Raw genomic sequence first — 57,671 nt, 5'->3', positions numbered from 1 at the left:
GCCTAACTTTTCTTTTAAGTATTTTTTGGCAATCGCACCTGCTGCAACACGCATTGCGGTTTCACGCGCTGATGAACGTCCACCACCACGATAATCACGCTGACCATATTTTTGCTCATAGGTATAGTCTGCATGACCAGGTCGGAAAACATCTTTGATAGCACCATAATCTTGAGAGCGCTGATCAGTGTTTTCAATCAATAAACCAATACTGGTTCCTGTTGTCACGCCATTAAACACACCCGATAAGATTTTCACTTGGTCTGGCTCACGACGAGCTGTGGTATAACGAGAAGTTCCCGGACGACGACGGTCGAGATCTCCTTGTAAATCCGCTTCGGTCAGCGGTATTCCCGGTGGAACACCATCGACGATACAGCCTAAAGCTATGCCGTGAGATTCCCCAAATGTAGTCACGCGAAACAGTTGCCCTATTGAATTTCCCGCCATGGCGAATTCCTATTTAATCGTTGTTATTGAGGTATCGTTATTTGATTACAATATTATTAAACGCTATGCAACTATTGATTAATCAATATAGAGTTGAAAATGTGCCTGATGCTCAACCAATTGCTCACGAGTTAACATAAATACACCATCACCACCGTATTCAAAGTCTAACCAAATAAAGGGAACTTCTGGATACTGCTCGATAAGGTGAACCATGCTGTTACCGACTTCACAAACCAACACACCTTCTTCGCTCAGAAAACGAGGTGCATTCGCTAAAATACGGCGTGCAAGTTTCAGTCCATCACTGCCAGCTGCCAGTGCTAATTCAGGCTCAACACGGAATTCTTCCGGTAAATCATCCATATCCTCCGCATCAACATAAGGAGGATTGGTAACGATCAAATCGTATTTAACGTCTGGCATGTCTCTGAATAAATCAGAACGAATTGGAATTACACGATGGTCTAAACCATGATTAGCAATATTTTGCTCAGTGACCGTCAGAACATCGGTTGAGATATCAACGGCATCAACTTCAGCTTCAGGGAATTCATACGCACACGCAATCGCAATACAGCCACTGCCGGTACACATATCCAAAATAGTGCGAGGCTCATCTGACAGCAAACCCACAAAGTGGTTGTTGATCAGCTCACCGATTGGCGAACGAGGAATTAAAACGCGCTCATCCACATAAAATTCATGACCACAGAACCAAGAACGGTTCGTTAGGTAAGCAACTGGAATACGATCATTGATGCGGCGTAATACACGCTCAATAATACGATGACGCTCCGTTGGAGTCAGGCGCGATGTCAATAGTTCATCAGGGATATCGAGTGGTAAATAAAGTGTTGGCAGTACTAGTTGTAGCGCCTCATCCCATGCATTATCGGTACCGTGACCATAATAAACATTGGCTGCATTAAAGCGGCTCATTGTCCAACGCAAAATATCCTGAATGGTATGAAGCTCAGCAACTGCTTCATCAACGAAGATCTTTTCCAAGAAGGGTTTCTCCAGACTGTATAACGAAAGGCTTCAAGTTTGCCACGAAGTGCGACACAAATCAGCAGTTAATGTTAGAAATCCACTCTGTGAAGAGAAGTTAAAGGCGGGTTTTTATTGCTGATGTGACTTTTTGAGGGAAAGAGACGTTATCAAAGGCGGTATACATCAGAGATCATCTTAGTATGATTTTTCAATTACAACCTCAAAAATAGTAAACAGCAGTTATGACAATGCTATGCGAACTGTTATGGGTAAAAAACTCTAACGTTAAAACATTCTGTGTTATCGAAGTTCTGCCAGATAAATATTGAACTTAATGAAACTAAGTTACATAATGCATTAATAATACCAATATAATAAACAGAATGTTTATGACTGAATGTGATTTTCATAGTTATGTCGCGTGGTGGTATTGCTCCAAAGATGGAATAGCTTTAAAAGAAGAAGAGCGACCTTTTCAATTAGAGATAAATGCAATTTCTCGCTCGCTCCGTAAAGGATACGAGCAGTTAAAAAAACAAATCAGTAGGTGAAATGACGTTAGCAGTAAAAGATCAGGCTATTAATGAAGCAAATGACTTAATTGAAAATACTGGTTTAGGCTTGAATAGGCTATCTGATGCGTGGATATATAGTAAGCTAGCCCCGACAACGGGACGTAATCCTATCTTTGACAGAGATGCGGAGGCAATACATATCCTTTATTGTGCCAAAAACCCATCTGAGTTAATTGAAATCACTGCAAGTATAGTTTTTAATTATATTTATCTAGTAGGACGACGTACTTTTTTCAGATTAAATATTTTTAAGAGAAAATGGAATGCTAAAATAAAGCCCAAACTTTCAAAAGGGATAATTGGACATGGTATTAATGGCGATAAGTACTTATTGAATAATAGAAAAATTAGATAAAGCATCTAAAAGACTAAGAGTTATTAGCCCAATGCAATACAATAAAACACATAATAAGTCCATAAATAAAATTTAAGGTGGCTTGGAATGTCTTTAATTAAATTACCACTCCCTGTAATATTTGCTATTTTTGTTAGTTATAACATTTACGCAACAAGTAATGATAATGTTATTCCAACGTTAAAAAAAAGTATTTCTGAGTTTCAACTAAGTATGGGGAATTCATTTTATAACCATCATGAATTGCACAAAGCAAAGCAAAACTATCTATTGTCCGCTGAAAATGGAAATTCAGAAGCTCAAGCTATTGTTGGTAATTTTTATATAAATGGTGAGTTATTTGAAATTGATTATAACAAAGCAATGGAATGGTTATTAAAATCTGCTAAAGATAATAACCCTAGAGCTCAAGCTTATATTGGGTATATATATAGTAGAGGGCTTGGCGTTACGTTGGATTATAATAAATCACTAGAATGGTATTTAAAATCCGCAAGTCAAAACTTTGGATTAGCTCAAAATAATATAGCGACTTTATATTACGAAGGCCATGGTGTAAAACAAAACTACCAAAAAGCAATGGAATGGTTTTCAAAATCTGCAAATAGTGGTTATATACAAGCAAATAACAATATGGCTTACTTGTATCAGAATGGATTAGGTGTTGAAATTAATTATAAAGAAACAATGAACTTATATATGAAGTCAGCTTTAACTAATGATGGTTATGCAATGTATAATATTGGCTATTTATATGAAAAAGGACTCGGTGTTCCGATTGATATAAAAAAAGCAAAAGAGTGGTATGAGAAAGCCAATGAACTAGGCTTAGATATAGCAAAATTTAGATTAAAATTAATAAATGAAAAATTAAAATAATATTTAATACATGATAATTTCTTATTTTTTAATTAGATCTGCAAGATATTTTTTAAATAATAAATAAATTATTCCATTCAGAATCACAATTTTATAAAAAAGAATGAAAAAATAACTACTAGTGTTAGTTAAACTAACCATTAAGGATATATATACATGAATATTTTCATTATAAAAAACAATAGAATAGCATTTATCTCGTTATTCTTATTTCTATTTCAACCTATTCCTTCCTATTCTGAATCACCTAATAAGTGCTTCGCTGGCACGAAAAGCTTTACCGTTTGTGAATCTTTAGCAAAGCAAGGCGATGATGAAGCATTACTGACACTTGGATACCTTTATGAGGCTGGATTAGGTGTTGAGAAAAACACAGTAGCAGCAGAAAAAATATATCAAAATTTGGCAGATAAAAATAATAAAGAAGGTTTTAACCTTTTAGCCCGACTAAAAGCAACTCAAGGAAAAAAAGAAGAGGCGATACGTCTTTATCAGAAAGCCATCGATCTTGGTTCATCTGCGGCTCTCTATAATCTAGGCATACTATAAAAATATAATCATGATTATAGTAAAGCTAAAGATGCATTTGAACTCGCTATTAAAAAATATAATTCAACTAACGCCATGATGAGCCTTGGTGATTTATATTTAGATGGCCTCGGTGTTAATAAAAATATCACGTTAGCTGAAGGATTGTATAAAAACGCAATGCAGGAAGGTAATGATATCGCTATTACCCGATTAGCAATGTTATATGCTGAAATTGATAATTATGACGATGCCATAAGACTATATAATATAGCCATAGAAAAAGGTGATCCTGTCGCTATGAATTCAATGGGATTATTATATCAACACGGATTGGGTGTTGAACCTGATGTAAAAAAATCCATTGAACTATATCAACAAGCAGCAAATCATAATAGTATCGGTGGCTTAATAAATCTTGGCCTTATGTATGAAGAAGGTTTAGGTGTTCCTCAGAGCTATGAAAAAGCCATCGAATTATATGAAAAATCCTATCAGCTCGGCTATACCGACGCTAAACTTAGGATTGATTTTTTAAAAAATAATATTCTAAAAAAGAGTAATAATTAGTGATTTATTTAAAATATAGATTAATTTGGTTATTATCGATCTTATATGGAAAAGGAACTTATCTATGGCAAACAATAGAATAGCATTTATCTCGTTATTCTTATTTCTGTTTCAACCTATCCCTTCCTATTCTGAATCATCTAATAAATGCTTAGCTGACACGAAAAGTTTTACTGTTTGTGAATTTTTAGCAAAGCAAGGCGATGATGAAGCATTATTGACACTTGGATACCTTTATGAGGCTGGATTAGGTGTTGAGAAAAACACAGTAGCAGCAGAAAAAATATATCAAAATCTGGCAGATAAAAATAATAAAGAAGGTTTTAACCTTCTAGCCAGACTAAAAGCAACTCAAGGAAAAAAAGAAGAGGCGATACGTCTTTATCAGAAAGCTATCGATCTTGGTTCATCTGCGGCTCCCTATAATCTAGGCATACTATACAAATATAATCATGATTATCTGAAAGCTAAAGATGCATTTGAACTCGCTATTAAAAAATATAATTCAACTAACGCCATGATGAGCCTTGGTGATTTATATTTAGATGGCCTCGGTGTTAATAAAAATATCACGTTAGCTGAAGGATTGTATAAAAACGCAATGCAGGAAGGTAATGATATCGCTATTACGCGATTAGCAATGTTATATGCTGAAATTGATAATTATGACGATGCCATAAGGCTATATAATATAGCAATATCTAAAAACGATCCCGAAGCAATGAATTCCATGGGATTATTATATAAATATGGTATAGGTGTTAATCTTAATATTAAAAAATCCGTCATGTTATTTGAACAAGCATCTAATAATAATAGTGCAACGGGTTCTATTAATCTTGGCCTTATGTATGAAGAAGGTTTAGGTGTCCCTCAGAGCTATGAAAAAGCCATCGAATTATATGAAAAATCCTATCAGCTCGGCTATACCGACGCTAAACTTAGGATTGATTTTTTAAAAAATAACATTCTAAAAAAAAGTAATAATTAGTGATTTATTTAAAATATAGATTAATTTGGTTATTATCGATCTTATATGGAAAAGGAACTTATCTATGGCAAACAATAGAATAGCATTTATCTCGTTATTCTTATTTCTGTTTCAACTCATTCCTTCCTATTCTGAATCATCTAATAAATGCTTAGCTGACACGAAAAGTTTTACTGTTTGTGAATCTTTAGCAAAGCAAGGCGATGATGAAGCATTACTGACACTTGGATACCTTTATGAGGCTGAATTAGGTGTTGAGAAAAACACAGTGGCAGCAGAAAAAACATATCAAAATCTGGCAGATAAAAATAATCAACAAGAGGCTTACTACTCAAATAAACTAAGCAACAAACCTCTCATCTTCATTACATTAGGTTTAACTCGAATCAAATGTAGCCCTAACAGCTTAATTAATTCGAGTTAATTTACTTTTTATTCGGCTGGCTCAATATCGTAACGCTGTTGGGTAGTTGCTTCTGGTTTTTTCACCCATAGAGCATAAGCTCCAGTTAGTAACACCAACCAACCAATGCCAACATACAGAGCAATTCGCGTATCTTCGAAGTAACCCAATACACCAAAGATAAACAGCATAAAAATAATGGCGATCACTGGACCCACAGGCCACAGAGGTACTGGGAATTTAAGTTGACTGACTTCCTCAGCCGTCATTTTTCTGCGCATCGCAAATTGTGCCAGTAAGATCATCAACCAAACCCAGATGGTGGCAAACGTCGCGATGGATGCAATGATTAAGAACACTTTTTCTGGGATCAGGTAATTCAATACCACACCGACAAGCAGCACAATTGACATCACCAAAACAGTCATCCATGGCACGCCATTTTTAGTTAACTTAGTGAATACTTTCGGTGCTTGCCCTTCATTTGCCATACCGTACATCATGCGGCCAGCACCAAAAATATCACTGTTGATAGCTGAAATGGCCGCAGTGATCACCACCACGTTCAAGATATTAGCAGCGGATGAAATACCTAAGCTATCGAAAATCTGTACAAATGGACTACCTTCCTGACCGATTTGGTTCCATGGATAGATACACATCAGCACAAATAAGGTTAAAACATAGAATAATAGAATGCGGATTGGTACAGCGTTAATTGCACGAGGAATGGTAACATCTGGATTTTTTGCTTCACTTGCTGTGATACCGATGACTTCAATCCCACCAAAGGCAAACATCACCACCGCAAATGACGCGATAACCCCTCCTACCCCATTCGGCATAAAGCCGTCATATGCAAATAAGTTGGAGATCCCTACTGGGTGATCAGATGCTTGCCCAAAACCAAACATCATAATAGCGCCACCACCAACAATCATCGCGATAATAGCAACAATTTTGATGATAGAGAGCCAGAATTCCATTTCACCGAATACTTTTACATGGCAAAGGTTAATCGCACCAATGAAACAGATAATACTCAGTACCCAGATCCACTGTTCGACATCAGGGAACCAGAGCTTCATGTAAAACCCAAATGCAGTTACGTCAGCTAAACAAACAATTAGCATTTCAAAGACGTAAGTCCAGCCTGCAAAAAAACCCGCTCGAGGCCCTAGATACTGACTTGCATACTTAGCGAAAGATCCCGCAATTGGATTATGTACCGCCATTTCACCCAAGGCGCGCATCACCATAAAGACTGCTGCACCGCCAATAATATATGCAATCAATACTGCGGGACCCGCAGTTTGAATCGCTTTCGCCGAACCGTAAAATAGACCTGTACCAATCGCAGCCCCAAGGGCCATAAATCGAATGTGTCGCGCAGAAAGTCCGCGCTCAAGTTTTGATGTGCTTTGCATGATTTATCCTTCGTATTTTTGTAATAATTTTTTTAATCGTCGTGCAGATAAATACTACAGACAGCCGATACGTTGCCGGCTGCCTATTATTTGCGTGATGTTTTATTTAGAGAAGACAACTCCTGAGGTAAATAACGTTGAAAGTTTGTGTTGATTAATCAGATTAATTGCCGCTTCGATATCAGGTGCAAAATAACGATCTTTGTCATAGTAAGAAACTTGATCGCGCAGTGTTTTGCGTGCTTTTTCTAATACTTCGCTCGACTTAAGCCCATCACGGAAATCCATTCCCTGACATGCAGACAACCACTCAATTGCTAAAATACCTGTGACATTTTTTGCCATTTCCCATAAGCGCCTACCCGCAGCAGGTGCCATCGAAACGTGATCTTCTTGGTTTGCTGACGTTGGTAAGCTATCAACGCTTGAAGGATGAGCTAAGGCTTTATTTTCACTCGCCAGTGCCGCTGCGGTAACCTGAGCAATCATAAAACCAGAGTTTACGCCACCATTGTTAACCAAGAATGGTGGCAATTGAGACATATGAGTATCCATTAATAAAGCAATGCGTCGTTCAGATAATGCACCTATTTCTGCCAGTGCCAATGCCAAATTATCAGCAGCCATCGCGACAGGTTCAGCATGGAAGTTACCGCCAGAAATAATGTCACCATTATCGGTAAACACTAATGGGTTGTCGGAGACCGCATTTGACTCAATTAAAATCACTTCAGCGGCCTGACGCATTTGTGTCAAACATGCCCCCATCACTTGTGGTTGGCAACGTAACGAGTATGGATCCTGTACCTTTACACAATTTTCATGTGATTGTGCTAGCTCACTGGTTGGAGTCAAAATTGTGCGGAACAATTCTGCGACATCGATTTGCCCTTTCTGACCGCGGACTTCTTGAACTCGAGCATCGAACGGTTTACGTGAGCCCAAAGTCGCTTCCACACTGAGCGAACCGCAAACAATTCCGCTCAGTAGTAAATTTTCTGCCTCAAATAACCCTTTTAATGCAAATGCTGTCGAAACTTGCGTACCATTTAACAGTGCTAAACCTTCTTTAGCTTCTAGTGTTAATGGTTTAAGCCCTGCTTTTTCAAGTGCTAATTCTGCATTAAGCCATTCACCTTGGAAGCGCGCTTTACCTTCACCAAGGAGTATCAAACTCATGTGTGCGAGTGGTGCTAAGTCTCCGGATGCACCAACTGAACCTTTTGCAGGAATAAACGGATAGACTTCGCTGTTGACTAAGGCAATCAATGCCTCGATAACCTCGAGTCTGATTCCCGAAAAACCACGTGCTAAACTGTTAATTTTTAGCACCATAATCAAGCGAACTAACTCATCATCCAGAGGTTCCCCCACACCGGCCGCATGCGACATCACAATGGAACGTTGTAGTGATTGCAAATCCTCGGTGGCAATTCGAGTATTGGCAAGTAATCCAAAACCCGTGTTAATGCCATACGCTGTTTTATCTTCCGCGATAATTTTATTAACTGTTGCCACACTTTTTTCGATAGCAGAATGTGAGTGCTTGTCGAGTGCAACTGTAACTGGCTTTGAAATCACAATACGCAAGTCATCCAGTGTCATTTTTCCCGGATGGATAGTTAACTTAGTCATCAATGTCACCCCTTAACGTGTTTTTAGCATTGGTAAATTAAGATTTTTTTCTTGCGCACATTTAATCGCAATATCATAACCAGCATCAGCATGGCGCATGACGCCTGTCGCTGGATCATTATGTAGAACACGTGCAATTCGCGCCGCAGCTTCATCTGTTCCATCACACACGATGACAACGCCTGAATGTTGTGAAAAGCCCATACCTACGCCACCGCCATGGTGTAATGAGACCCATGTTGCACCACTTGCCGTATTCAGTAATGCGTTAAGTAGTGGCCAATCTGACACCGCATCAGAACCATCTTGCATGGATTCAGTTTCACGATTAGGGCTTGCGACTGAGCCTGAATCGAGGTGATCACGACCAATAACAATTGGCGCTGAAACCTCACCACTTCTGACCATTTCATTGAAGGCTAAGCCTAATTTGGCTCTATCCCCCAAACCTACCCAACAAATACGTGCAGGTAAACCTTGGAAACTAATACGTTCACGAGCCATGTCTAACCAACGATGAAGATGTTTATCATCTGACAGCAACTCTTTAACTTTAGCATCCGTTTTATAGATATCCTCAGGGTCACCTGAGAGTGCAACCCAACGGAATGGCCCTACACCCCGACAAAATAGAGGACGAATATAAGCAGGTACAAATCCTGGGAAATCGAACGCATTTTCCACACCCATTTCTAATGCCATTTGACGGATGTTATTGCCGTAATCAAAAGTTGGAATGCCTTGTTTTTGGAACGCTAACATTGCTTTGACATGTTCTGCCATTGAGGCTTTTGCTGCTTTTGCAGTACCTTCTGGGTCTTTGATACTACGCTCGCGGTACTCGTCCCAACTCATGCCAATTGGTAAATAACCATTGAGTGGGTCATGTGCGCTGGTTTGGTCAGTGACCATGTCAGGATGAATGCCACGCTTCACCATTTCAGGAAGCACTTCAGCAGCATTAGCACATAACGCAATTGAGACAGCTTTTCCTTCTGATGTATATTTTTTGATCCGCGCTAGCGCATCATCAAGGTCAATGGCTTGCTCATCGACATAATGAGTACGCAGACGAAAATCAATGCGACTTTGTTGGCATTCAATATTTAAAGAACAAGCACCCGCTAAAGTTGCCGCTAACGGCTGCGCTCCTCCCATGCCACCAAGTCCAGCAGTCAGTACCCAACGTCCTGTTAAATCACCATTGAAATGTTGGCGCCCTGCTTCAACAAACGTTTCGTAAGTTCCTTGAACAATGCCTTGGCTACCGATATAAATCCAGCTGCCCGCGGTCATTTGTCCGTACATTGCGAGCCCTTTCGCATCTAGCTCATTAAAATGTTCCCAGTTAGCCCAATGTGGAACAAGATTTGAGTTGGCAATCAATACGCGGGGAGCGTTTTCATGGGTTTTAAATACGCCTACAGGTTTGCCTGATTGAACTAGTAAAGTTTCATCATTTTCTAAATCTTTGAGGGTTTCGACAATTTTGTCATAGCATTGCCAATTACGAGCCGCACGACCAATACCACCATAAACAACAAGTTCATGTGGATTTTCAGCAACATCTGGATCTAAATTGTTCATAAGCATGCGTAAAGGAGCTTCGGTCAACCAACTTTTCGCATTTAGTGTGTTACCGCGCGGAGCTCTAATATCACCATTTCTGTATTTATTATTAATCGTTGTCACATTTATACCCTCATCTATAAATTCAGCTTGTACTGATAAAGTCTTGTTATAGATATAGTTGTATATACATGTACAATCAATCCTATTTTTAACATTAAATTTAGGCTTAAAGACCCGAAAAATTAATAATTAACATTAAATATCAATATGATAATTAGTATCACCCTCTTTTTTAGTGGTTGATTTTTCTTCTAAATCTGCCACTAAGATCACATTATTTTTACATTTGATTCACATTGAATCATTCTATTAAATATTGCTATTTTTTGTACAAACGATGTTTGATTTTGATAAATATACCGACAATTCAATTGATTATTAGGGTTTAATCGAGCGGGGATTAATTTAACGAATGGAAAATGAGAACTCATTGGCAATAAGCTAACGACCAAATTAGCCTTGATAGCGAAAAACCAACAATATACTGGAGTAATTTATGAAAAAATGGTTAATTAACTACTTGATATTAATAAATATAAAACAAATAACTTCTATAATAAATAATTAGAAGGGATCTAAATAGATTATGCTTTTTAATAGGTAGTTTGTTTTTTTATTTGCATTATTGATGTATAGAAAAACATGCCTAATTTATCTATTTTATTCTTTACATTCAATATGATAAAAATATATAAGATAAAAAAGCAACCCTATTGAACAGTGTTGCTTTTTTACTCTAGGAAGTAAAATGCCCTTTTAGTTTATAGCGATGCCCTGGAAATAGTAGCTTTGTACTAGTCACTACAAAAGATTGAGACCATGTTCGTCGTGAAATCAACAAACAAGAAGAGCCAAGCGTGATATTCAATAGTTTTGCAGCTCGTTCATCAGCCTCAACGGCTTCAACAATATGTTCTCCCTCAGTTAGAGGGGCCACCATCGAAAGATAATCATGTGGTGTGATTGTAGAAAAATTCTGCTGTAAGTAATCAGGAGCAGCTAATGCATTCACATACCTATCTTCAATCTGTACTGCTATCTCATTCTCATAATGCACTATGATAGAATGAAACACTAAAGTCTCAGGCGCTATATTCAATTCGGCAGCCAGCGAGATCGATGCAGGGAGTTGTTCTAGCTTCATGATCTTGCAACTGTAATGATGATTCCTCGCCAAAATTTCAGCTTCAATACTGTGTATTTCAAATAGTGCTGATTGACCTTTTGGTTCAGCAACAAATGTTCCCACGCCTTGTACTCGCACGAGTAGCCCTTCAGCATTCAGTTCCCTAAGCGCCCGATTTGCTGTCATACGGCTACATTCAAATTGCTTTACAAGTTCAGATTCAGAGGGAACACGATCATTTGATTTCCATTCACCCGTATGAATTTTTTCTATAATCAATTGCTTTACTTGCAAGTAAAGTGGGATGGGAGTATCCCTGTTATTCTTTTTATTGGTGGTCACAATTATTCCCATTTCAAAAAGTAAAATACTAATTCAAGGTGCTATAGGCGACATTCAACGTTAATCGAAGAGCATAGATAACTATATGGCTCAACTTAATGAGTTGTAGTCAACTAACAACTTGAAGTTTGACGGATATAAATCTTTAAATTACATGTGGTTATTCTACATACTAAAATCAAAGATTACCTTAATGCGATAGAACCATTATTAATTATCTGAATCGATTGGCTTTTAATATTATCAAAAGCCGTTATTGTGTTACTTCGATGCTCATTGGTTGACTTAATGTATAACACAACATTTTGATAAAACTAATAATATTAGGTAATAAGGATTTTATGATTTTAATCATTAGAGCCATTTTCACCTTTAAACTTATTTTTATATCTATCTGTTAGGAACACTTAGATGCGGATAGCCAAGCATCACTCAAGGAAAACACAAGATATTCTCATTTTGTTCAAAAACATTTCACTTCAGTTATCTCTATAAAAATCATGCCTAAATAACAGCAAATTTTATAAACCTACATTTTAAATGATTAAAGATACATATTTGTACTTTATAACGTTCTTTCGAAAAAAGAGACAACATAGACATTCAAATAACGAATTAAAAAAAAGTAATCTACTGATATATATATGTTTTAATCGAGGTTTTATGTGTTTTGTTAGGATGCCGTTGGCTATTTTATCCTGACATCCCTTATGAAATTACTATTTTTCATAACTATCTATGCAGCGTGACATGTCACGTTTTTTCATTGTTAATGGCTTGTCTACTTATAAATTATGGTGGCTGATACTACCTTGATATACTCGCATATATAGCATCTGACTACCTTGTTCATAAATCATTTCAACTGGGTCTGCTGCATTCCAAACGATAAAATCAGCCTGATAGCCCACTTTCAATTGCCCATGACTTTCCTCTCGCCCCAATGCTCGCGCAGCGTGGCATGTCACGCCGGCCCATATTTCCTCAGGCGTTAATCTAAATAACACAGCGGCCATATTCATCACCATGCGAAGTGATGCAAAAGGACTCGTTCCAGGGTTGAAATCTGTGGATACTGCCATAGGAATTTGATGTTCACGTAATAATTCAATTGGTGGTAATTTAGTTTCTCTAAGAAAATAAAATGCACCTGGCAACAATACAGCAACCGTGCCGCTTTGTTTCAATGCTTGGATTCCTTTAAGGTCAAGATACTCAATGTGATCAACTGATAACCCTTTAAAACTAGCAACTAACTCGCTCCCACCAAGATTCGAAAGTTGCTCAACATGGCCTTTCACTGGAATACCTAACTTTTGTGCAGTAAGAAACAGTTTTTGACTTTGTTCAAGGGAAAAACCAACACTTTCACAGAATACATCAACCGCTTCAAACAACCCTTTTTCCCATAATGTTGGCATAATTTCATTACAAATCAGATCAATATACTCATCAGCTTTGCCTTTATATTCGCTAGGAACGGTATGGGCAGATAACAAGGTTGAACTCACCGTTACAGGATATGACTGTGCTAATCTTTTTGCGACAAACAATTGCTTTTGCTCACTATCAAAATCAAGTCCATAACCTGATTTCATTTCAATAGTTGTCACACCTTCACGGATCAATGCTTCTAATCGTGGCTGTGAAACATGATATAAATCATCTTCATTCAATGTACGTGTTGCACGAACGGTCGAGTTAATTCCACCACCTTGCTGACTAATAGTTTCATAAGAAACACCTTTCATCCGTTGTTCCCACTCAGCCGCTCTATTACCACCAAAAACGAGATGTGTGTGGCAGTCAATTAACCCAGGTGTGACTAAACGCCTTTCTAAATCTACCACTTTACCATTAACCATATCGAGCTTGGCTTCTGGAACAATCGCCACAATCAAGTTATTTCGGGTGACCATCGCATGATTTTCTAATAGCCCATACTCTGAGTTTAAATCCTGATCCATTGTAGCAATGCGACCATTTAACCAAATGATATCATTAGCAAGTATTTTAAATGACATAACCAGCCCTATTAAGATTAGAAATACATTATCGATACTCGTCACACCTAAAATTGCCGTGGTGTTAGCTACGAATATATGACGATAAAGTAACAGGTATATATATGTATATACAATTAGACTAATAAAGCACCTTTTGTCAATGTAAACTCGACTATTTGGTTAAAATTTTGTTATTTAAATCCAGTCATTCCCAATTCGCCTCTACATAATTCAGTATATAAATATTTATTTAGGCAGCTCAGACAACTTTTCTTTTTTGGTAAAGCTTGATAAGCCTAGGTAAGGCAACGACGAGAACTTAGGCTTATATCGAATATTCAGCTAGCAACAGCTTGAAAAATGACGCGTATATAGCGGTAGTATCAAAAAATAGGTTACACTAAAGCAAACAAGCTTAAGCAAAAAAAGATTATTAACAGAAAAATGAAAAATAAATTCGGATTACAAGATGATGATATTCATCTTTTTAATGAAGCAATTCGCGGGGCGAAAAAAATCCAGCAAGATCAAATATTGCATGTACCTATTCGCACTAAAGTCACACAACCTTCAAATAAAAAAGTGCAGCAAGAACAGGTCGATGCCTCATTTTATTTTTCAGATGAATTTCAACCACAGTTGGAGGCTGAAGGTCCAACACGTTATTTAAAGCCGGGCTCAAATCCTTACGAGCTCAAAAAATTGCGCCGTGGTGATTATGTGCCTGAATTATTCCTTGATTTACATGGCCTCACTCAGATGGAAGCTAAACAAGAGATTGGGGCACTTATTGCAGCCTGTAAACGTGAAAACGTGTTTTGTGCCTGTATTATGCATGGCCATGGCAAGCATATATTAAAGCAACAAACTCCTCTTTGGTTAGCTCAACATCCTGATATTATTGCTTTTCACCAAGCACCTAAGGAATGGGGAGGCAATGCATCCTTGCTGTTAATTATTGAAACTCAAGAAAGCGCTCGCCGTTAGGAAATACTCAATTTTGGGGCAAATTTTTTTGGTACTCAATTAATCCGTCATTTCATCTGTCGCTATTAATGAGTTTATATTCGCCAGATTTTACATTGCCAAGAACAGTTGATCTTTGAAGGTCAATTTCTACCTTAGTTAACGGTATTTTGAGTACGTTGAATGGTTTACAAACTAGGCAAGCGCTGCCCAACACAGTGAAAAATCGCAGTTAATCAAATCCAAAGGGCACTTTTATTTATTGTTTTAGAATTGTGGCGATGTTTTTAATCACTTTCGTGTTGGCTTGATACATCGCTGTTATTTTTAGCAATTAATTTAACGAAAATAAGTTACAAAGTTCAGCAGCCTTTAGTATTCAAGCAAAGCATTTTGCCTAAAATGATTTAGTGCATTCTCTAAACATTTTCTCAAAAAATAAGTTCAAAAGCCCCTAAGGGCTTACTTATTTAACTTGCGATTATTGATTACTGATATGAGTTGAGATGGACTAATCATCCAATCAAGATGAGCTTTTTGATGTTTAGCATCAATTTCAATGCATGCAATTGATGATGTCGTAAACATAGGTGGTGCTTCATTTGGGCACAGTTCTGAAACTAAATACCCAACCAACGGTAAATGTGAAACAACAAGAACTGCATTAGTTTCCATTACTGCTAAATCACGAATATGATCAGCAACAAACGTGGCATTTCCACTGGGTGTCAACATATCCATAACTTCCGATCGGGCTGAAATAACAAGGTTATCGCGGATCACTTGTAGTGTCTCTTCTGCTCGACGATAGGGGCTAACAAGGACTTTATCAATTGCTGGGTTACGTTGGCTCAGCCACTGTGCCATTAATACTGAATCGTCTATTCCCTTTTGGGTTAGTGCTCTTTCCGCATCGCTCGCTGCTTGTAATGCTGCATCACCATGACGCATTATATAAACTTGCATAATCCACCTTATTTACTCGTCATACCTCGAGTTAGCGTTGGCATATCGATGCTATCGAAACCTGCAACTCAAATTATCTTATTTATAGCCAGACAATACTGACAGACTCATTTTTATTAACTTAATAGCCCACACTATAAAGCAAAAAACTTCTACCGCATTCAAATCACAGTCTGACTAACTTCACCACATTATGCTGCATTACTAAACTGTTAACCAATCTACTCTTAAATAAACTTTAAGCCCTGCATTCCATGTGGTACTCGCTATCAAAAATTTCATCTAAGTTTTAAGTAGGTTACTCTTAATATTTAACAGAATTAGCTTGCCTTATATTTTTGTGAAAAAGACGTTTTACAGCATATTGGTGAATCGGTGTAAAAGTCACCATCATTTGTGGAGAAACGTGATTCTGCATCAAACAACCAGTAAATAAAATGATTTAGTTAGATTTTTTTGCTTTATTTATCCCGTGAATATTAATGAGCACCATTGTTTATACCCAAAATAATTTAAGATGCATGTAGGCGATTAGAACCATATTTGATGTATGCGGAAAGACATTTTTGTGGAGAATATTTGATATTCATAAAATAACAATAAGGCTAAATTGTCGTTAATATCGATGTTATAGGAACTACCTATAATGTAGTTCCCTTGACTATAGCTAATCTCACACCTTGATCAGCCAATAATATATGACCTTACTATTTTAAACACCTTAGCAAACGCTTACTGAAAAAATGTCTCATTTTTCTCTGCCATTTCACATAAGCGCTCACAAGGACGGAATTTATCGCCATAGAGCTCAGCTAAACGATTCATTGTATCTACCGTTTTTTGAATGCCTAAACTATCCATATAACGGAATGGGCCACCAAAGAACGGAGGGAAGCCAATACCAAATACGGCTCCAATATCCCCATCCCGCGCGTTTTGAATAATTTTTTCATCTAAACAACGTACGGACTCATTAAGCATCAGCATCACGCAACGTTCTGCAATATCAATTTTACTTAGGTGGTTTTTCGGGTCAATTCCAATCAAAGAATAGATATTTTTATCAACTTGACGCTTTTTGTTTTTTTTCCAAAAAAACAATTTAGATACAGGTTGATGCCCATACAGGTAAAAACCTTTGCCGTTTTTCTTACCCTTACGGTCGTCTTTGTTCACTTTATCTAATACATCAGGTGCTTTGAATCTATCACCAAAGCGATTAACAAGAACAGGTAAGATTTTAGTGCCGACATCAATTCCGACTTCATCTAATAAGTTAAATGGTCCCACAGGGAAACCAAAATCAACTAATGCATTATCAATATGCTCAATTGATTCACCGCTAACTAGGCACTCGGTAGCCTCACATAAATAAGGCGCTAATATGCGATTAACATAAAAACCCGCATCATCACCGACAACAATCGCTGTTTTACCCTGACGTTTAGCAAAAGCTACAGTCGTTGCTATCGTTTCGGCATCTGTTTGCCTATGAGGAATAACTTCAACTAATGGCATTTTATCAACCGGACTAAAATAATGTAGCCCGATAACTTTTTCTGGATAAGCTGCATTATTTGCAATTTGGTTGATTGGCAAAGATGAAGTATTAGAAGCAAAAATAGCTTTTCCTTCCGATAGCTGCTGCACTTCAGCTACCATTCTTTGCTTCAAAGGCAAATCTTCGAAAACAGCTTCAACTACAATATCGGCGTGTTCTAAGCCTTGATAAGTTAATGTACCGGATATTCTCGACATAATGGCATCACGTTCACGGGCAAGCATCCGTCTTTTGTTGACTCGTTGTGTTAACAAATCCCAGTTATAACGTAAGGCTTGAGTAACCCCTTTATCACTAACATCTTTGATACGAACTGGAAGATTACCTCGCATAGCGGTTACAAAAGCTATTCCGCCCCCCATCAACCCTCCACCTAAAATACCAACCTGTTTGATAGGTAACGGATTAGCCAATGCACCAGCCTCATTTTTTAATGATGTTGTGGCAAAAAACAAACTACGTAATGCCGCTGATTCTGGAGTCATGACCAATTCACCAAATGCTTTTGCTTCCGCTTCAAAACCGGCTTTAATTCCTTTTTCCATGCCAATTTTAACGACTTGGATAATTTTTTCAGGTGCTGGATAATGCCCCTTAGTTTTGTTTAGTGCGGTTTGCTTTGCACTCGAAAATACTTTGTTGCGAAATAGTTTGCTGCTTAATAACCTTGATTGCCAATGAACCGGAGCGCGGTGAACTTTTCCTCTTTTCACCATATTTACGGCAACATCTAATAAAATAGTCCCAGAGACTACATCATCAACAAGCCCAATTCGGTGGGCTTGCTTCGCTGTTAATTGCCTTCCGGTTAACATTAATTCTAATGCTTTGGGAATACCGATTAATTTAGGTAGTCGTTGAGTCCCGCCAGAGCCGGGCAATAAACCGAGTTGTACTTCAGGTAAGCCTAAACGCGTTTTATTGTCATCAGAGCAAACCCTTGCATGGCAAGCCAGTGCTAGCTCTAAACCACCGCCAAGACAAATACCATGGATTGCGGCAATAATCGGTAAAGGGTAATTTTCTAACTTATCGAAAAGTTTATGTCCTTCCCTAGATAGCTCACTAGCCTCATCTTTGCTTTTACAATTTGCAATCATGCTGATATCAGCGCCGGCAATAAAGCTATCTTTTTTCCCGGATGTGACCACTAAACCCTTTAAGCCTGATGTCGACTGTGCTTGCTGTAAAATAGCTAAAAATTGCTGTGCAAATTCAGCTTTTAATGTGTTGACTTTTTCGTTAGGAACATCAATGAAGATCACACCAACCGACTGAGAGTAAACTTCAAAACGGAAAGCATCTCTTGATACTTCAGACTGAGCTTCTGTTGCAGAATGATGTGACATTATTCTACCTCCAAAATCATTGCAGCACCTAAACCACCAGCAGCACAAGCAGTCGTCAAGCCAAACCCACCACCACGACGTCGTAATTCATGTAAGGTTTGTGTCACCATGCGTGCTCCCGTTGCTGCAAATGGATGACCATATGCAATAGAGCCACCTAATACATTAAATTTGTCCATATCAACTTCACCTATTTCCTTTGATAACCCCAATTTTTCTTGTGCAAATTGACGGCTAGAAAACAGTTTAATATTCGCTAATGTTTGAGCTGCAAATGCCTCATGCATGTCAATTAAAGTGAGATCCTGCAAGGTTAATCCTGCACGTTTGAGTGCAATTGGCGTCGCATAAGATGGACCTAACAACATATCTTGCCAAACATCAATGGCAGAGAAAGCAAAACTACGAATATAACCTAATGGCGTGTAGCCTAACTCCCTTGCTCGCGATTCTGTCATCATTAATACCGCGGCAGCACCATCAGTTAATGGAGTGCTGTTTGCTGCTGTGACAGTACCGAATTTACGATCAAAAGCTGGCTTTAATTTAGCGTATGAAGATAAAACAGAATTTGTGCGAACATTATTGTCTTGAGTAAATGCCTGTTTAAAAGGCGGCATATACGCAGTCATCACTTCTTGTTCAAGAACACCACTTGCCCATGCTTTAGTCGCGAGTATATGTGAACGATGCGCTAACTCATCTTGTTGCTCACGGGTGATATGATAGCTTTTTGCCATTTGCTCCGCTGTGTCACCCATCCGCAACCCCGTAGAATACTCAGCAACCGCAGGTGCAACAGGCAATAAATCTTTCAATCGTAGTGATGAAATTAATGATAACTTTTGCCCAATTGATTTGGCTTTACTTAAAGATAATAACGTTGCAGCCATTTTTATTGTGACGCCGATAGGCAATACCGATGAAGAATCTGCCCCACCCGCAATCCCAACAGAAATATGCCCCGCCATCATACTTTCAGCAACATTCGCCATGGCTTGAAAGCTCGTTGCACAAGCACGGGAAACACTATAAGCATCCGTAGAGATACTCATTCCAGTTCCGAGAACTATTTCACGTGCAATATTTGGTGCGGCGGGCATCTGTACCACTTGCCCAAATACCAGCTGTTCAATAAGGGACTTTTCAATACCACTTCGACTTAGCAGTTCCGCAACAACGACTTTTCCGAGATCAACCGCTGCAATGTTTTGATATGCAGTAGATTGCTTGGCAAAAGGTAAGCGAAGACCGCTGATAATTGCGATCCTTTCTTTTGCTGCATAAGAACCTTCGCCATGATGAGAAAGTTGATTCATGGTCACTCCGACTAAAATGAGATAACAATTTGGGGGCTATTGGACCTTGTAAACGTATTTTGTAGCAATTTCTTAAGTGGCAACTCTAAAAAAGAGATGAATATTTATATTTACCCAAGATGTTAGTTGTAATTACAAACGTAACAATTGCTATCAAAAAACCGCCAAAGAGGTCTGACCTGTTATTATTGTTAACATATTCGTCACATGAGGCAAATAGCCATCTTGAGAAAATGCGAGCTTGGGCACAACTTAATGAGAGGAAATGAAAAAATTGAGATCATGGCGGGAAAGTAAGTAAGAATTTTGATAGAGAGCCTTCACTATAATCATATTAATTATAGTGAAGGTGATATACTGTTAAACTTCAGACTTTATGCAGTTATAACTATTTTTAGTCTAAATTGTTAATCACCTGTTTGATTAACGTAAGCCTAATTGAAAAATCAAGCTTTCTGCTTCACAGCTAAATGTAAAGTCGACAGACAACTCTACGCCACCGTCAACGGCGGCAATTGAATGATTGATAACGCAAGGGTCTGATTCAACGGATCTCGCCTTTTCAATCAGCTGTTTCAACATAGATTCCGCTTCTTCTTGGTTTGCGAAAACATGCTGATACGATGCAGTGCAATCTTTATTATCCAAGATTGTACCGACATCTACACAACAGCAAGCTGCTGTTTCTTCTGCGCTGCAACGTTTAATCGCATCAGTCATTTAACTCTCCAAAATCAACAAACTATTAAGTTGCTATCATAACGCTGAAAAATAGGTAAAAACCAGCAAGTATCAGCTTTTATTCCTAACTATCTTCTATAAGTTTGATCTAACCCCTTAAATACCCCTAATTAATCTAATAACACACCTTAAATGTTATTTTTTTGTTAAACGCATCGCAATTTTGCAAACAATTTGGCGTTATTTAAAAAACATACTTGCAACATATCAGGTGGTCAGACCTATACTCTAGTAACTGGTCTGATTTGTCATAACGACAACCGACCCTACAATTCAGCGCTTCTTGCGATAAGAAGTCGCCTAATTTAAATAATATACAAGAGGGTTTTGGTCATGAGCCAGAAAAACCTGTTTACTCGATCAACTTTAGCAATAGCAATGGCACTTATTTCTTCCAATGCCGGAGCTGCTGGCTTTTTGCTTAATGAATATTCTACATCAGCGCTAGGACGCGCGTTTTCAGGGGCTGGTGCAGTTGGCGATAACGCAAGTGAAGGTAGCCGTAACCCTGCAGCGATGATGCTATTTGATCGCCCTGCTGTTTCAGTCGGTGGGGTATATATCGTTCCAAGCGTTGATATTAAAGGTAAAAATAATGATAGTCTCACCGCTAATAATATTGCACCAAGCGCTTTAGTTCCCAATGCTCACTTTGTTTTCCCAATCAATGAAAAATGGGCTGTGGGTACATCAATGACCACCAACTTTGGTCTTGCGACTGATTTTAAAAAGAATTATGCAGCAGGCCCTATTGGCGGTAAAACTGACCTCAAAACAGTGAATTTAAATTTGAGCGGTGCTTATCGTTTAAATGACAACTTTAGCTTTGGTTTAGGCGTTAATGCTGTTTATGCCGATGCAGAGATTACTCGACATGCGGGTGTATTAGCCCCCTCACTTGGTGTTAAACCTAGCGCAGAGGTTTCAAAACTCAAAGGCGATGATTGGGGATATGGCTGGAATGCAGGGATCCTTTATGAGTTTAATCAAGATAACCGTTATAGCTTTACTTACCGTTCAAAAGTCAAAGTCAAGTTTGGAGATGGTAAGTACTCCAACCAGATTTCAACCTTAGCCCCAGGTGGTACTGGTGGTAATACAGTAAAAGGAAAACTGGATCTGAATCTACCTGATGTATGGGAATTCTCAGGTTACAATAAAGTTGCACCACAATGGGCTGTTCACTATAGCGTCGCTTACACTGGTTGGAGCACCTTTAAAGATCTAACGGCTAATCGCAGCAGTGACGGTAAAGAACTATTCCATAAACCGGAAAATTTTAAAGATGTATGGCGTGTTGCAATTGGGACAAGCTACTTTTATGACGACAACTGGACATTTCGTACAGGTATTGCCTATGACGAAAGCCCAGTACCCGCTAAATACCGTTCAATTTCAATTCCTGACCAAGATCGTTACTGGTTAAGTGCCGGTACAACATACGCATTTACTCCAAATGCCTCTGTCGACGTAGGTATTTCTTATATGTACGGTAAAAAAGTTAATATCAATGAGAAATTGCTCGAAAATAACCCGCAATCTCCAGTATATAGTTTCAAATCTGAGGGCTCAGCTTGGTTATATGGTGTGAACTTTAACTATACCTTCTAATTACGACGTGTAGTGATTTAAGTAACAGGGGAGCACTCCCCTGTTACCCTCTAATCTCGCATACCAAAAAAAAGATAACGCCATTTATTCTCAAACTTTCGAATTAATATTTTTAAATTTTCTCATCATTTTTAGCAAATTAAATCTAATTTATCAGTAATATAGTAACCTGTTCTTTTATCGATAAAATGTGTATAAAATCTTCTCTAGGTGATTAAATTGTTATTCATGCAATAAATACCTAATCCAGCACTGTAAAACAGTTTCAGTTTCATTGTTTACTCATCAACCTGTTGTAAATAGTACTGCCATTCATTTTCATAACATCACATTCCCTGTATGTTCTTGTCATCCAATAACGTAAAATCAAGTCATTGTTTAGCTGCTACAGCATACAAAATAGGTAAACAAAGTCGCGTTTAGCAATCTTTTAAACAAATGAAAAGATCTTGCTACTCATTAATCCAAGAGGTTTAAATGATTAAATAGGAATGTACTATGGGAACATTATTTACGATTGGTTTTATGGGAATTTTAGGTGTTATTGCACTTGTTGATATGATTACGTATAGAGGGAAGTAAAGTAATGAAGAATAATGCGATCACTCTCTAGCGTTTAATAACAAAAGAGAGTGATCCCCACCAGACTTCATGCTGCTTGATAATTTACATTCGTTTAACTAGAGGTGTCGATTATTCATCCAACTAGCTTCGCTTTGTAAATACAAACATCTCGAATTATTTAGCATATAACTTCACTCAATGATTATCATTATTCATTTCTAATCAATAGAATCTAAATCACCTTCAATGGCTGATGCATTCGGATTTACAGTTGCTTTTAGTTCACCACCGCTCGATAAGAAATCATTGCGTTGGAAATAAGCTTCACGCATTAACAAATAAGGATCAGATGAGTTTTTCAGAAGCCCATCGGAATCAAGTAACTGTGAACGCGTTTCGATACCTTCTAAAGCCCATTTACCTGCGGACATCCAGAATGTCAGGTAACTCAGCATTGGATAAAAGTCATCAACTATGTCTCCGCCCTCTTCACGAATGGTAAAACTACCATAACCAGGCAACACCACATAAGGGCCGTAGCCAACATCATAGTAGCCTAAAGTGCTACCAAAACGTTTAGGCTCTTCTTTGGCAAGTTGCGGGTTAGCCATCGACGCAACATCGATAAGCCCTCCCATACCAAAAACAGTATTGAGGAAGAAACGGTTAAAATGCTTAAAGCCTTGTGTAACTTCACCTCGAGCAAAGCTATTCAGCATACTGGCAGGTTCTTCAAGGTTAACAAAAAAGTTAGTTAACCCATTTCGTGCTGGCATTGGAACATAATCGCGCCAAGCAACTGCAACAGGCCTTAAAACATACGGGTCTAATACATTGTAGTTGAAATTGAACATCGCTCGGTTAAAACCTTCAAGTGGATCAGAGCGCTCCTGAGTTTCAGGATTAATTGAACTCGAACACCCAACAAGTAAAACCCCCGCAAGAAGGACGCCACTCATGTGAAACTTCATAATCCTCTCCATTCCCTGTGCCACCCAGCCATGGCAATTTTTTAAATTATAAAACATGCTCTTGTATTAAAACTAGAATGATATAATTGTTACTAATTTGACCATTCAAAACAATTGGGTCGTAATAATGTCAACTATACCTTATTTATACGATTTTTTTTCATAGGAAATGTGATTAAATTTGCAATTAGCTTTTTTTGTTATGTAAAAATTGCAATATCCTGAGGTGCCTATCACTTTGTATAGGCTAGGCTTTAAAAAAAATTCGATTTATTATGCTGTTAACGTTTTAAACTGCCTTTTAGTACCAATCGTAGATAACAAAGACACTCCGTTAATTTAGCAGTACGTTGTTGAGGGTTGAGGAAATTTAGATGGTAACCTTGAATCTATTGGTGTAGCTGAGATCAGGTTTATCTTTTTGGCTAGAGAAACATAGATTGTGCAATATATAACCTGAAATCGTCACTTATTACACTTTTACTAAAGAAATTCTACGTAACAGCTTGATTCAGCTAGGCGTCAGAAGTAGAATGCGAAGCGCTGTAATCTAGAGCGTTCAATGTCCCCTTAGTTAAATGGATATAACGAGCCCCTCCTAAGGGCTAGTTGTAGGTTCGATTCCTGCAGGGGACGCCAGTTACAATCTACCAATATCTGTTAGGCTCGATAAAGAGTCTTTATAATCAATCCACAAACTTAATAACATCCATCAATTTCTATCTAACTCAATATAAACCAACAATCAACTGTAGGTTAAGTAGGAACTCATCCTGTTTAATGAAAAGTTAAGAGACTAACTTAATATTCATAAAGCAGACACTGCCAAACCTAATTAGAAATGCTCATGTCAGATATTCCCAGATTTTATACATACCCATGTAAGGATAAAACAAAATAAAATCAAATCAAATCAAATCAAATCAAAAGAAATTTAGCTTATAATAACGACTTCAATGAATAAAAAAAACACATATTGAAAAATAATTTCAATAATTATTACCCTTAAAACTATTACTACAGAATCGTACAACGCAAAAAATTTGATTAGTTAAATTTAGACTAATTACGTTCAGCGAGTATTCAAATATAATTTCCCCGCTAATGAAAATTCAGTGAATGCGAATAAATATGTCAATATGTTATTCTTTAAGTGACTAATATTATTTATAATAAAACAATTCTATAGCATGACTAGTTATTCTAGCCATGCTATTTTTATGATAAATAACTATAAATGAAAATTTAGTACATGTTATCAATATTAATTGATAATTTTAAACGAATATATTAAACAATACTTCCTTTCCATTAAATAACAACTAAAATGATGTCCGCTTATAGAAGCGATATTGTGGATGCCAAAAATTGCTGTCGATACTATCTCTTAAGCTTTTTTCAGAAATATTGGCAGCGACACCAGCCTGTTGTGCTGCGATAGCGACGTTATAAGCAATCAATTGGGTGACACCTTTAATATCTTTAATATCTGGTAATAAGGAACCATGGCCATCACAGACTAAAGGTGAAAGCTCTGCAAGTGTGCGACTTGCAGCCATCAACATACTTTCCGTGATGCGCCTAGCTTGACTAGCAACAACACCAAGACCAATACCTGGGAAAATATAAACGTTATTACACTGAGTAATAGAATAGTCTTCCTCATTATATCGAACTGATTCAAAAGGACTTCCTGTTGCAATAATCGCATTACCTTCTGTCCAACGTAAAATATCTTCTGGTCGAGCTTCCATACGAGAAGTTGGGTTAGATAATGGCATAATAATTGGGTGCGAGCAGTGATGATACATTTCACTAATGACTTCTTCACTAAATAGCCCTGGCTGACCTGTAACTCCAATCAATATTGTGGGTTTAACATTACGAATGACGTCTATTAATGAGAATCTATTATCCTGCTGTTGCCAACCTTCTAAATTAGCTATAGGTTGAGCTAATTTTTGTTGGAAAGGTACAAGGTTAATTTGATCATCAGTTAACAAACCAAAACGATCAACCATAAAAACTTTAGATCTCGCTTCTTGTTCGGTTAAACCTTCAAACACCATTTGAGTAATACAGTATTCTGCGATTCCACATCCTGCAGATCCGGCACCAAGGAAAACTATACGCTGATTTCGTAATAAGCTATTTGTCGCTCGACTAGCAGCCATCAGACAGCTTAACGTAACTGCTGCAGTCCCTTGAATATCATCATTAAAACAGCAAATTTCATGCTGATATTGTTCCAATAATGGCATTGCAGTTTGTTGAGCAAAGTCCTCAAATTGTAATAAAACATTAGGCCATCGATGTTTTACTGCACTAATAAACATTTCTACAAACTCAAAATATTCATCACCTGTAATGCGGGGATGGCGCCAACCCATATAGAGAGGATCATTAAGTAATTGAGAATTGTTAGTTCCCACATCCAATAATATAGGTAACGTGTTTCTAGGGTTAATACCACCACATACGGTATATAGCGATAATTTACCAATAGGAATGCCCATACCACCAATACCTTGATCACCTAATCCGAGTATTCGTTCCCCATCAGTTACAACAATAATTTTGATATCGGACTTAGTTACGCTATGGAGAATATCATCTAATAAATGACGATCAGGCCAAGAAATAAAGAGACCTCTAGCACGACGGTAAATGTCAGAAAAATGCTCACAAGCAAGACCAACCACAGGAGTATAAATAATTGGCATCATTTCCGAAATATGCTTACTCACCATGTAATAAAATAATGTTTCATTCGTGTCTTGAATATTACGTAAATAGATATGACGAGCGATATCTGATTTTGTTTCCAAAAATTGTTGATAAGCTCGTTGAGATTGCTCCTCAATGGTTTCTATTGTTGCTGGCAATAACCCATTGAGATTGAAAGCTTCGCGTTCTTGGCGAGTAAATCCACTCCCCTTATTTAAAAAGGGAGATTCCAGTAATAATGAGCCAGTATATGGAATATAAAGTGAATTTTCTTTTGCTTCATAATTCATTATTTGCTGCCTTGATACATAACTTTAATTAATATGAATGATTCTAATTTAGAATAATAAAAAATTAGTCAGCATCATCGCAATGATCCCACCGATTGCGGGGATCATTGTCCTTTTCACAATCATGAATGGAGAACATTCGCCAGCTTTACTTACAGCAATAATGACCCCCGCGACCGGTGAAATAGAACGCCCCATTCCTGCCATTAACTGCATAGGAAGGATCATATATACCGCTTCGGTACCAAATTTAGTGGCAATAGAAGGTGCAAGACCTGAGAAAGAGAAAAATGCAGCAACACCAGAACCTGTTAGTACAGCAGTAACACCCACCAGTAAAGTCATTACGATAGTCATGCTAGTGAAGCCAAAACCAGCGTTTTGTACTGATTCCAACAAGTAGTCGATAGCGCCAATTTTCTGCATTCCTTGTGCATAGATATCAGCACATACAAGTAATGAAACGATACTCGTAAACATACCACCCATGCCTTTGAAAAAGACTTGAACACCTTTACAGCAAGCTAGAAAATTACGTTTCATTATTATTTCACAAACAAAAGCAGTCAACGTACCAATAATCATCGCCGTCACTACGTCTATCTTAATAGTATCGATAACTAATGGACTAAAGACCAATACAAGGACAACAGGAAATATAGGCAATAGTGCGTAGAAGGAAGGGGCGCGTTCTTCTTGAGGTGCATCAGGATCAATAGCATTCTGAATAATGACCTCATGACCTTCTTTTTTATCGTAGTACTTAGCTGTAAAGAAAATGAGAATGGATACCACCAGCATGACTACAATTGCGATTGGCATCTGATAGTGCGCAAAATAAACAGCCGCTTCCATACCTGAATGCTTTGCCGCTAAATTAGCGGTACCAACAGCAGGCCCTAGATCCATGAATGCACATAATCCAATCATAGATGCAGCCGCAGCTTTACTTACACCTAAACGAACTAATACGGGAAAAAACGTTACTAGCAGTAACATTGCTAGTCCAGCAGCACTCGAAATAGCGACATGCAACATTTGCGCACAAATATAACCTAACGCTAAAATTAAATAAGGCGCTTTAATCAATTGCAGAGGTCGAATGCAAATATTGACCATCGCACTTGATGCTTTTATATGATCCATATAACTTGCGAACCCACCAGCCGCCATGATAATCAGACCAATCCCTGCGACTTGTGTTGATAAAGAGTTTTTAGCAAAAACAAAAATATCAAGCCATGTTGAACCACTGGAAGTTCCTTTATCATATAAAATACTTTTTTCTGGATAAAGGATAACAGTAATAGCAAGTAGAATGAGACCAGCTAGCAATAATACCGTTTGTGCTTGGTAATTTTTAATAATTAACCATGCAGCAATAATAGTAATCACTATTGCGATTATAAATGCAGTCATGCGGTGTATCCTTTTATTTTTTTTCGATTAAAAATATCACTATTGGTAAAATTATATTTTTATTGATTTGATGTCAGAGTTAATCGTTAAAGCTTGGTTTTTATGCAGTTATAGTAAAATTAAGGTATAATTAACTAAATGAGAAAGTTATTTTCTCACAATAATTTGTGCGCATAGTCTCAAATCGAGAAAAATCATATAATGATTAGATTATTTTCACATATTTCAGTTTATAAATAAGGCGTTAATAAAAATCCAAATAACTACTATAATTTAGGAAATGGTTAGCAATGAAAAAAAATGATCAATTAACATTCCAGGAATATATTTTTCAAACTACACAATTAAATTCTTTAACTGAATCAGAATATCGATTGAATAATTATATTCAAGAACACTTTAATGAACTTCCATTTCATGGCATTGTTGATCTCGCAAGGAATGCTAATGTTAGTAAAGCGACAGTCGGAAGATTTCTAAATAAATTAGGATTTACTGGTTATTCTTCATTTCGACGTGCCTTAGAAAAAACACTTTCTGAACAAAAATTAATCCCTCCTTTCGAATTAGTATCCAAAACACATAGAAAAGTAGATATCACGACTCGTGAAATTGTTGATGAGTTTAATAAAAACATAGCTAGTCTATTTAATAATTTTAAAGATGACATCAATATTGAAGCTTTAGATGAGCTTATTACACTCATTTTAGATACGGAACGACATATCTATGTTATTGGCCCCTCGTCTTCCCATGCAATGGGAATGCATTTCACTACCTTGATTAAATATTTTAGAGACCAAGTTACTCTACTATCTATCGACCCAGGTGACTTACCAAAATCATTATTGAACGTATCTAGCCAAGACGTAATAATTGTATTTTCTTATTACCGATTTAACCGATTGGTCATTAGGACTACCGAATGGTTTCGTAAGAAAAAAGCAACCGTTGTGTTGGTCACTAATTCAGAATCTAATCCTTATGGTAAATTTTGTGATTTGCAGTTCGTCTTACCTAGCGATGCTCAGTCAGTGTTTAAAAGTCGTATTATTGGGTTTTTCTTTATTGAGCTAGTTCTGCATTTAGCATATGAGAAAGGTGATGGAGAAGGAAACTTTGAGCGGTTAGAAGAGTTATTTATATTCTTTGAAACGTTTTCCGCAATGCCTAAATAACTAATCACAGGTAATTCCCGTAAATAACTATTAATGGGGATTACCTGTAATCAAATGATTTATAGCTAAATGTTTATTTCTGTTGCTAAATCATCAAAATAGGCAACTGTTTCATCAATAAGTTTATCATTCGCGCCGAGATAAGAAGATGGGTCACAAGCAGAAATAATTTCGTCTTCTTCTAATATCTCTCTTATCTGCTTACAGTTAAGAGCTAATTGTTGTAAATCCTGTGAACCATCAGCATCTTTCATCAAGTTTTTCATTATGCTATACCCTTGATCACGACCTATCTTTTCGGCTAATCTCATCGAAACCGATTCTGACATAATAAAGTTTTTAGATGCGCTAAAATTCTCTCTCATTCTCTGTTCATTCACTACCAGATGTTTAATCAGACGGCTCGCTCTCTCTAGACTAGTTGAAAGCACCAATGCAGATTCGGGTAGTATGGACCAATTTAATACTCGCATAGATGCGGCGCGTATATCCTGTTGGTCGAGTAAATTAGTTGACCCCGAGGCATACATCCATCCCAAACGAGAAAAAGTCTGAATCATATTGCTAGCTCGAGGATTAGTTTTATGTGGCATAGTACTCGATCCTCCTCCTCCCTCACCTTCTCTAACTTCTGCGATAGAAGCTCGTCCCATATTTTCGACATCATTAGCAATTCGACATAACGTTCCGTGAACTAATGCGAAGAACTGAATAGCCTGAACTACATTATCTTGACTAGCATTCATCATACCTATAGGTGTTGATAAACCTAAAGCTTCCATTAACTTTTTACGAGTTTCCATTCCCGCATGTCCAACAGATGATAAATTACCTACGGCACCACCATACAGGCCAGTAATTGCATTTGGATATAAATTATCGAGACGTTGAATATGACGAGTAACTTCGCCTAAATAACTACTAACTTGTAATCCCCAAGTTGTCGCAGATGCATCCATCGAGTTCGTTCTTGCTACCATGACAGTAGATTTATGTCTTAGAGTCATAGTTTTTAAGTATTCGCCTAACTCCATAAGCTGTCTACGAACTAAAATTAACGTCTGCTTCATCCTCATAGCTAAAGCTGAGTCCAATAAATCCTGAGTCGTACATCCCCAATGTAAGTATTTTTTTACTCCCGGAGTACCGGAATCGGTAATTTGGTCAACGAGAGGTTTAATTGCCATCCCAACTACTTGAGTCTCTGACGCCAAACGAACCCAATCTATTTCAATAGAACTGCAAATTTCCACAATTTCATTTGCAGCTTGAGTAGGAATAATATTTAACTCTGCTTGTACCGTTGCAATCGTAGATTCGAATAATAACCAGCAATGAATGAGATTCTCATCAGACCATATTTGCTTCATCTCTGGTTGCGTAAACAGGGATGAATACAGCTCTGAATCAAAAACTGAACTATTACTACCTTGCATTATCTGCTCCTGTATATATGGATAGGCAATCATCAATACACAAATTCCAAGCTCATCAATTTATTTAAAAAATGCCAAAAGCTCAGTACTGTCTGTATTCCCTATTTCTAACCATCACTAAATGTTGTATTGCTCATAAATTACATGAAACATTCTTATATTCAGCTCAACTAGTGACATTACTTATCACTAAATATATTTATTTTGCATGCGAGGCATACTGAATTAACTAACCTTATATGCATATGAGAATATGAGTTTCCCTTTGCTAACCATACGTTTTTTTCCAAAATAGTGATGCAATTAACATAATTAATTATTTAATTAGCAAAGCCCCCCCGCACAAATTTAATGATTGATAATCATATAAAATAAAAATTTATATTTCATGTTATTTTGTGTTTGACATCACTATTTAGATTGGGAATTTATTATTCCCGTATCTTTTCATAAGAACAGTTACTAATAATATTTTTTCAAAAACTCACTAATTAAAAAATTAAATTTTAAAAAAATAATCTACCTACTTTTATTACACATAAGGCAAACATGAAAACCAAAATAATATCATTAAATATATTAATGTGCGTAAGTTCATCTGCTTATTCGATGAATATATATAAGGATAAAGAAACTCTTCTAGATATTTACGGTCGTTTAGAATATCAATTTGCGCATGGTGATGCTTCATTTGCAGAAAATGACTCACGAAATCAATTCAGTGGTAGATTAGGTTTATATATGGAACGAGATTTATCATTGCTCGACGAAACAAAAATTATTGGTAAATTAGAATGGCAAGTTCGTACAGAGAAAGATGATAATAAAACCAAAGATAAAGATTTGGATGCTCGTTATGCTTATTTAGGTTTGTCGCATGCACGTTACGGGGAATTAATTGCAGGTCGTACTCAAAACCCACTTTATCAAGTTATGAAAATGACAGATAAATATAAAAACTTCACTCCTAATGTTTATAACTATGGAATAAGTTCAATTGATGACTCCTATCAATATAATCGCCAAGATGGGACTCTTCAATGGAATGCTCAATATGATGGACATCAACTACAAGTAGCTTATGTTGCAGGCAATGGTAATAGTAATAATGAAGCCTTTGACAATGCAATGATGATTAGCTATCGCAAAATGTTTTCAGTAGGGGACTTTAAAATTACACCTGCTATTGCTGCTAGTGAGTTTAAGCGCAAAGACAATCCAAAGAAAAAGGTTACTGATGGCCGTAAAAAAAACCAACAAATTATGGGAGGAATACAGCTTGATTACAAAAATGCATCTCTAGCTATAACTGCTGGAAAAGTTTCCATTGAGAGAGATAAAAAATCAGATAATGATTTTATTAGCTTTGATTCCGTCGCATCCTATCAAATAGATAAAGTTAAATTTTTAGCAGGTTATAGTTTCTTAGATGAAGATGGTAAAGATATCTATGAAAAAGAAGGTTGGAGAACTGAAGCTCAATTAACATTAGCGAAAAAAACTTATTTATCGTTAACTTACAATAAAGAACTAGCCAATAAAAATGCTAAAACTAATGATGATGCCGTGATTTTGGGTTTACGTTACGATTTCTGAGGATTGATAAATGAAGAAAATATTTATACTAATAACATGTGCGATAATTTCAATAACCCATTCTTGGGCTGAAACTTTAATTGCACCGCAACCAAATGCTAAATTAGATGGAGAAAATAAAGTTGTTGCTCTCTACGGTAATTCATACATGCATTATAACAATAATATTAATACACGGCTCCGTGATCTCACTCGTTCATTATTACCTCATCAAGCTAAAGGATATTCCTACCGCGGTATCACCATTTCAAGTGGACATTTAGGGTGGCATGTTCCTAACTTAGCATTTCAAAATACTTTACAAAAATGGGATGTAGTTGTTTTACAAGGTAATTCAATAGAGCCTATTTCTGCAAAAGAAAAAACTCGCCAAGATTTTACTGATGCTGCTAAAAAAATGGCAGATATGGCCCATAAAGAAGGTTCAAAAGTCATTTACTTTATGACTTGGGCAAATAAAGATACTCCAGAACAAACTGAAAAGTTGTCCAAGGCTTATCAAGAGATTGCACGTGAAACTGGGGGATATGTTGCCCCTATTGGCTTAGCATTTGCCAATTCAATAAAAGCGTATCCAGAGATTGACCTTTATCACAGTGATGGTAAGCATCCATCCTTAGCGGGAACTTATTTAGCTGCTTGCGTGTTATTTGCCACTCTTTATGACCACTCTCCGGTTGGCGGTGCATTACCCGTCGATAGTGATATGTCAGAAAAAACCGCGCAAGCATTACAGCAAGTCGCTTGGGATACGGTTACAGAATTTCGTCGATAGAGCTGACTAATTATTATTAAAATATCTTCCTAAGCTGAATACATTCAAAGTTGGGAAGATATTTCCGTTTTGTATACATCTCTTGGGTTTTGGATCATTGGAGCATAATTAGCTTGAACATTCGAGTTAACAAGCATCAAACTACTGAAGCAACAATCCACTGACATAGAACGACTTAATAGGCGTATTTTACCTTTCATTGTCCGACAAAAGTGGCCGCTAACTTGGCAGAAACGAGGATGAAGTGTGAGGTTAAACATAATTAATACGCCTATTCGTTATTCATAAGTCACCGTGATGGTGACGCTAGCTGTAAATTTTCCCAGTTTTAATTCACTGGGCTCAATCGCACTGACCAGTTGAGCCTGGATATCCATTCGATATTCCGTGTCATTGATGCGCTCAGGGTCAATACGCTGTTTTTGGCTCACTTCCAACGAATGGACCGCTCCGCCACGTCATAAAAATTAATGCCGAGTCCTTCTATGCTGGTCGATAAAATATTCTTTCCATTATAATCCAATGAACTACTCCCCTTAGGGTTTAGAACAATAGCTAAGGGGTTAGAAAAGTTCCCCCCCTGATCTGGTCACAAAAATCGGCTCTCACACGTGATGGTCAAAAATTTCTAAAATTATTACGCCATTCCTGCCAAAACTATCAGTGGTAAATATTCGTTGATAAATCGCTCAGTAATCGTTTGCAACGGTGCTGTAAAATTAAAGATATTAATGACATCGGTTCATTCGGTTTTTATTTCGCTCAATTAAGTCTGAGTATGAAATTATCGGTTGAGCCGCCATGCTAGGTAACGATAATTTCAGATTCACCATTTCATAAGCTATTTTATGTTGTATTAAACTGAGACCTTATCATTCAATTGATAGTAAAAACACGCCGCCTGCCCCCATGTATTTTCATGTGAGCCATATCTCTCATCCGTTAATTGCCAAACGATGCCATCATAAATAGTAAAAGGCATTTTCATTTTATCTATTCTAATTCCAGAATAATCATAAACAATGCCATTGTGATGAACATCATCAAGTAAACGTTGGCGCTCCGCACGCTCCCCGTAAATTGCACTAAATCGCGATCGCATCTGCAAAAACTCTTCACGAGAATATTTGAAACATGTCAGTGCAGTTTGATTGGCATAAATAAAATATGGGTCGAGCAACGCATCATGAGCAACAATGGCGTAAGGAGCACACTCATGTAGCCACAAATAGCGATCATCAATGTCATCGGGTACAGGTAACGGAGAATTATTTAATCGCATAAAACACATATCAATTTTTTTCAATAAATCACGCTCTAGAAATATTTTCATATTGATTCCGTTAAAGGTTATTAATACGAGGGTTTTCTCCAAGTACTTGATTTGCATCAACAGGGATTTCAATCAGTAATGAAGTAGTACCTATACAGAATGGCCGTGTTAATAATTTTTCAAGATTATCAAGGTCAGGAGCTAATTTTACCGCGTCCCATCCACTCGCTTTTGCGATAGCACAATAATCCAGAGGCACAATATTAGTATGATTATTTTCATTAGGTAAATTTGGGATGATATTAGGAAGACCTTGGCTCACGATTCCTAGGCTCGCATTGTTTAGTAAAAACATCACTAATCCAAGATCCCTAGCCTCCCCAAGAGACCCAGAAAATAATCGAAAACAACCATCACCAGTAAAGAAATAAATTGGTTTTTCAGGTTCCGCCAGCCTCGCACCAACAGCTAACCCAAAAGCACCTCCCATGGAAGAACCACGATATAATGAATAAAAAGAGATGTGATTATTAGGCCGTTGAAGTACATATTGGCGATCTTTATACGCGAGACACACGTCATCAAAAGCAATTGATTCCTTTGCCCAAATTTGATCCAATTTTTGATATAGACTTACCATATCGACAAAACCATTTTGATGCTTTGCCAAGCGACGGTTGTTAAGATTGTTCGGGGCTGGCATTCCAGAAATAATGCCTAAGTCAGACTCATTTGCAGCAGATATAAGCACACATAGTAAGGTATTTAACGAACCAAGATAGTGGGAGTAATAACCACAAGTCGCATGCCGATAGCTATGATTTATTTGTCCATAAGCATCAGGTATCTGACTAAGATAAAAAGTATGATAAGCGTTAAATGGGCGAAGATTGACAGTATATTCGTCTGGACAAGCCCCGAGTACTAATAAAACGCAGTCATGGTTAATTCCTTGATATATTTCGGTTGCTTTATCATTTCCCCCAAAGGAAATATAACCATATCCATACGTATTTTGTCGTTCTACTGCGTTAGCACCATTAATACTCCAAATAGTGGCTGCCTTAAGTGACGTGCTTAATTGTGAGGTAATTCTTTTGGCATTCGGGGATCTTGACATCTCTTCTCCAACTAAAATAACCACTTTTTTGCCTTTAACTGCCTGACAAAATTCCGTGATAAATTTAGCTGTTACATCGTTAGGATAATTATCAACAATATTTGTTTTAATAGAAGTAAGCGATATCTGTGTATTTAATGCTTTGTGTACTAGAACGAAGACAACGGGTTTTGAGTTATTCAATTGGTGGTGTGCTTCATTGAGTTGATCCGCCAATGTGTTTGGGTTATCTAATACAAAAATACCATCCGGTAGCTCACAACGTAATTGTTCTATCATATTACTCCCAAGTGCCGAAGTATCTTGCAGAGGAGCAAGACCAGATACGCTAGAATCTGACTGAGCGACAATAAAAACAGCTGGGATATCATGGTACTTAGCATCACTTAAGCCACATCCTATCAACTTAGTTGCCGCACCAGTTGTGGCAACCGCAGCACTGATTTGACCATTGGCCAAAAAATGTCCGAGAGGAACAAAACCTGCGCTGTACTCTCCTAATGTCATAAAATTAGGGCAAGATGATTCAAGTAACTTATAAGCTTGAAGATATTTTAAAAAATGAATAACGCCTCCTCCGGTTACGCCAGCATAGTGCGTTATTCCCCAATCACTTAAGGTATCAATCATAAATTGATATCCCGTTTTTACGGAAGTGCCCTCTTGATTATCCAGCATATTCGTCACCTTACTAATCAGTATAAAATAAATATAATTAGATTATAATTTCACTAACCAATAGTAATGATATAAAATCACCTTAGACATATATCCTATTAAAATCATTAATTGTGAGTTTATTTTAAATGTAGAACTCTATTGTTTATTTTACAAATCACTATTTATTAGTTAATTTTAAAAATATAGCCACTCAACCAAACCATGACATTTACAATAATCCCCTCCCCGCTTATAATTACTTAACGAGTTAATTTTAAATTTACTATAACTCACCTTATTAAAACAAACAGTAAGATTTTAAAACGCCCAACCTATTAAATCAAAATCAATCAGCATATGGAAATAAATCTAATTGAATTTAATTACCTGTTGCAACCTGAAATAAATCACTGTTGGTTTTTTGGTGTTACATTGTTTTAATATAATTTAAAATTATTAATTTACATTTACTTTCTGATTTAATACTTATAATTTCTCTATACATTTATTCATCAATTTTATAACTAGAAAATTATTCAGGTCATATAAAAAAACAGCACCGAGATTATTATCGACGGTACTGTTTTTTATTGATCTTACTATTTATTTTTACTGTACTGCTGCGCTCTGTACATATGGTGTATACACACCAGTCAAGCTTTCAAGGAAGGCAACAATATCATCGACATCCTTCTGCGGCAATTTAGTGCCTACTTGATAGCGAAGCATTAATTTAACCGCTTCATCTAACGTTGCGACATCACCACGATGAAAATACGGTGCAGTTAATGCGATATTACGTAAGCCTGGTACTTTTTGACGTAATTTGTCACGCTCTTCTGAGGTGACGTTCATACGTCCAATATCCGCTGGACTCAACTCACCGAAATCGAAATCTTTTTTCAATCCTAATGGCTCAAAAGAACGGCCTCCTAGAATTACACCACCATGACAAGTTGCACATTTATTTTCTTTAAATAATTGATAGCCATGCTTTTGTTGTACGGTTAATGCATTCTCATCACCTCGTAACCAGTTATCAAACGGCGAATCTGGTGTAATGAGCGTTTTTTCAAACTCCGCTATAGCATCGGTAATCGTGTCACCAGTAAAACCTTCAGGATACACCACATCAAAATCCTGTTTTAGAATTGTATCTTTATCCAATTTTTCAATGATCTCATCCCATGATTTAGACGCCATTTCAATTGGATTTAGCGGCGGACCTCCCGCTTGTTTTTGTAACGTTGGGGCTCGACCATCCCAAAATTGTTCGACATTAAATACTGAGTTAAATACTGTAGGTGCGTTAATTGGCCCGACTGCACCTCCTACACCAATCGATGTTTTTCTACCATCAACACCACCCGCATTCAATGCATGGCAATGCGCACACGATATAGTGCTATCACCCGATAAACGTGAGTCATGGTACAGGCGAAAACCTAAAGCAACCTTTTTAGTGTCGACCGGAAGTGATTTAGGAATAGGTTGAACTGGCTCATTACGATGTGACTCGGCAGTATCAGAACTTGCGTAATAATGCTCACGCTGTTGAGCTATCCAATTGAGTATTTTTATTCGCTCTTCTTCACTAACACCACCAGCCCAATGGAGGGCAACATAACGAGTTGGAGGCATCGTTTGGTTTTGCATCACCCATTCTATTTTATTTAATTCGCTTTGTGGCACAGGTTCGCCAGCAATCAATGCTGCTCGAGCGGCCTCAAGATTAAATGATTTATAGCCAAGCTGAATATCATAATTCATCAATTGCTTGGCAATCGGAAAGGAGGCATAGGCGGGTAATTCTGTTGATGGAGAGTGGCAATAATCACATCCCTTCTCACTAAAAAAACTGAGGATCTGGTTATTTTCCGCTACCTTTGAGGTTTGAATGTCACTTTTTTGCCTTCGTTGACTATCGTGGTACCAAACATAACCAGATAATCCTAAATAACATAATACAATTAGGGTGATGGCAGTGACCGTAATTCTAGTAATTTTATTCATTACACTATCCTTATGAAATATTGCGGTCAAATCTAATAAATTTAAATTTTTAATTGGCATTATTGCGTGTGCAATATCTTGATAATGGATAAAATAAGAGGTGGTGTTATTGATATTCATCAATAATAAGCCAAAGATATATATTGATATAGCCGATTAATGAAATAGCTTTTACCTATTGATAATATATTATTCGTTATTTCTTTATTTTTCTCTATATAATCACGTGTAATCCAACCATCATTAATGAAAATAATAAAATTATAAATATAAAGTTATTTTATAAAATATAGCCCTAAATATTTTCCGAGTATCTACTATCATCATAGCATCATTACTCTCATCACGGCTAAACAAGCCGGATACTCCATTAATGACTAACTCTTGTTATATTATCTCACTTACCCTCGGGGATTGAATAATATATATCGCAATACACAGTTACACTTACTTAATGACATTAACTATCTTGACAGCAATTAATTATAAGTAAAAAAACATTACTTAGATAACATAACTTATGGGAGTTTTGGTTATTTACTTAGTTTATGGCGATGTCGAGATGAGCATACACAGCGATATTTTTTAATTTCAATATTTTTAATTATTAGCACTCTTGTTTATCCATACTCAAAAATAATTATTAAAGTTGTAGCATTATCATTCACAAGAAAAGCCTTTACATCAAAGGTTTACTTGCTAATAAACTCTCAAAAAATCGATATCTATACTATTTATTATCTGTTTTTTGCAATGCCAATCGGGTTAATTTATCTATTTTTATTATCGTTTAAAAATACCGAACGTTGAATCGATACTTACAGGCTGAATAGCACCTGTTTGATAGAGGCGGCATACACCGCCTTGGCAGTTAAGTTAACCTTTTTTTATTTGTATCCGCCACTGAGCATCGGCTATTTGTTCAAACTCAATAACTTAGTGTCCTTCTTCCGCAGCCCAGCGAGGAATGTTTTCTGTTGCTTGAGCACAGTCATACTCAATAATAAGTAAATCACCAGTACCCATTGATGTAATTGCTTTTTTAGCTTCAATTAGTGGAAATGGACATAAATGCTCACAGGTATCTAATTTAACTGTATTCATTTCATTTCTCACTTTTAATATATTGAGGGCGAATAATTGTAAAATAACTCACTATCCAACTACCGATAATAATAAATGGAATAAATACCCAGCCTTTCCAAGAAAACCATGCTGTATTCACTAATGTATTTCCTAGTATGCACCCCCCTGCTAATCCACTATCAATACCCATAAATAGTCCACCAATAAAACTTTTGATAATGGTAGAAAAACCTGGATTACGAAACTTAGCTTCTCGGCTTCCTTTTGCTGCAATAAAAGCACCGGCAAAAATATTAGGTGATTACTCAAATATCAGCAATCAAAACGCGATAGTAAGCTGAAACGCGAATGACTAAAAAATAGAAAGTAAGGAAATTGTCATAAGAAACTTTTATTGCCGCTATATTTTAAAATAAAATTTAAATGAAGTTATTATTATTGAATCTCGAACGACATGAGCGAGGCACAATAAAACAATAATAATACATTGAAATCATTAGAAATTTATCAATGGCCGCTCATGAAAATAAACATTTATCGCCACAAAACGTGACATGTCACACAACGCATTTTCCTGCAAAGTTGCTTTTTCTTGATCTTCATTATCTCGCAGTTCAACTTGAATGGTAACCATCATTCTATACTTAAAAGATTTCGAGAATACATATAGGAAGCAACCGATACTACCCCGATGAATGATGCCACACCATGCAAATTGAAAGATGATGTGTATATGGTTAAAAAATATCGGTATCTAAAATCTTGCCGATCAATGACGTCACAGATAAAACTAAAGCTGATTTGATCATTTCTTGGTAGCGATGTTTTTGTAAATCGACTAACTGCTGGTCGACTAAATCCTCTGGTTGATTAAACGTCATCATCACTGGGAGCGGGTCAATACAATGTAACATTTTAATTGGTCCGATAATTTCGTCATCGGTAAATGAAAAATGGAAGTTTTCAGAAGATAATATTTCATTTAAAGCAAGGAAGAGTTCGATATCTTCATAGACTTCACGTGAAATAGCACCCAATGCAAACAAGAGTTTCAGCCTAACGGAAAGCTTACCTAATGGTCCGTTGCCTTCTAAAAGTGGCTCAACCGCATACTTAACTGCATAGTCGTCCTTACGGAAAACTTTTAACATAAGTTGATCAATAGCTTCAGTGATCAGAACGATGACTTCCTGAACAAATAATTTGACTCCTGAGGGCTTGTTTAGCCGTTCAAGAATCTGATTTTCTGTATTCTGTCTATTTTGCATATTGGCTCTTTACTTCACTTCATGGCCATGCCCTATGCTGCCATGAAGTGAATTTAAACTACCCTTATAAATTATTAATTACAAAAAGAATAACTTTATCCGTTTATTTATTCATTTGGTGATACTCATGACTAATCGCCTCAACAATCTGCGGGTAATCCGCCAATTGACAGAGCTGCTCAACAGTCTTAGTTAAACCCTTTTCATCAATACTTCTTGCCATTTCTTGAGCCTGTGGATCAGTTTCACACCTAAAATGTAAGGCCGCTGCAATACCTATAATTAAGTTATGATTAGGCAGTTGGTACTCAAAAGTTCCCAAAAGTGGCTTAATTAATCTATCTTCTGAGCTCAACTTACGCATTGGCTGACGACCAACACGTTCAACGTCATCATGTAAATAAGGATTGGCAAAACGGCTCAGAATTTTTTCGATATATTGCTCATGCTTGATTGGGTCAAACCCATAACGTTGAATTAATACTTGCCCACTTTCTTGCATCGCACTTTTCACTATATGGGCTATATCTGGGTCATTAATAGCATCACAAATTGTCTTGTGGCCTGCTAGCTGCCCTAAGTAAGCTGTAATGGCATGCCCTGTGTTAAGAGTAAATAGTTTACGTTCAACAAAAGCCATTAAATTATCAGTCAGTTCCATTCCGCTAATATCGGGAATATCACCCACAAATTGAGTTTGGTCGACAATCCATTCACTGAATGTCTCAACGGTAACATCAAGTGGGTCATCGTTCGCAGCATCCATCGGCGGCACAATGCGATCAACCGCAGAGTCCACAAAACCAACGTGTTGCTCAACCCAAGAACGTAAAAACTCAGGAATATGTGCTAATACATGCAGTTTAAGCTGACTTGTTCCTCTCACCATATTTTCACAGGCAATAATATTGAGTGGCTTTGTGTTCTCTAATTCGATTCTTAGCAATATTCCTTTTGCCAATGTCGCGGCTATTTTTTCTAAAACTTGAGGTCCGACCGCCGTTGTGACCATGTCGACCGATGCGATATGTTCAACCGTTTTAGGATCCATGCTATTGATTGCGTTTACTCTCTGTACTTTCTCAATGGTATGTACTTCCCCCACCACATGCACTTGGTATGCTTGTTTATGGGCTAATTGGTCAATAAGCTGTTGGTTAACATCGGCAAACGTCATTTGTGAGTTTGCATCAGCGAGTAATTTTCCGATAAAACCACGTCCGATATTACCTGCACCGAAATGAATGACTTTCATAATCAATCTCCTTATGCTGCGCTTTGTGTTGATAAAATTTCCAGAACTTCTTGAATACTTTGCGTTTTGCTTAGTCGTTCAATCATTCCATCTTCATCAAGTGCAGAGGTAATTTTGGTAATAACTTGAATATGTTCATTGTTGCGTGCTGCAATTCCTATCACTAAGCGAGCAATATCATCTGGCTCATCACCAAATTGAACGCCAGCTGGATATTGGCAGATCACAATCCCCGTTTTCAAAACGCGGTCTTTCGCTTCAATGGTGCCATGAGGAACTGCTATCGACTCACCTAAATAAGTCGAGGTTAATTTTTCTCGAGCTAGCATGGCATCAATATATTCTGGTTCAACATAACCACCTTCCACCAGCTTTTGACCTGCGAAACGAATTGCCTGCTCTTTATTTTGCGCCACTAAATTGAGGTGTATATGCTTAGCACTCAATGTGAAGAGTGCTTCTTCATGTTTATCCGCCTCATAGAGTTCGTCATTCGCAGCCACAATCGCTTGTTTAACCAAACGGCCATCATTCGCTGCTTGTGGATTTTTTTCTGCTATAAGTCGAGTGACTAAATCACTATAAGTTTGGCTATCTAAGAAATTAGTGAGTGAAATATGAAAAGCATTTGGTGCAAATGATTCAGCTCTTGCAGTCAAATCTTTGTGCGTTACAACAATATCAACATCTAATGGCAGGTCATTAATGGCCAAGTTGGTAACTGAGATGTGATGCAAACCGGCATCCCGTACTTTTTTCGCTAATACGCCGGCTCCCATAGCACTTGATCCCATTCCTGCATCACATGCGACGATAATCTTTTTAATATTTGTAAAGCTCGCTGTATTGCTTTGAGTTTGTGCCAGTTCACCTTTTTCGCCCGAAGATTTAGATTGTGCTTTCATGTCACGTACTTTCTTCGCCGCATTGCTTAAATCATCTTCATCACCGATCCGTGTTCTTTTCAATAAAATGGCGGAGACTAAGAATGAAACTAAGGTGGCGCTGGTGACTGATAAAATCACACCAATCAATGATGCTTTAGGTGTCATCAATAAAACAGCGAAAATAGAACCCGGTGAAGCTGGAGAGACTAAACCAGCATGGAAGATCCCCATAACAAACACACCGGTCATTCCACCAAGAATAACTGCTATCAATAAACGTGGGTTCATTAATACGTAAGGGAAGTAAATTTCGTGTATACCACCGAAAAAGTGGATGATAGCAGCACCAGAAGCTGACTGTTTTGCGTTGCCTTTGCCAAAGAACATATAAGCAAGTAGCACGCCTAAACCAGGACCTGGGTTTGCTTCAATCAAGAAAAAGATTGATGAGCCTGTTTCTGTCGCTTGTTGAATACCTAAAGGTGAAAATATGCCGTGGTTAATTGCATTATTGAGGAATAAGATTTTAGCAGGTTCGACAAATATCGAGGTCAGTGGCAATAGGTTATGAGCCACCATCACATTAACACCCGCAGACAGGATTTTTGACATACCTTCAACCAGCGGACCAATTGCTAGATAAGCAAGCACTGCAAGTAACATGCCGATAATGCCTGATGAAAAGTTATTCACCAGCATTTCAAAACCCGATTTTACTTTCCCATCAATCCAGCGATCAAAACGGCGGATAGCAAAACCACCTAAAGGGCCCGCAATCATTGCGCCCATAAACATTGGCATATCTGCCCCGACAATGACGCCCATCGTGGTGATAGCCCCCACAATGCCACCACGCTCGCCACCAATTATACGGCCGCCCGTATAACCAATTAGCAGAGGAAGTAAATATGTGATCATTGGCCCGACAAGTTGAGCTAATGTTTCATTTGGCCACCAGCCAGTAGGTATAAATAGCGCGGTAATAAGCCCCCACGCAATAAAAGCACCAATATTGGGCATCACCATGTTACTGAGGAAGCGCCCAAAATTCTGTACCTTTAATTTGACGTTTGATGTTACCATAATATAACCCCGTGGTACGAAAATGATACAGTTATAACGTTATCGCCAAATAACGTTTGTGATTTCTGAACAATTTCACTCTAACACGACCGTTATCAGTTGCGTACCAGCGGGGTTTTTTGTGATTAACATCACTTTTAGACCCCCCCTCCCCCCTAGATTTTAGTGATCTTCATCTCAATAAAATTCTGTTACAAAATTACAAAGCTCATTTATTGCACACATTCTGAAATTTTTGTGACTATCGTCACCTTTTCACTTGGCGTGTTTTTTATGAATTAGAGATATTGATCACGAAATATTTTCATTTCGTCTACGTTTTAAATCGATTAAAGTTGCGCACCTCTTTTTCGAGCTTAGGGAAAATAATTTTGTAATAAATTTTCAATTTCCTTTCGCGTTTGTTAATTTTTTGCGGTTAATTTAATCTTTATGTAAAAGACCACTCGATTGCTATCATCATAAAAAGATAATAATCAACTTATTATTATCTAAATAATCCTCTAGCTAGCTTCATTGTTTATTCATCACTAAATTAGTCTTAATTTTTTTCAGATTTATTATCTTTTAAGCTAAAATTACCTCTAAAGATTAAAAACCAAATAAAGCTAACCTCATAAGAAGGTTGTTTTTAATCATAAATCTAAATTGGTACAGATATTTTCATCTCAATACCAATATTTAACGCTGTAATTTTCACATTTCTATACTGAATAATTTGCAGTAAAAATAAACTTCAAAGGTCATTAGACCCAAATATGAGTGATAGCGTTTATGAGCCTCACGATCATTATTTTTTTACTTGTTTATGTTGCGATGGGGTTTGGAAAACTACCCGGTTTTAAAGTCGATAGAACTGGTGCCGCCGTCATAGGCGCTTTAGCTATGATGGCAGTTGGAAGTATCACCCCCCCCCATGCATGGAATGCTATTGATTACCGTACAATTGGTATGTTGTTTGGTTTGATGGTGGTATCCGCTTCATTTGTCGTTTCAGGGTTTTATAGTTGGACAGCAGATCGCGTTGCAATGTTAAAAGTCAGTGCGCCTGTATTATTAGGCGTATTAATCGCTGTCGGTGGATTGCTATCAGCATTATTGACTAATGATGTGGTTGTTGTCGCCATGACTCCTTTATTAATTTCCATTACCTTATCTCGTGGTTTGAACCCAATTCCTTTTTTACTCGGATTTTGTTTTGCTGCAAATAATGGTGCCGCAGGCTCACTTATCGGTAGTCCGCAAAATATGATAGCAGCACAAGGGTTAGATATTTCGTTTGTAGGATTATTGCAAGCTTCTGCGGTTCCCGCATTACTGTCATTGGTCATTACTTGGGCAGCATTGGCATTTCTCTATCGAAATCGTTGGTATCTCGCTAAGCAGCCATCAACAGAAGCCACACCCACCGGGCAGCCATCTACTGATACATCCGTTAAACTCGATGTCTGGGAAACGAGTAAAGCAGGGATCATTACATTAATTGTTATCATTGCTTTCGTCATCAGTGATATTCCACGAGAGCTGATCGCGCTGACTGCTGCCGGCTTTTTACTTTTAAACCGCTCGATTGCATCAAGTGACATGCTAAAGCTTGTCGATGGTAACTTATTACTTTTGATCATGGGATTGTTTGTCGTCAATGCCGCTTTTGCCTCAACTGGGTTGCCTCAACAAGTACTCAATGATTTACGCCATAATGGTGTTGAATTAAACAGCCCTATCGTACTGTTTTTAGTCACTGGTGTATTAAGTACCATCGTCGGAAATAACCCTGCCGTGATGCTACTAGTACCATTTTTATCGCCTGCCGGTAATACTGACTCTTTAGGCGCTGCCTTAGTATTAGGTTCAGGTTTCTCCAGTAACTTATTTGTCTTCGGAAGTCTTGCCGGCATTATTGTGGTTGAGCAATCCGCAGCTTATGGTGTCAAAATTTCTTTCTCAGAATTTGCCAAATCCGGTGGGATAGTTGCGCTGTTGTGTATGCTGTTAGCTGCCGCATGGATACTTTTGGTTCTCTAAGCAAACGCCACTCGTCATTACAGTTGAGTGGCAAGCTTAATCATTATTGGGGTAATTGGTTTTATTCAAAATAGTGGCGTGTGCCCCTACGGGGAATAAACTAACTGCTCTACAGGCTTGATCTTGATATCCCATAATCCCACCATCAGTTCTCATTACGGCAAGGTCAATTAAGATAATGCCGAGTGTAGGGATGATTTTTTCACGCCATATAAACAGATACAAATTGTCAGATACTTTAATATAGTGACAACGGTCAACATCCGCTAAACCTTTTTCGACGCCATCCAGACAATGCCACGCATAAAATTGCTCATTAAGGTACACATGTTCATAACGCTCCTTCGGATTATAGGTATACATATTACGCATACCTATCAACTCTGAAGTATAACCGGGGATTCTACCTTGATTATTCCTTAGCGTACCAAAATGAATATCAATTTTAACATCAGTGAGCGGTAAATTTTGCTCTATTTTACTAAACGCCGAAATACGAATATCAGCTTCTACCGGTAAGCGTCCTTGAACCATGACACAATGCCCCTCTAGCTCATTGAGTATGATCACGATCCCTACTCGCCAGTCTTCTGGAGACTGAAAGTTAACAAAGTAAACTTCCTTTCGAATTGAACTAATCCGACAATCAACGACCGCACCATGCCACTCAATTTGTTGATCAGCTGGGAAAAAAACATCCTCGTATTGTCGTTTTTCAATAAGATTTAATTGATATTTTTTTCCTGTTAACGCATTGGTGCAGTCTAAAATATCGCTATCAGGTGCAAAACCTTCGGATAATGCACCGACTTGGATAAATGCAGCTTCTTTACTCATAATTGCTCCTTAGCTAAAAGCTAGTGTGGGTAAATCAACAACTGTTGCACCACCATCAATAACCAGTACTGCGCCAGTGATAATGGCTGCATCGGCAGAGCAAAGAAAACGACAGGCTAATGCAATTTCATTGGCGCTTGCGGGGCGTTGCAGCGGAACATCACGGCAAACATATTGGTAAGCTTCATCTAATGTGAATTGATGTTGTTCCATCAAAGGTTGCATTTCTTCATCAGCCATGGGTGTTCTGACCCATCCGGGACCAATAGCATTAGCTCTTACGCCCTTGCTTCCATAATCTCGCGCAACAGAACGCATCAGTCCAATCAAGGCGTGCTTTGCCGTGACATAACCACAAGCTTCAGGACCCGCAGCCAAGGAGGCTAATGAACCTATAAATAGTACATTGCCACGACTTTCTGTTAATAATGATAAACAACCACGAACGCTGGCAAAGGCACTATCAAGATTTGCTTTCATAGCTTGATGCCATTGCAGGTCGTTGATGTCTTCAACTCGATCGAATCCCATGCCGCCAGCATTGCATATCAGCACATCGATTTTATCAGTTTGTATTTTGATTTGCGGTAAAATGACATCATTCCATGACTGTTGAGTAGAAACATCAGCGGCTATGCTAATAGCACCAGTTTCTTGTGAGATTACACTTAAGGATGCAACTCGACGCCCGATAATAAACACTTTGTCGCCTTGAAGGGAGAACAAGCTAGCACAAGCAGCGCCAATCCCCGTACCACCTCCTGTAATCACAACGGTTCGTGAATTCATTCCCCCTCCTATCTATTCTCGCCAGTTATGAGCTCTCAGTGATTTATTAATATAGAAATAAATAAGCTAAGCTGACCATCGACCTAAGGAACGATATTCACAAATAATTATTGCTGTGGGGATAAATTAAGTAGGGTGGGATGAATTATCAACCTGCTAATACCTTATCAACAGATTGATTTTTAAGCCTATTTACAATATAGTTTTATGGCACAATAGCAAAAGAACGAACAGGGAAACCACTCGCATTATGCGGCTTAGCTACTAAGTTAAAAATCACTGCACCTCGAGTCGGTAATTTATCCAAATTAGCCAGCAGCTCGATTTGGTAGGTATCCTGATCTAAAACATAATACTCACCTAGCAGTGCATTATTGGAGCGGAAATCTTTCGCTGCATCAGTATCAAACGTTTCATGTCCAATCGCCTTTACGCCCCTTTCTTCAAACAGAAACTTTAAGGCATCAATACCCCATCCTGGGATCTGGTTATTACCTTCTGCATCTTTATTGTCCATCGCCTCTTGAGATGGCCAACGATGGCTCCAATCTGTGCGCAATGCAACAAAGGTATCAGATTCGATTTTCCCATGTTTTTCTTCGAAATTGAGCACATCTTCACGAGAAAATGTAAAGTTAGGATCTTGTTTAGCGCGCTCTGACTGGTCAATAACGATTAATGGTAAGACTAACTCTTTCAACTCTAATTCATGTAAATAGCGTCTTCCTTCCACAAAATGGCATGGAGCATCAATATGCGTGCCATACTGGCCAGGAAAAGTAAATTGTTGTGCAAAAAAGCCATCTTGGTAATCAAATAATGTTTTAAAATTTGCTGGTTCAAACATAAAAAAATGCGGTGATTCTTTACCAAAACTATGTGTCAAATCAACCCACTTTTTTGACTTTAATAAGTTGAGTGCAGCCACTAATTCATTAGCCATATGTTTCCCCTTTGTGATGGTGTCTTTATTGCGTATTTAATATTTTTAATCATTTTATTTTTATACCCATTATATTTTAAGATACAAAGTTTTTTATCGCGTTTAATTGATTAACTCATTTATACGCTTTTAGCAATATTTGTTACAATTACCAAAAAGTATCTAGTATTATTAATGGGATATATATTAAATAACGAAAAAGAATTGTTTTGTCTATTTAATTAATACGAAAAATTTTCATGTTATATTTTAGTCTTTAACTGTCTTATTTAGAATAAAAAAAACCACCTAATACAAGTATCAGGTGGTAATACGTGCCAATAATTAATAAATAACAAGTAGACTAGGGTTTTGGATACTGTGACCATGCCTCTGGTTCAATAAAGCCATCATAAATACGTTGTGAACGAATATAATCGGCATACTCTTTTGACTCGAAGGCATCTTTTAAATCTTTCGCCCACTGAGAATCAAGATTATCTTGCATTACGCTAACAATAACTCGGTGCTCTAATGGTGAATCTTCTACAACTAAACCATCTGCAATACGTTGGCCTGCGCTTGCAACATAATTACCATTAACAACGACAAAATCAACATCATCAAGTAAACGCAAACCTTGTGCTGCATCGGTTTCACGGATGTCGAGTTTATACTTTGCAGGTTCTATATCATTAACACTAAAAGTTAAGGTGCTGGTATTAGGTTTAACTTTAATCCAACCTAATTGTTCCAAAATGCGGGCTCCGCGTTCAGCATTAACTGGATCATTCGATAATGCGACAATCATGCCATCTTTAACATCGTCAAGCGTTTTATGTTTATTTGAACGTAAACTTTGCGGCGCACTCGGTGAGTCCGTTAATGTCGCCATATTAATATTGTTTTTCTTATTATAAGCTTCCATATATGCACGGCTTTGGTTTACTGATGCATCAATAGAGCCTTCTTCAAATGCGGGGTTTATTTGTCTATTTTGTGAAAATTGGCGTAAGGTCACTTTATAACCTTTCTTTTCCAAAATAGGCACGATGCCTTTATCAACCTGATCAATATAATTTCCAACACCAAAACCAATGGTGATTTCTTTCTTATTAGGGTTGTTTTTATCACTATTATCATTACATGCAGTCAATGCGATAACGGCAGCTGCAATTAAAGAGAAATATTTTATTTTCTGTTTCAACATGATGTTACGATCCTGTGTAAATAATGTTGGCAGTATAATCATATTTTTTATAACTCTCTTAGATCATCTCGTTATATATTAATACAAAAAGAATATATGACATCGCTTTAATTACTTTTAGCTATAAGCATATAACAAATTGTTCGTTCGAATAATCATTCGCTTGATATGTAATGTATGTGATAAAAAAACGTTTAAAAAAAGTGAGTTATAAGATGCCAATTTTAAGTTATGATTTAGTTAATACGCTAGTTACCTTAAAGCCAGAGTCTACTTTAGCTCATGCTAGAAATGAGCGTTTAAATGCAACAGAAAACACCCAAGCTGCTTTTGAAGCAATTTTTTCGGCACCGTCTTCATTGCTAACACCAGAAATCAAATATGAGTTCGCTCGTATTGTTGCAGCACAAACTGGAAGCCCCACTTTAGCGGATTTTTATCATCAATTACTCAAACAACAAGCACCAGCGCTAAATACACCAGCTCTTAAAGCGGCAGAAAATTATTTACACGTCTTGGTTAAAACACCAAAACAAACTGATTACGCACTGATAAAATCATTGACTGAACAAGGTTGGATTGAAGCTGATATTATTTTATTTGCGCAGCTAATTACCTTTGTCACTTATCAAGCTCGATTAATCGAAGGTTTGCGATTACTACAAGACCAAGAAACTGTTACAAACCCAAATGGGTCGGTAACTGCGGGTCGCTGGAACGCTAAGCCACAAACTCAGCAAGGCAAGCCATCTCCAATTGCCTTCACTCAAGATCAATTAGGTTGGGAAGCTTGGCTCAGTGCTCGAGACCCACAGACGTTAGATCCCGATGACGCTCAAATCATGAAAAAATTTGGGCAACTCAACTCTGAATACTTTTTACTACTAGCCCATCAAAGTAAAATTTTAGAGATTCGCACATTAATTGACCGAGGCGTGTTTTATACCAATGGTGGTTTGCCTCGTTGGGAACGTGAATTTGCGGCAGCGGCAGCGAGTAAAGTTAATGGATGCATTTATTGTGCATCAGTCCACGCTCGTAAAGCTGGTCAATATGCAAAAGAACGCAAAGCCGATATTGAAAAATTACTGGCAACACCTGCTGGTGGCATTTTGGCTGAAGGCTTTGATGACCGTTTATGTGCGATTACTGACTTATCAACCTCGCTGTCTGCAACACCGATACAAGCTACGAGCGAACAAGTTGATGCTCTTCGTCAATTAGGTTTATCAGAATTAGAACTTCTCGACCTCATCCAATCAACTGCCTTTTTCTCATGGGCCAACAGATTGATGCTCTCTTTAGGTGAGCCGTTTGAAGTTGTCGAAAACAAGGAGTGATTTAGTGACACACGTTAATGGTTTAATCGCTCTGGAAGAGCAGATAACCAAAGATCTGCAATATCTCAATTTACCGCTTAACCGCTGGTCATTAACGGACAATCAGCTCGATGATCATCAAATTGATGTCGCAATTATTGGTGCGGGAATGTCTGGGGTCACAGCTGCATTTGCACTTAAGTTGCAAGGCATTGAAGCTGTTGTTTTTGATCAAGCCGATGAAGGCCAAGAAGGTCCATGGCAAACTCCTGCACTAATGGAGACATTGCGTTCACCAAAACAAGTTGTAGGCCCTGCATTAGCATCGCCATCATTAACTTTTCAAGCTTGGTTTAAAGCACAATTTGGTGATGAGGAATGGGAAGCGCTGGATAAAATCCCTCGCCTACAGTGGGGCGAGTATCTCCAGTGGTTTAAAGCAATGACTTCGCCTATCGTACTGAATCAATATCAATTAATTGATATTGAGCTTACTGCGCAAGGTTGTACATTAACATTTCAAACACCCAATGGCGAACAACAGTATCACGCATTGCATGTCATCTTAGCGACGGGTATGGAATCATTCAGTGAGCCGAACATTCCCAGCTTTATGGATGAGATTCCCAAAGCCTATTGGGAGCACTCTTATGCAGGCACTGATTACAGTCGCTTTAAAAATTTAGACCTTGGTGTTGTAGGTTATAGTGCTGGTGCAATGGACAGTTCCGCAACCGCCCTTGAACATGGGGCTCATTCAGTTGAGTTACTTATTCGAGCGAACGATATGCCGAGAGTCAATCGAGGCAAAGTTGCAGGTAACCCCGGTTTTACTCATGCGTATGGCCGACTTACTGATGCACAAAAATGGCATTACAGTGATTATGTTGTAAAAGCGAAAACGCCAGCTCCCCATGGCAGCACGCTGAGAGTTTCTCGCCATAAAAATGCTCATTTTAACTTCAATACCCAAGTCAAGCAGATTAACGTTAAAGAGAATAAACTTCATGTTGCAACAACAACAGGTCACTATATTTTCGATTATCTTATCTTAGCAACTGGCTACCGTATTAACTGGCAGAAACATACCGCATTTAGCAAAATTGCGCCTTTTATTCGAACTTGGGGAGAGGTTTATACGCCACCTACCGAAGAAGAAAATAGTGAATTTGCCTTTAGCCCTTATTTAGGTCATCACTTCGAGTTACAAGCTAAAACGGAGTACAACTTACCTGAATTAAGCCATATCTACTGTTTTAATTTAGCCGCAACGTTAAGTATGGGGCCTGTTATCGGTTTGATCCCCAATACAAACACAAGTGCACAAAAACTGGCTGAGCATATTGCTGCTCAATTATATCTTGCTAACCATGAGCAGCATTTAGCGCGAGTGAAAAATAGTACTGAATTTGAGCTATTAGGTGATGAGTGGCAACCTGCACTCTCCTATAGCCAACGCATGCAGCAGACGGACAGTGTGGAGTGAATCATGATTACGTTTCAAAATATTCAAAAGATCTATGAAAAAGAAGGCCATTCACTAGCTGCACTAAAAGATGTTAACTTACACGTTAATGAAGGTGATATTTTTGGTTTCATTGGTTACAGTGGAGCTGGTAAAAGCTCGCTGATTCGTTTAGTTAATCAATTAGAAAAGCCGACTTCAGGTGAAGTTATCATCAATGGGGAAAATATCGCAGATCACAGCCCTGCTGAAATCCGTGCCCATAAAAAAAGTATTGGCATGATTTTCCAACATTTTAATTTATTAGAAACCAAAACAGTTGCACAAAATATTGCAATGCCATTATTACTTTCGGGCGTCGATAAACATGAAATCAATCGCCGAGTTGATGATATTTTAGCTTATGTCGAATTAAGTGATAAAAAAAACCAATATCCAGGACAGCTATCTGGCGGCCAGAAACAACGTGTTGGTATTGCTCGTGCACTGATCAATAACCCCAAAATTTTACTATGTGATGAAGCAACCTCGGCTCTTGATCCCCAAACAACGTTATCTATTTTATCCTTATTGAAAAAAATCAGTCGTGAACAAAACATTACTATTTTATTAGTCACTCATGAAATGGAAGTCATCGAACACGTTTGTAATCGAGTCGCTGTAATGGAAGCAGGTCGTGTTGTTGAAGAAGGAACAGTATTGGATATTTTTGCTAATCCAAAACACGCTACAACTCAAAAATTTGTTCGTACAGTCCTTAATGAAGAGATCCCTGAACGTGTTCTACACAACTTAGAGCATCAAAATAATATTTATCGCTTGGAATTTTTAGGGTCATCAGCACAACAACCCGTTGTTAATGAGCTTATTTTACAAGATAAAGTCAAAATAAACATTTTGTTTGCCAACATGAAAGAGATAAGTGGTGTCGTGCTCGGAAGTATGTTTGTACAGATTGTCGGAGATGAATCACATATCACCGAAGCGATTGATTTTTTGCGCCAGCGTGGCGTAGCAGTAAGTAAGGGAGCATTATGACACAGTGGTTTGACACAGCATTAACGAGTAAACAATTTTTACTCGCTATGTCCGAAACTTTTACAATGGTCTCTATTGCCCTTGTAATTGGTTCTTTATTAGGAATTTTATTAGGCATTGTTCTCGTCGTCACTCGACCTGACGGTATCTGGGAGAATAAATGGGTTTATCGAATCGTTAACCCTATTATCAATACCATTCGCTCACTGCCCTTTATTATCCTACTCGTTGCTATGATCCCATTAACTCGGTTTATGGTGGGTACGTCGATTGGTACAACCGCAGCTATCGTACCTTTAGTTATCTATATTGCACCTTACACTGCACGTTTAGTTGAAAACTCACTGCTAAGTGTTCATTCCGGGATCATTGAAGCCGCAGACTCAATGGGAGCTACTAATTGGCAAATTATTTGGCACTTTATCTTACCGGAAGCAAAGTCATCTCTAATTTTAAGCCTAACAGCAGCTAGCATCACCTTAGTTGGAGCAACCGCAATGGCGGGTGCTGTTGGTGGCGGTGGCGTAGGTGACTTAGCACTAAACTATGGCTATCAGCGCTTCGATAATGTTGCTATGGCAATTACTGTCGTCACACTTGTGATTATCGTCCAAGGTATGCAAGTTATTGGCGATTATCTTGCTAAAAAAGCACGTTTCCATTAGTTATTTTTAGGCCGATGTTAATTTTTAAGTCGGCCTAAATTTTAATTCCTTCTAAAAAATTAGCTCTTTTCTCTGCATATTTTTATACCTTATCTCTCTTAATCCTTTTTTAACTACAGATTATTGATTAATCGTCTAATTACATGAAATTATTTTTAATGTAATTAGATAGCAATAAAAAATAGAATTTAATGGTAGATTATAATATTCAATTAAATCAATTCAGTATTCTTAGCAACTTGAGTCTAACCACATCTTATTGAAGTTTACCTTAATATTAGCATTCATAATGCTTACCACCGCATGTGCAGCCGATTATCGCACCACGTTATTACCTGCAAATTTTATTCGTTAAAAACTGCCAGGTTGACTTATGTCACATCTTGAATTTGACATAACCCTCTCTGATTGAAAAAGACCTTGTCTGAGGTACTTTGATAAAACAACCCAGATATGACCTATTATCCCCCGAACTGACTTGATTCATTCACCGTTATTAGTATTACGATATAAGATAATAATATTCTGTAGAATGTGATTTCATCAATATTCACAAATAAGTAATTATTTATACGATTAGAATCTAATATTGTTGAACAACTTATACGATGTGTGAGTGCCACATGATTTAATACTGTAGAACTCTCCTTTGAGAGTTTGTACTTAAAACCACCGACGTTTAGTAAAACTTTACTCAATTTAGTTTAATTTGACATTGCAAAAATACACAACCAAAAGAACTGAGGTGCAGGGTGAATTGCTGGATTACATTAACGCTATACTCTAGTTGCTTATAGGTTACAAGTCATTCTATGGCTATTCCTATAACAATCAATCAAGGCTCAGCCAAGCTACAGCATAAAAGCTATCACTACAGATTATAATAAACAAAGAGGTCTAACCAGCAGATTTTTTGATTATTGATTGCATTAACTGATATATATATATTCTACTTCAGTAAATTAACTCACTTTTATACCCTAGAAATTTATTATATTTCATTTGGTTAATACTTTTTAATTTTACTGTCATAATTCTGACAATTTTCATATCTCAAAATAAAAGCCCATGATGGGCTTTTATTTTTTGTATATAAATAAAAATGGTTATAATGACTTATCAGCATACTCAATGAAGATGACTTTCACTGCGGTAACTACATTATGTTCTTGATTGAAACCATTAAGTTCTAATTGCTTAATTAAGTTCCACTTTGAAACAAAATAACTGATTTTTAAACTAGAGAATAAATAGAGTCGTCAAACCCTTTAGATTCTGTATCTTCATCAGAAGTCGTATCATCTTGTAGCACTTCACTAAAGAATTCACCCATGTTTACATCTAAAACTTTCAGTACTCTCACTAGACAGTCAATATCTATACGATTTACCCCACGTTCATAACGGAATAATTGTTGTTCGCTAATATCAATCTCTTTAGCTAACTGAAAAACAGTATAGCCTTGAGATTTTCTTAACGATTTGATTTTTTGTCCAACTGCACAAGCGACAGGATATTTTGTATTCATAAACATTCTCGCTTCAACTTATAATTAATGAAATAAAAAATCAGCAGGTGATAATCTGTGCTTTTCTATTGTTATCTTTATTTTAAAATATAGCCATTTAGATGTGTTAAACACGATTCAGCATATATCTTGAGATGGATGATATACTAGCCATATAATTAGTTTCAACTAATCCAAAAATGACATTGCAATTATGTAACCAAATATTATTATAATCAAAAAAAGCCTATCAGATTAAAGTTCAGCCATGATTTCAATGAGTTATAGCATTTAACAATTAATAATTGTTGTTTTGTGTAAGCATCGCACAACCCGCAGATGCAGCACTTAAATCCAAAATTACGCCATCTAGTAGATGATAAATCTAAAAACAAAGGAAATAAACAGAATAATTTAATACTGTTACAGTATTAATGTTTTTCCAACATGATATTCATTTTATGAATACGTAAGATAAGATAAACACGCAAATATTGTAAAAAAAAGTAATAAATCGCAATCTTTCTCATATTATCACGTTGGCATCTTAAATATCAATAACTTATAAATGTTATTGCTTTGTTACAAATTTAGGAAGTTGGCCTTTTTTAAGAGCTAACACAAAAAAAATCCACTTAAGTTAATAAACATAACAAAACACAAACGGTAAGTATCTTTTTGGTTTGCTATACATGAACCTTATCACATAAAAATTTTAATTTAAATTTAAACAAAAATACGAGTTTTTATAGCGAAAACTAACCTTAAAATTGATATTTAATGACTTATGTTTTATTAAAAATTTAAATGGTGGTAATTTATATTTATAATTTTCATCTTGGCGATTTTTTATTCCAATCCAACATTCCAATACTTAATGAGCTTTTATACATCATATTAGGACTCACAAGATGATATTTAAGCATTTAATAACTAAAATTCATACTCAACCCATGAGTAAGAAATTTAATTTAGGCCCCCTATTCTATATACATACAATTATGTGTTTATTTTGAAATTAATTATATCAAATTTCACCATTACCAAAATTAGATATTTATATAACTCACATTTAGTGTAACTGTTGGCAATCACCACCAATTGATTATCATTTTTTGATGTATGTATTAATACATAAATCAAGTATTCTCTATATGATTAACTTAGTGGATAATAATTTTTTATTACTTATTATTTGTAAATGTTATATCTGATAATCACTACTTAATAGTTTCACAATGACAAAATATCATGTTGTAAGACTCGCTTTCATGCATGGTAGCAATAAAATAACAAGCAATTGTAAGCTGAATCAAAATAAATAACGGTAAATAACAAGAATCAAACAAACACCAAAAATTAAGTGTTATTACCTAATCTCGCAATTATGATATTACAAACATTTTACTTAATTCAAATCCAGTTGAAAATTTAGGTTTATTTTGTTGCCATGTCCTAATTAAATTTTTCCTATATCGATCATAGCCCATAAAAATTAGATCTCAGTCAGTAAAATCATATCCTTTCGTTATGCTCATCATGCTTATTCCAACAAAATGGCCATTTTATATTTGTACATAGTCATTCTTTTAAAGAGGTAAAGATCCGCTGCAATACGATTAGAGGGAATTTGTATATGACTTGTTTGTATTCTTTTTTAGCTAATCCGAGATTGGTGAATGTATTTTTGAAATGATAAAAATGATATAGAAAAAGCAATGTATGTGCAGGATGAGTGAATTGCCGTCTCGCTTCGCTCGGCTCAAACCTGAACGCAGCTTCTCACCCGCACTCTACGTGCGTTATGCTAGCTTGAATATTTGCTTGGGGGGTTTTGTGTGCTTTTTGAGATGGTGGGTCATGCA

At 37.2% G+C, this 57,671-nt stretch carries 46 protein-coding genes, 1 tRNA gene and 1 pseudogene (1 of these 48 running past the window's edge); 17 read left to right on the top strand and 31 right to left on the bottom strand.

What is annotated here, in order from left to right:
* Together aroC and prmB are read right to left on the bottom strand one after the other, a co-directional pair.
* On the bottom strand, window positions 1-450 hold the beginning of the coding sequence (aroC, locus tag OOA_RS03160) for a chorismate synthase (RefSeq protein ID WP_008910677.1). 639 nt of this gene lie to the left of the window's left edge; the window shows 450 of its 1,089 coding nt (coding positions 1-450); the start codon lies at window positions 448-450; its stop codon lies beyond the left edge, outside the window.
* Between the two features lie 78 nt (window positions 451-528).
* Complete coding sequence (prmB, locus tag OOA_RS03155; RefSeq protein WP_008910676.1) at window positions 529-1,461, bottom strand: 50S ribosomal protein L3 N(5)-glutamine methyltransferase; 933 nt, start codon at window positions 1,459-1,461, stop codon at window positions 529-531.
* A gap of 537 nt (window positions 1,462-1,998) precedes the next feature.
* On the opposite strand from prmB, the gene OOA_RS03150 reads away from it, so the two are divergent.
* From OOA_RS03150 to OOA_RS03130, 6 genes are all read left to right on the top strand, one after another.
* On the top strand, window positions 1,999-2,376 hold the full coding sequence (locus tag OOA_RS03150; protein ID WP_008910675.1) for a hypothetical protein: 378 nt from the start codon (window positions 1,999-2,001) through the stop codon (window positions 2,374-2,376).
* Between the two features lie 87 nt (window positions 2,377-2,463).
* Window positions 2,464-3,255 carry a tetratricopeptide repeat protein gene (locus OOA_RS03145; protein WP_008910674.1) on the top strand — a complete coding sequence of 264 codons (792 nt, stop codon included), beginning with the start codon at window positions 2,464-2,466 and terminating at the stop codon, window positions 3,253-3,255.
* 156 nt (window positions 3,256-3,411) lie between these two features.
* Complete coding sequence (locus OOA_RS20845) at window positions 3,412-3,804, top strand: tetratricopeptide repeat protein (RefSeq protein WP_008910673.1); 393 nt, start codon at window positions 3,412-3,414, stop codon at window positions 3,802-3,804.
* Window positions 3,805-3,882: 78 nt separating this feature from the next.
* Window positions 3,883-4,353 (top strand): tetratricopeptide repeat protein, encoded by a 471-nt coding sequence (locus OOA_RS20840; protein WP_008910672.1) that lies wholly within the window; start codon window positions 3,883-3,885, stop codon window positions 4,351-4,353.
* A 64-nt stretch (window positions 4,354-4,417) separates the two neighbouring features.
* A complete protein-coding gene (locus OOA_RS03135) occupies window positions 4,418-5,344 on the top strand; it encodes an SEL1-like repeat protein (protein WP_008910671.1) in 927 nt (308 codons plus the stop codon).
* Window positions 5,345-5,408: 64 nt separating this feature from the next.
* Window positions 5,409-5,768, top strand: a complete 360-nt coding sequence (locus OOA_RS03130; RefSeq protein ID WP_008910670.1) for an SEL1-like repeat protein — start codon at window positions 5,409-5,411, stop codon at window positions 5,766-5,768.
* Between the two features lie 8 nt (window positions 5,769-5,776).
* Here the strand turns inward: OOA_RS03130 and OOA_RS03125 are convergent, their stop codons facing one another.
* From OOA_RS03125 to hutI, 5 genes are all read right to left on the bottom strand, one after another.
* On the bottom strand, window positions 5,777-7,174 hold the full coding sequence (locus tag OOA_RS03125; RefSeq protein WP_008910669.1) for an amino acid permease: 1,398 nt from the start codon (window positions 7,172-7,174) through the stop codon (window positions 5,777-5,779).
* 102 nt (window positions 7,175-7,276) lie between these two features.
* Window positions 7,277-8,809, bottom strand: coding sequence for a histidine ammonia-lyase (gene hutH, locus OOA_RS03120; RefSeq protein WP_008910668.1), 1,533 nt, complete (start codon window positions 8,807-8,809; stop codon window positions 7,277-7,279).
* 12 nt (window positions 8,810-8,821) lie between these two features.
* Window positions 8,822-10,501, bottom strand: a complete 1,680-nt coding sequence (gene hutU / locus OOA_RS03115) for a urocanate hydratase (protein ID WP_008910667.1) — start codon at window positions 10,499-10,501, stop codon at window positions 8,822-8,824.
* 676 nt (window positions 10,502-11,177) lie between these two features.
* Window positions 11,178-11,921 carry a histidine utilization repressor gene (gene hutC, locus OOA_RS03110; protein ID WP_040690763.1) on the bottom strand — a complete coding sequence of 248 codons (744 nt, stop codon included), beginning with the start codon at window positions 11,919-11,921 and terminating at the stop codon, window positions 11,178-11,180.
* 773 nt (window positions 11,922-12,694) lie between these two features.
* Window positions 12,695-13,933 (bottom strand): imidazolonepropionase, encoded by a 1,239-nt coding sequence (gene hutI, locus OOA_RS03105; RefSeq protein ID WP_008910665.1) that lies wholly within the window; start codon window positions 13,931-13,933, stop codon window positions 12,695-12,697.
* Between the two features lie 426 nt (window positions 13,934-14,359).
* Here hutI and smrB point away from each other — a divergent pair, with 426 nt between their 5' ends.
* Window positions 14,360-14,902, top strand: coding sequence for an endonuclease SmrB (gene smrB / locus OOA_RS03100; protein WP_008910664.1), 543 nt, complete (start codon window positions 14,360-14,362; stop codon window positions 14,900-14,902).
* Window positions 14,903-15,343: 441 nt separating this feature from the next.
* Here the strand turns inward: smrB and sixA are convergent, their stop codons facing one another.
* The 4 genes from sixA to OOA_RS03080 all read right to left on the bottom strand — a co-directional run bounded on the left by sixA (window position 15,344) and on the right by OOA_RS03080 (window position 20,796).
* Window positions 15,344-15,847: a phosphohistidine phosphatase SixA gene (gene sixA, locus OOA_RS03095; RefSeq protein WP_008910663.1), complete on the bottom strand. Its 504-nt coding sequence runs from the start codon at window positions 15,845-15,847 to the stop codon at window positions 15,344-15,346.
* Between the two features lie 732 nt (window positions 15,848-16,579).
* The gene (fadJ, locus tag OOA_RS03090; RefSeq protein ID WP_008910662.1) at window positions 16,580-18,757 is read right to left on the bottom strand and encodes a fatty acid oxidation complex subunit alpha FadJ; all 2,178 of its coding nucleotides are present in this window, start codon (window positions 18,755-18,757) and stop codon (window positions 16,580-16,582) included.
* Window positions 18,757-20,076, bottom strand: coding sequence for an acetyl-CoA C-acyltransferase FadI (fadI, locus tag OOA_RS03085; protein WP_008910661.1), 1,320 nt, complete (start codon window positions 20,074-20,076; stop codon window positions 18,757-18,759). Before fadI ends, fadJ begins: the two co-directional genes overlap by 1 nt.
* Window positions 20,077-20,499: 423 nt before the next feature.
* Complete coding sequence (locus OOA_RS03080) at window positions 20,500-20,796, bottom strand: YfcZ/YiiS family protein (protein ID WP_008910660.1); 297 nt, start codon at window positions 20,794-20,796, stop codon at window positions 20,500-20,502.
* A gap of 354 nt (window positions 20,797-21,150) precedes the next feature.
* On the opposite strand from OOA_RS03080, the gene fadL reads away from it, so the two are divergent.
* The gene (gene fadL, locus OOA_RS03075; protein ID WP_008910659.1) at window positions 21,151-22,428 is read left to right on the top strand and encodes a long-chain fatty acid transporter FadL; all 1,278 of its coding nucleotides are present in this window, start codon (window positions 21,151-21,153) and stop codon (window positions 22,426-22,428) included.
* A 782-nt stretch (window positions 22,429-23,210) separates the two neighbouring features.
* On the opposite strand, the gene mlaA is transcribed toward fadL, so the two are convergent.
* Window positions 23,211-23,963 (bottom strand): phospholipid-binding lipoprotein MlaA, encoded by a 753-nt coding sequence (gene mlaA, locus OOA_RS03070; RefSeq protein WP_008910658.1) that lies wholly within the window; start codon window positions 23,961-23,963, stop codon window positions 23,211-23,213.
* A gap of 564 nt (window positions 23,964-24,527) precedes the next feature.
* On the opposite strand from mlaA, the gene OOA_RS03065 reads away from it, so the two are divergent.
* Window positions 24,528-24,602: transfer RNA gene (locus tag OOA_RS03065), tRNA-Arg, on the top strand.
* A 683-nt stretch (window positions 24,603-25,285) separates the two neighbouring features.
* Here OOA_RS03065 and OOA_RS03060 read toward each other — a convergent pair.
* Both OOA_RS03060 and dcuC read right to left on the bottom strand, forming a co-directional pair.
* Window positions 25,286-26,980 carry an NAD-dependent malic enzyme gene (locus tag OOA_RS03060; protein ID WP_008910657.1) on the bottom strand — a complete coding sequence of 565 codons (1,695 nt, stop codon included), beginning with the start codon at window positions 26,978-26,980 and terminating at the stop codon, window positions 25,286-25,288.
* Window positions 26,981-27,028: 48 nt separating this feature from the next.
* Window positions 27,029-28,399, bottom strand: a complete 1,371-nt coding sequence (gene dcuC / locus OOA_RS03055; RefSeq protein ID WP_008910656.1) for a C4-dicarboxylate transporter DcuC — start codon at window positions 28,397-28,399, stop codon at window positions 27,029-27,031.
* Window positions 28,400-28,689: 290 nt separating this feature from the next.
* Between dcuC and OOA_RS03050 the strand changes: the two genes are divergently transcribed.
* Window positions 28,690-29,577 carry a MurR/RpiR family transcriptional regulator gene (locus OOA_RS03050; protein ID WP_008910655.1) on the top strand — a complete coding sequence of 296 codons (888 nt, stop codon included), beginning with the start codon at window positions 28,690-28,692 and terminating at the stop codon, window positions 29,575-29,577.
* 65 nt (window positions 29,578-29,642) lie between these two features.
* Here OOA_RS03050 and OOA_RS03045 read toward each other — a convergent pair whose 3' ends face one another.
* A complete protein-coding gene (locus OOA_RS03045) occupies window positions 29,643-31,013 on the bottom strand; it encodes a class-II fumarase/aspartase family protein (RefSeq protein WP_008910654.1) in 1,371 nt (456 codons plus the stop codon).
* A gap of 549 nt (window positions 31,014-31,562) precedes the next feature.
* Here OOA_RS03045 and OOA_RS03040 point away from each other — a divergent pair.
* Window positions 31,563-32,609 carry a porin gene (locus OOA_RS03040; RefSeq protein WP_008910653.1) on the top strand — a complete coding sequence of 349 codons (1,047 nt, stop codon included), beginning with the start codon at window positions 31,563-31,565 and terminating at the stop codon, window positions 32,607-32,609.
* Between the two features lie 10 nt (window positions 32,610-32,619).
* On the top strand, window positions 32,620-33,384 hold the full coding sequence (locus OOA_RS03035; RefSeq protein WP_008910652.1) for an SGNH/GDSL hydrolase family protein: 765 nt from the start codon (window positions 32,620-32,622) through the stop codon (window positions 33,382-33,384).
* A gap of 44 nt (window positions 33,385-33,428) precedes the next feature.
* Here OOA_RS03035 and OOA_RS21195 read toward each other — a convergent pair whose 3' ends face one another.
* From OOA_RS21195 to OOA_RS02995, 11 genes and pseudogenes are all read right to left on the bottom strand, one after another.
* Window positions 33,429-33,644, bottom strand: coding sequence for a hypothetical protein (locus OOA_RS21195; RefSeq protein ID WP_148284491.1), 216 nt, complete (start codon window positions 33,642-33,644; stop codon window positions 33,429-33,431).
* 18 nt (window positions 33,645-33,662) lie between these two features.
* On the bottom strand, window positions 33,663-33,821 hold the full coding sequence (locus OOA_RS20585) for a fimbrial protein (protein ID WP_008910651.1): 159 nt from the start codon (window positions 33,819-33,821) through the stop codon (window positions 33,663-33,665).
* A gap of 419 nt (window positions 33,822-34,240) precedes the next feature.
* On the bottom strand, window positions 34,241-34,717 hold the full coding sequence (locus tag OOA_RS03025; RefSeq protein ID WP_008910650.1) for an MEKHLA domain-containing protein: 477 nt from the start codon (window positions 34,715-34,717) through the stop codon (window positions 34,241-34,243).
* 10 nt (window positions 34,718-34,727) lie between these two features.
* Window positions 34,728-36,455, bottom strand: a complete 1,728-nt coding sequence (locus OOA_RS03020; protein ID WP_008910649.1) for a thiamine pyrophosphate-dependent enzyme — start codon at window positions 36,453-36,455, stop codon at window positions 34,728-34,730.
* A gap of 591 nt (window positions 36,456-37,046) precedes the next feature.
* Complete coding sequence (locus tag OOA_RS03015; RefSeq protein WP_040691061.1) at window positions 37,047-38,450, bottom strand: cytochrome c peroxidase; 1,404 nt, start codon at window positions 38,448-38,450, stop codon at window positions 37,047-37,049.
* Window positions 38,451-39,389: 939 nt separating this feature from the next.
* A pseudogene (locus tag OOA_RS19945) lies at window positions 39,390-39,554 on the bottom strand (sulfurtransferase TusA family protein); the annotation flags it as partial.
* Window position 39,555: 1 nt separating this feature from the next.
* Complete coding sequence (locus OOA_RS20240; RefSeq protein ID WP_269078035.1) at window positions 39,556-39,828, bottom strand: YeeE/YedE thiosulfate transporter family protein; 273 nt, start codon at window positions 39,826-39,828, stop codon at window positions 39,556-39,558.
* A 204-nt stretch (window positions 39,829-40,032) separates the two neighbouring features.
* The gene (locus OOA_RS20580; protein WP_158467569.1) at window positions 40,033-40,173 is read right to left on the bottom strand and encodes a hypothetical protein; all 141 of its coding nucleotides are present in this window, start codon (window positions 40,171-40,173) and stop codon (window positions 40,033-40,035) included.
* Window positions 40,174-40,273: 100 nt separating this feature from the next.
* A complete protein-coding gene (locus OOA_RS03005) occupies window positions 40,274-40,804 on the bottom strand; it encodes an MltR family transcriptional regulator (RefSeq protein WP_008910645.1) in 531 nt (176 codons plus the stop codon).
* A gap of 103 nt (window positions 40,805-40,907) precedes the next feature.
* Window positions 40,908-42,059 (bottom strand): mannitol-1-phosphate 5-dehydrogenase, encoded by a 1,152-nt coding sequence (locus tag OOA_RS03000; RefSeq protein WP_008910644.1) that lies wholly within the window; start codon window positions 42,057-42,059, stop codon window positions 40,908-40,910.
* 11 nt (window positions 42,060-42,070) lie between these two features.
* Entirely contained in the window at window positions 42,071-44,029 is a 1,959-nt protein-coding gene (locus OOA_RS02995) for a PTS mannitol transporter subunit IICBA (RefSeq protein WP_008910643.1), read from the bottom strand.
* A gap of 774 nt (window positions 44,030-44,803) precedes the next feature.
* On the opposite strand from OOA_RS02995, the gene OOA_RS02990 reads away from it, so the two are divergent.
* Entirely contained in the window at window positions 44,804-46,054 is a 1,251-nt protein-coding gene (locus tag OOA_RS02990) for an ArsB/NhaD family transporter (RefSeq protein WP_008910642.1), read from the top strand.
* A 36-nt stretch (window positions 46,055-46,090) separates the two neighbouring features.
* On the opposite strand, the gene OOA_RS02985 is transcribed toward OOA_RS02990, so the two are convergent.
* The 4 genes from OOA_RS02985 to OOA_RS02970 form a co-directional block, all read right to left on the bottom strand.
* On the bottom strand, window positions 46,091-46,891 hold the full coding sequence (locus OOA_RS02985) for a MoaF C-terminal domain-containing protein (RefSeq protein ID WP_008910641.1): 801 nt from the start codon (window positions 46,889-46,891) through the stop codon (window positions 46,091-46,093).
* A 9-nt stretch (window positions 46,892-46,900) separates the two neighbouring features.
* Window positions 46,901-47,680, bottom strand: a complete 780-nt coding sequence (locus OOA_RS02980) for an SDR family NAD(P)-dependent oxidoreductase (protein ID WP_008910640.1) — start codon at window positions 47,678-47,680, stop codon at window positions 46,901-46,903.
* Window positions 47,681-47,885: 205 nt separating this feature from the next.
* Window positions 47,886-48,623, bottom strand: a complete 738-nt coding sequence (locus tag OOA_RS02975) for a cyclase family protein (RefSeq protein WP_008910639.1) — start codon at window positions 48,621-48,623, stop codon at window positions 47,886-47,888.
* A gap of 343 nt (window positions 48,624-48,966) precedes the next feature.
* Window positions 48,967-49,812 carry a MetQ/NlpA family ABC transporter substrate-binding protein gene (locus OOA_RS02970; protein ID WP_008910638.1) on the bottom strand — a complete coding sequence of 282 codons (846 nt, stop codon included), beginning with the start codon at window positions 49,810-49,812 and terminating at the stop codon, window positions 48,967-48,969.
* Window positions 49,813-50,027: 215 nt separating this feature from the next.
* Between OOA_RS02970 and OOA_RS02965 the strand changes: the two genes are divergently transcribed.
* Genes OOA_RS02965 through OOA_RS02950 form a run of 4 tightly spaced genes read left to right on the top strand, consistent with a single transcriptional unit; the run spans window position 50,028 to window position 54,299 of the window.
* A complete protein-coding gene (locus OOA_RS02965) occupies window positions 50,028-51,152 on the top strand; it encodes a CMD domain-containing protein (protein WP_008910637.1) in 1,125 nt (374 codons plus the stop codon).
* A gap of 4 nt (window positions 51,153-51,156) precedes the next feature.
* Entirely contained in the window at window positions 51,157-52,617 is a 1,461-nt protein-coding gene (locus OOA_RS02960) for an FAD-dependent oxidoreductase (RefSeq protein WP_008910636.1), read from the top strand.
* 3 nt (window positions 52,618-52,620) lie between these two features.
* Window positions 52,621-53,634, top strand: a complete 1,014-nt coding sequence (locus OOA_RS02955; RefSeq protein WP_008910635.1) for a methionine ABC transporter ATP-binding protein — start codon at window positions 52,621-52,623, stop codon at window positions 53,632-53,634.
* A complete protein-coding gene (locus OOA_RS02950; RefSeq protein WP_008910634.1) occupies window positions 53,631-54,299 on the top strand; it encodes a methionine ABC transporter permease in 669 nt (222 codons plus the stop codon). The genes OOA_RS02955 and OOA_RS02950 overlap by 4 nt, the downstream gene beginning before the upstream one ends.
* A gap of 1,234 nt (window positions 54,300-55,533) precedes the next feature.
* On the opposite strand, the gene OOA_RS02945 is transcribed toward OOA_RS02950, so the two are convergent.
* A complete protein-coding gene (locus tag OOA_RS02945) occupies window positions 55,534-55,827 on the bottom strand; it encodes a helix-turn-helix domain-containing protein (RefSeq protein ID WP_008910633.1) in 294 nt (97 codons plus the stop codon).
* Window positions 55,828-57,671 lie beyond the last annotated feature (1,844 nt).

This window comes from Providencia burhodogranariea DSM 19968, assembly GCF_000314855.2.
GTDB classification, from domain to species: Bacteria; Pseudomonadota; Gammaproteobacteria; order Enterobacterales; family Enterobacteriaceae; genus Providencia; species Providencia burhodogranariea.
The sequence above is the reverse complement of the archived record's forward strand: the minus strand, read 5'-3'. Positions and strand labels throughout refer to the sequence as shown.

Excerpts from the sequence above, each read along its gene's own strand:
- OOA_RS03150 (WP_008910675.1), top strand. The coding sequence starts at position 1,999 with ATGACGTTAGCAGTAAAAGATCAGGCTATTAATGAAGCAAATGACTTA.
- OOA_RS03145 (WP_008910674.1), top strand. The coding sequence starts at position 2,464 with ATGTCTTTAATTAAATTACCACTCCCTGTAATATTTGCTATTTTTGTT.
- OOA_RS20845 (WP_008910673.1), top strand. The coding sequence starts at position 3,412 with ATGAATATTTTCATTATAAAAAACAATAGAATAGCATTTATCTCGTTA.
- OOA_RS20840 (WP_008910672.1), top strand. The coding sequence starts at position 3,883 with ATGAGCCTTGGTGATTTATATTTAGATGGCCTCGGTGTTAATAAAAAT.
- OOA_RS03135 (WP_008910671.1), top strand. The coding sequence starts at position 4,418 with ATGGCAAACAATAGAATAGCATTTATCTCGTTATTCTTATTTCTGTTT.
- OOA_RS03130 (WP_008910670.1), top strand. The coding sequence starts at position 5,409 with ATGGCAAACAATAGAATAGCATTTATCTCGTTATTCTTATTTCTGTTT.
- OOA_RS03125 (WP_008910669.1), bottom strand. The coding sequence starts at position 7,174 with ATGCAAAGCACATCAAAACTTGAGCGCGGACTTTCTGCGCGACACATT.
- hutH (WP_008910668.1), bottom strand. The coding sequence starts at position 8,809 with ATGACTAAGTTAACTATCCATCCGGGAAAAATGACACTGGATGACTTG.
- hutC (WP_040690763.1), bottom strand. The coding sequence starts at position 11,921 with ATGGGAATAATTGTGACCACCAATAAAAAGAATAACAGGGATACTCCC.
- hutI (WP_008910665.1), bottom strand. The coding sequence starts at position 13,933 with ATGTCATTTAAAATACTTGCTAATGATATCATTTGGTTAAATGGTCGC.
- smrB (WP_008910664.1), top strand. The coding sequence starts at position 14,360 with ATGAAAAATAAATTCGGATTACAAGATGATGATATTCATCTTTTTAAT.
- sixA (WP_008910663.1), bottom strand. The coding sequence starts at position 15,847 with ATGCAAGTTTATATAATGCGTCATGGTGATGCAGCATTACAAGCAGCG.
- fadJ (WP_008910662.1), bottom strand. The coding sequence starts at position 18,757 with ATGTCACATCATTCTGCAACAGAAGCTCAGTCTGAAGTATCAAGAGAT.
- fadI (WP_008910661.1), bottom strand. The coding sequence starts at position 20,076 with ATGAATCAACTTTCTCATCATGGCGAAGGTTCTTATGCAGCAAAAGAA.
- OOA_RS03080 (WP_008910660.1), bottom strand. The coding sequence starts at position 20,796 with ATGACTGATGCGATTAAACGTTGCAGCGCAGAAGAAACAGCAGCTTGC.
- fadL (WP_008910659.1), top strand. The coding sequence starts at position 21,151 with ATGAGCCAGAAAAACCTGTTTACTCGATCAACTTTAGCAATAGCAATG.
- mlaA (WP_008910658.1), bottom strand. The coding sequence starts at position 23,963 with ATGAAGTTTCACATGAGTGGCGTCCTTCTTGCGGGGGTTTTACTTGTT.
- OOA_RS03060 (WP_008910657.1), bottom strand. The coding sequence starts at position 26,980 with ATGAATTATGAAGCAAAAGAAAATTCACTTTATATTCCATATACTGGC.
- dcuC (WP_008910656.1), bottom strand. The coding sequence starts at position 28,399 with ATGACTGCATTTATAATCGCAATAGTGATTACTATTATTGCTGCATGG.
- OOA_RS03050 (WP_008910655.1), top strand. The coding sequence starts at position 28,690 with ATGAAAAAAAATGATCAATTAACATTCCAGGAATATATTTTTCAAACT.
- OOA_RS03045 (WP_008910654.1), bottom strand. The coding sequence starts at position 31,013 with ATGCAAGGTAGTAATAGTTCAGTTTTTGATTCAGAGCTGTATTCATCC.
- OOA_RS03040 (WP_008910653.1), top strand. The coding sequence starts at position 31,563 with ATGAAAACCAAAATAATATCATTAAATATATTAATGTGCGTAAGTTCA.
- OOA_RS03035 (WP_008910652.1), top strand. The coding sequence starts at position 32,620 with ATGAAGAAAATATTTATACTAATAACATGTGCGATAATTTCAATAACC.
- OOA_RS21195 (WP_148284491.1), bottom strand. The coding sequence starts at position 33,644 with ATGTTTAACCTCACACTTCATCCTCGTTTCTGCCAAGTTAGCGGCCAC.
- OOA_RS03025 (WP_008910650.1), bottom strand. The coding sequence starts at position 34,717 with ATGAAAATATTTCTAGAGCGTGATTTATTGAAAAAAATTGATATGTGT.
- OOA_RS03020 (WP_008910649.1), bottom strand. The coding sequence starts at position 36,455 with ATGCTGGATAATCAAGAGGGCACTTCCGTAAAAACGGGATATCAATTT.
- OOA_RS03015 (WP_040691061.1), bottom strand. The coding sequence starts at position 38,450 with ATGAATAAAATTACTAGAATTACGGTCACTGCCATCACCCTAATTGTA.
- OOA_RS20580 (WP_158467569.1), bottom strand. The coding sequence starts at position 40,173 with ATGATGGTTACCATTCAAGTTGAACTGCGAGATAATGAAGATCAAGAA.
- OOA_RS03005 (WP_008910645.1), bottom strand. The coding sequence starts at position 40,804 with ATGCAAAATAGACAGAATACAGAAAATCAGATTCTTGAACGGCTAAAC.
- OOA_RS03000 (WP_008910644.1), bottom strand. The coding sequence starts at position 42,059 with ATGAAAGTCATTCATTTCGGTGCAGGTAATATCGGACGTGGTTTTATC.
- OOA_RS02995 (WP_008910643.1), bottom strand. The coding sequence starts at position 44,029 with ATGGTAACATCAAACGTCAAATTAAAGGTACAGAATTTTGGGCGCTTC.
- OOA_RS02990 (WP_008910642.1), top strand. The coding sequence starts at position 44,804 with ATGAGCCTCACGATCATTATTTTTTTACTTGTTTATGTTGCGATGGGG.
- OOA_RS02985 (WP_008910641.1), bottom strand. The coding sequence starts at position 46,891 with ATGAGTAAAGAAGCTGCATTTATCCAAGTCGGTGCATTATCCGAAGGT.
- OOA_RS02980 (WP_008910640.1), bottom strand. The coding sequence starts at position 47,680 with ATGAATTCACGAACCGTTGTGATTACAGGAGGTGGTACGGGGATTGGC.
- OOA_RS02975 (WP_008910639.1), bottom strand. The coding sequence starts at position 48,623 with ATGGCTAATGAATTAGTGGCTGCACTCAACTTATTAAAGTCAAAAAAG.
- OOA_RS02970 (WP_008910638.1), bottom strand. The coding sequence starts at position 49,812 with ATGTTGAAACAGAAAATAAAATATTTCTCTTTAATTGCAGCTGCCGTT.
- OOA_RS02965 (WP_008910637.1), top strand. The coding sequence starts at position 50,028 with ATGCCAATTTTAAGTTATGATTTAGTTAATACGCTAGTTACCTTAAAG.
- OOA_RS02955 (WP_008910635.1), top strand. The coding sequence starts at position 52,621 with ATGATTACGTTTCAAAATATTCAAAAGATCTATGAAAAAGAAGGCCAT.
- OOA_RS02950 (WP_008910634.1), top strand. The coding sequence starts at position 53,631 with ATGACACAGTGGTTTGACACAGCATTAACGAGTAAACAATTTTTACTC.
- OOA_RS02945 (WP_008910633.1), bottom strand. The coding sequence starts at position 55,827 with ATGAATACAAAATATCCTGTCGCTTGTGCAGTTGGACAAAAAATCAAA.